The 57,671-nt window shown below is 31.3% G+C and carries 61 protein-coding genes (2 of these 61 running past the window's edge); 3 read left to right on the top strand and 58 right to left on the bottom strand.

Annotation, left to right across the window (positions count from 1 at the left end):
* The 29 genes from ACUN3A_RS16230 to ACUN3A_RS16090 all read right to left on the bottom strand — a co-directional run.
* Positions 1-1,105, bottom strand: partial view of a phytoene desaturase family protein gene (locus ACUN3A_RS16230; protein WP_445552330.1) — the 5' portion only. The gene continues 410 nt to the left of window position 1, outside the view; 1,105 of the gene's 1,515 nt are visible here — the first part of the coding sequence; the start codon lies at positions 1,103-1,105; its stop codon lies beyond the left edge, outside the window.
* The gene (locus ACUN3A_RS16225) at positions 1,102-4,788 is read right to left on the bottom strand and encodes an MMPL family transporter (protein WP_445552329.1); all 3,687 of its coding nucleotides are present in this window, start codon (positions 4,786-4,788) and stop codon (positions 1,102-1,104) included. Before ACUN3A_RS16225 ends, ACUN3A_RS16230 begins: the two co-directional genes overlap by 4 nt.
* 4 nt (positions 4,789-4,792) lie before the next feature.
* Complete coding sequence (locus ACUN3A_RS16220) at positions 4,793-5,974, bottom strand: DUF2062 domain-containing protein (RefSeq protein ID WP_445552328.1); 1,182 nt, start codon at positions 5,972-5,974, stop codon at positions 4,793-4,795.
* Between the two features lie 16 nt (positions 5,975-5,990).
* Positions 5,991-6,476 carry a hypothetical protein gene (locus ACUN3A_RS16215; protein ID WP_445552327.1) on the bottom strand — a complete coding sequence of 162 codons (486 nt, stop codon included), beginning with the start codon at positions 6,474-6,476 and terminating at the stop codon, positions 5,991-5,993.
* A 30-nt stretch (positions 6,477-6,506) separates the two neighbouring features.
* Entirely contained in the window at positions 6,507-6,878 is a 372-nt protein-coding gene (locus tag ACUN3A_RS16210; RefSeq protein ID WP_445552326.1) for a 3-hydroxyacyl-ACP dehydratase, read from the bottom strand.
* A 4-nt stretch (positions 6,879-6,882) separates the two neighbouring features.
* Positions 6,883-7,494, bottom strand: a complete 612-nt coding sequence (locus ACUN3A_RS16205) for an outer membrane beta-barrel protein (protein ID WP_445552325.1) — start codon at positions 7,492-7,494, stop codon at positions 6,883-6,885.
* A gap of 14 nt (positions 7,495-7,508) precedes the next feature.
* On the bottom strand, positions 7,509-8,135 hold the full coding sequence (locus tag ACUN3A_RS16200) for a hypothetical protein (protein ID WP_445552324.1): 627 nt from the start codon (positions 8,133-8,135) through the stop codon (positions 7,509-7,511).
* Positions 8,113-8,748 carry an outer membrane lipoprotein carrier protein LolA gene (locus tag ACUN3A_RS16195; RefSeq protein WP_445552323.1) on the bottom strand — a complete coding sequence of 212 codons (636 nt, stop codon included), beginning with the start codon at positions 8,746-8,748 and terminating at the stop codon, positions 8,113-8,115. The genes ACUN3A_RS16200 and ACUN3A_RS16195 overlap by 23 nt, the downstream gene beginning before the upstream one ends.
* Positions 8,738-9,511: a polysaccharide deacetylase family protein gene (locus ACUN3A_RS16190; protein WP_445552322.1), complete on the bottom strand. Its 774-nt coding sequence runs from the start codon at positions 9,509-9,511 to the stop codon at positions 8,738-8,740. Before ACUN3A_RS16190 ends, ACUN3A_RS16195 begins: the two co-directional genes overlap by 11 nt.
* On the bottom strand, positions 9,508-10,572 hold the full coding sequence (locus ACUN3A_RS16185) for a beta-ketoacyl synthase N-terminal-like domain-containing protein (protein WP_445552321.1): 1,065 nt from the start codon (positions 10,570-10,572) through the stop codon (positions 9,508-9,510). Before ACUN3A_RS16185 ends, ACUN3A_RS16190 begins: the two co-directional genes overlap by 4 nt.
* Before the next feature lie 235 nt (positions 10,573-10,807).
* A complete protein-coding gene (locus tag ACUN3A_RS16180; protein WP_445552320.1) occupies positions 10,808-12,010 on the bottom strand; it encodes a beta-ketoacyl-[acyl-carrier-protein] synthase family protein in 1,203 nt (400 codons plus the stop codon).
* Positions 12,011-12,032: 22 nt separating this feature from the next.
* A complete protein-coding gene (locus ACUN3A_RS16175) occupies positions 12,033-12,407 on the bottom strand; it encodes a four helix bundle protein (protein ID WP_445552319.1) in 375 nt (124 codons plus the stop codon).
* Between the two features lie 42 nt (positions 12,408-12,449).
* Positions 12,450-12,707 (bottom strand): phosphopantetheine-binding protein, encoded by a 258-nt coding sequence (locus ACUN3A_RS16170; protein WP_445552318.1) that lies wholly within the window; start codon positions 12,705-12,707, stop codon positions 12,450-12,452.
* 2 nt (positions 12,708-12,709) lie between these two features.
* Positions 12,710-13,327, bottom strand: coding sequence for a 3-oxoacyl-ACP synthase (locus tag ACUN3A_RS16165; protein WP_445552317.1), 618 nt, complete (start codon positions 13,325-13,327; stop codon positions 12,710-12,712).
* The gene (locus ACUN3A_RS16160) at positions 13,327-14,460 is read right to left on the bottom strand and encodes a beta-ketoacyl synthase N-terminal-like domain-containing protein (RefSeq protein WP_445552316.1); all 1,134 of its coding nucleotides are present in this window, start codon (positions 14,458-14,460) and stop codon (positions 13,327-13,329) included. The genes ACUN3A_RS16165 and ACUN3A_RS16160 overlap by 1 nt, the downstream gene beginning before the upstream one ends.
* A 1-nt stretch (position 14,461) precedes the next feature.
* On the bottom strand, positions 14,462-14,911 hold the full coding sequence (locus tag ACUN3A_RS16155) for an acyl-CoA thioesterase (protein WP_445552315.1): 450 nt from the start codon (positions 14,909-14,911) through the stop codon (positions 14,462-14,464).
* Complete coding sequence (locus ACUN3A_RS16150; RefSeq protein WP_445552314.1) at positions 14,886-16,151, bottom strand: ABC transporter permease; 1,266 nt, start codon at positions 16,149-16,151, stop codon at positions 14,886-14,888. Before ACUN3A_RS16150 ends, ACUN3A_RS16155 begins: the two co-directional genes overlap by 26 nt.
* 7 nt (positions 16,152-16,158) lie before the next feature.
* Positions 16,159-16,857, bottom strand: a complete 699-nt coding sequence (locus ACUN3A_RS16145) for an ABC transporter ATP-binding protein (protein WP_445552844.1) — start codon at positions 16,855-16,857, stop codon at positions 16,159-16,161.
* A 67-nt stretch (positions 16,858-16,924) separates the two neighbouring features.
* Positions 16,925-17,923 carry a BtrH N-terminal domain-containing protein gene (locus tag ACUN3A_RS16140; protein ID WP_445552313.1) on the bottom strand — a complete coding sequence of 333 codons (999 nt, stop codon included), beginning with the start codon at positions 17,921-17,923 and terminating at the stop codon, positions 16,925-16,927.
* Entirely contained in the window at positions 17,923-18,327 is a 405-nt protein-coding gene (locus ACUN3A_RS16135; protein ID WP_445552312.1) for a hypothetical protein, read from the bottom strand. Before ACUN3A_RS16135 ends, ACUN3A_RS16140 begins: the two co-directional genes overlap by 1 nt.
* Before the next feature lie 9 nt (positions 18,328-18,336).
* Complete coding sequence (locus ACUN3A_RS16130; protein ID WP_445552311.1) at positions 18,337-18,807, bottom strand: ABC transporter permease; 471 nt, start codon at positions 18,805-18,807, stop codon at positions 18,337-18,339.
* Positions 18,808-18,816: 9 nt separating this feature from the next.
* Positions 18,817-19,257, bottom strand: a complete 441-nt coding sequence (locus ACUN3A_RS16125; RefSeq protein ID WP_445552310.1) for a hypothetical protein — start codon at positions 19,255-19,257, stop codon at positions 18,817-18,819.
* Positions 19,257-20,390 (bottom strand): beta-ketoacyl-ACP synthase III, encoded by a 1,134-nt coding sequence (locus ACUN3A_RS16120; protein ID WP_445552309.1) that lies wholly within the window; start codon positions 20,388-20,390, stop codon positions 19,257-19,259. Before ACUN3A_RS16120 ends, ACUN3A_RS16125 begins: the two co-directional genes overlap by 1 nt.
* Positions 20,391-20,395: 5 nt before the next feature.
* Positions 20,396-21,301, bottom strand: a complete 906-nt coding sequence (locus ACUN3A_RS16115; RefSeq protein WP_445552308.1) for a dialkylrecorsinol condensing enzyme DarA — start codon at positions 21,299-21,301, stop codon at positions 20,396-20,398.
* Between the two features lie 282 nt (positions 21,302-21,583).
* Positions 21,584-22,465, bottom strand: coding sequence for an LpxL/LpxP family acyltransferase (locus ACUN3A_RS16110; RefSeq protein WP_445552307.1), 882 nt, complete (start codon positions 22,463-22,465; stop codon positions 21,584-21,586).
* A 4-nt stretch (positions 22,466-22,469) separates the two neighbouring features.
* Positions 22,470-22,721, bottom strand: coding sequence for an acyl carrier protein (locus tag ACUN3A_RS16105; protein WP_445552306.1), 252 nt, complete (start codon positions 22,719-22,721; stop codon positions 22,470-22,472).
* Positions 22,714-23,949, bottom strand: coding sequence for a beta-ketoacyl-[acyl-carrier-protein] synthase family protein (locus ACUN3A_RS16100; protein WP_445552305.1), 1,236 nt, complete (start codon positions 23,947-23,949; stop codon positions 22,714-22,716). The genes ACUN3A_RS16105 and ACUN3A_RS16100 overlap by 8 nt, the downstream gene beginning before the upstream one ends.
* 15 nt (positions 23,950-23,964) lie before the next feature.
* Complete coding sequence (fabG, locus tag ACUN3A_RS16095) at positions 23,965-24,696, bottom strand: 3-oxoacyl-ACP reductase FabG (RefSeq protein ID WP_445552304.1); 732 nt, start codon at positions 24,694-24,696, stop codon at positions 23,965-23,967.
* 58 nt (positions 24,697-24,754) lie between these two features.
* Positions 24,755-26,275: an HAL/PAL/TAL family ammonia-lyase gene (locus ACUN3A_RS16090; protein WP_445552303.1), complete on the bottom strand. Its 1,521-nt coding sequence runs from the start codon at positions 26,273-26,275 to the stop codon at positions 24,755-24,757.
* 202 nt (positions 26,276-26,477) lie between these two features.
* On the opposite strand from ACUN3A_RS16090, the gene ACUN3A_RS16085 reads away from it, so the two are divergent.
* Both ACUN3A_RS16085 and ACUN3A_RS16080 read left to right on the top strand, forming a co-directional pair.
* Positions 26,478-27,545 carry a methyltransferase gene (locus tag ACUN3A_RS16085; RefSeq protein ID WP_445552302.1) on the top strand — a complete coding sequence of 356 codons (1,068 nt, stop codon included), beginning with the start codon at positions 26,478-26,480 and terminating at the stop codon, positions 27,543-27,545.
* 97 nt (positions 27,546-27,642) lie between these two features.
* Positions 27,643-28,899 carry an NAD(P)/FAD-dependent oxidoreductase gene (locus ACUN3A_RS16080; protein ID WP_445552301.1) on the top strand — a complete coding sequence of 419 codons (1,257 nt, stop codon included), beginning with the start codon at positions 27,643-27,645 and terminating at the stop codon, positions 28,897-28,899.
* A gap of 68 nt (positions 28,900-28,967) precedes the next feature.
* Here ACUN3A_RS16080 and fbp read toward each other — a convergent pair whose 3' ends face one another.
* The 26 genes from fbp to ACUN3A_RS15950 all read right to left on the bottom strand — a co-directional run bounded on the left by fbp (position 28,968) and on the right by ACUN3A_RS15950 (position 54,275).
* Positions 28,968-29,987: a class 1 fructose-bisphosphatase gene (gene fbp / locus ACUN3A_RS16075; protein WP_445552300.1), complete on the bottom strand. Its 1,020-nt coding sequence runs from the start codon at positions 29,985-29,987 to the stop codon at positions 28,968-28,970.
* A 423-nt stretch (positions 29,988-30,410) separates the two neighbouring features.
* A complete protein-coding gene (locus ACUN3A_RS16070; protein ID WP_445552299.1) occupies positions 30,411-30,614 on the bottom strand; it encodes a hypothetical protein in 204 nt (67 codons plus the stop codon).
* 148 nt (positions 30,615-30,762) lie between these two features.
* On the bottom strand, positions 30,763-30,921 hold the full coding sequence (locus tag ACUN3A_RS16065) for a hypothetical protein (RefSeq protein WP_445552298.1): 159 nt from the start codon (positions 30,919-30,921) through the stop codon (positions 30,763-30,765).
* A gap of 17 nt (positions 30,922-30,938) precedes the next feature.
* The gene (locus ACUN3A_RS16060) at positions 30,939-32,339 is read right to left on the bottom strand and encodes an exopolysaccharide biosynthesis polyprenyl glycosylphosphotransferase (protein ID WP_445552297.1); all 1,401 of its coding nucleotides are present in this window, start codon (positions 32,337-32,339) and stop codon (positions 30,939-30,941) included.
* Complete coding sequence (locus tag ACUN3A_RS16055; protein WP_445552296.1) at positions 32,329-32,745, bottom strand: VanZ family protein; 417 nt, start codon at positions 32,743-32,745, stop codon at positions 32,329-32,331. Before ACUN3A_RS16055 ends, ACUN3A_RS16060 begins: the two co-directional genes overlap by 11 nt.
* Positions 32,746-33,032: 287 nt before the next feature.
* On the bottom strand, positions 33,033-35,348 hold the full coding sequence (locus tag ACUN3A_RS16050) for a polysaccharide biosynthesis tyrosine autokinase (RefSeq protein WP_445552295.1): 2,316 nt from the start codon (positions 35,346-35,348) through the stop codon (positions 33,033-33,035).
* A gap of 160 nt (positions 35,349-35,508) precedes the next feature.
* Positions 35,509-36,279 (bottom strand): polysaccharide biosynthesis/export family protein, encoded by a 771-nt coding sequence (locus ACUN3A_RS16045; RefSeq protein WP_445552294.1) that lies wholly within the window; start codon positions 36,277-36,279, stop codon positions 35,509-35,511.
* Between the two features lie 115 nt (positions 36,280-36,394).
* Positions 36,395-37,141, bottom strand: a complete 747-nt coding sequence (locus tag ACUN3A_RS16040; protein WP_445552293.1) for a glycosyltransferase family 2 protein — start codon at positions 37,139-37,141, stop codon at positions 36,395-36,397.
* Positions 37,142-37,345: 204 nt separating this feature from the next.
* Complete coding sequence (locus ACUN3A_RS16035) at positions 37,346-38,290, bottom strand: UDP-glucuronic acid decarboxylase family protein (RefSeq protein WP_445552292.1); 945 nt, start codon at positions 38,288-38,290, stop codon at positions 37,346-37,348.
* 10 nt (positions 38,291-38,300) lie between these two features.
* A complete protein-coding gene (locus ACUN3A_RS16030) occupies positions 38,301-38,846 on the bottom strand; it encodes a WcaF family extracellular polysaccharide biosynthesis acetyltransferase (protein WP_445552291.1) in 546 nt (181 codons plus the stop codon).
* 6 nt (positions 38,847-38,852) lie between these two features.
* Positions 38,853-39,935: a glycosyltransferase gene (locus ACUN3A_RS16025; RefSeq protein ID WP_445552290.1), complete on the bottom strand. Its 1,083-nt coding sequence runs from the start codon at positions 39,933-39,935 to the stop codon at positions 38,853-38,855.
* Positions 39,932-41,104 carry a glycosyltransferase gene (locus tag ACUN3A_RS16020; RefSeq protein WP_445552289.1) on the bottom strand — a complete coding sequence of 391 codons (1,173 nt, stop codon included), beginning with the start codon at positions 41,102-41,104 and terminating at the stop codon, positions 39,932-39,934. The genes ACUN3A_RS16025 and ACUN3A_RS16020 overlap by 4 nt, the downstream gene beginning before the upstream one ends.
* The gene (locus ACUN3A_RS16015) at positions 41,105-42,403 is read right to left on the bottom strand and encodes a hypothetical protein (RefSeq protein WP_445552288.1); all 1,299 of its coding nucleotides are present in this window, start codon (positions 42,401-42,403) and stop codon (positions 41,105-41,107) included.
* Between the two features lie 13 nt (positions 42,404-42,416).
* Entirely contained in the window at positions 42,417-43,661 is a 1,245-nt protein-coding gene (locus ACUN3A_RS16010) for a glycosyltransferase family 4 protein (RefSeq protein WP_445552287.1), read from the bottom strand.
* Positions 43,658-44,740 (bottom strand): hypothetical protein, encoded by a 1,083-nt coding sequence (locus tag ACUN3A_RS16005; RefSeq protein ID WP_445552286.1) that lies wholly within the window; start codon positions 44,738-44,740, stop codon positions 43,658-43,660. Before ACUN3A_RS16005 ends, ACUN3A_RS16010 begins: the two co-directional genes overlap by 4 nt.
* Positions 44,737-45,711, bottom strand: a complete 975-nt coding sequence (locus tag ACUN3A_RS16000; protein WP_445552285.1) for a glycosyltransferase family 10 domain-containing protein — start codon at positions 45,709-45,711, stop codon at positions 44,737-44,739. The genes ACUN3A_RS16005 and ACUN3A_RS16000 overlap by 4 nt, the downstream gene beginning before the upstream one ends.
* A 135-nt stretch (positions 45,712-45,846) precedes the next feature.
* Positions 45,847-46,653: a glycosyltransferase family 2 protein gene (locus ACUN3A_RS15995; RefSeq protein WP_445552284.1), complete on the bottom strand. Its 807-nt coding sequence runs from the start codon at positions 46,651-46,653 to the stop codon at positions 45,847-45,849.
* Positions 46,654-46,735: 82 nt separating this feature from the next.
* A complete protein-coding gene (locus tag ACUN3A_RS15990; protein WP_445552283.1) occupies positions 46,736-47,299 on the bottom strand; it encodes an acyltransferase in 564 nt (187 codons plus the stop codon).
* Entirely contained in the window at positions 47,283-48,599 is a 1,317-nt protein-coding gene (locus tag ACUN3A_RS15985; RefSeq protein WP_445552282.1) for a polysaccharide biosynthesis protein, read from the bottom strand. The genes ACUN3A_RS15990 and ACUN3A_RS15985 overlap by 17 nt, the downstream gene beginning before the upstream one ends.
* 46 nt (positions 48,600-48,645) lie before the next feature.
* Positions 48,646-50,058, bottom strand: coding sequence for a UDP-glucose 6-dehydrogenase (locus tag ACUN3A_RS15980; RefSeq protein ID WP_445552281.1), 1,413 nt, complete (start codon positions 50,056-50,058; stop codon positions 48,646-48,648).
* 115 nt (positions 50,059-50,173) lie between these two features.
* On the bottom strand, positions 50,174-51,298 hold the full coding sequence (gmd, locus tag ACUN3A_RS15975; RefSeq protein WP_445552280.1) for a GDP-mannose 4,6-dehydratase: 1,125 nt from the start codon (positions 51,296-51,298) through the stop codon (positions 50,174-50,176).
* 105 nt (positions 51,299-51,403) lie between these two features.
* On the bottom strand, positions 51,404-52,357 hold the full coding sequence (locus ACUN3A_RS15970; RefSeq protein ID WP_445552279.1) for a GDP-L-fucose synthase family protein: 954 nt from the start codon (positions 52,355-52,357) through the stop codon (positions 51,404-51,406).
* A gap of 85 nt (positions 52,358-52,442) precedes the next feature.
* A complete protein-coding gene (locus ACUN3A_RS15965) occupies positions 52,443-52,796 on the bottom strand; it encodes a hypothetical protein (protein WP_445552278.1) in 354 nt (117 codons plus the stop codon).
* 51 nt (positions 52,797-52,847) lie between these two features.
* Positions 52,848-53,321, bottom strand: coding sequence for a sugar phosphate nucleotidyltransferase (locus tag ACUN3A_RS15960; RefSeq protein ID WP_445552843.1), 474 nt, complete (start codon positions 53,319-53,321; stop codon positions 52,848-52,850).
* On the bottom strand, positions 53,275-53,850 hold the full coding sequence (locus ACUN3A_RS15955) for a sugar phosphate nucleotidyltransferase (RefSeq protein ID WP_445552277.1): 576 nt from the start codon (positions 53,848-53,850) through the stop codon (positions 53,275-53,277). Before ACUN3A_RS15955 ends, ACUN3A_RS15960 begins: the two co-directional genes overlap by 47 nt.
* A complete protein-coding gene (locus ACUN3A_RS15950; protein WP_445552276.1) occupies positions 53,850-54,275 on the bottom strand; it encodes an adenylyltransferase/cytidyltransferase family protein in 426 nt (141 codons plus the stop codon). Before ACUN3A_RS15950 ends, ACUN3A_RS15955 begins: the two co-directional genes overlap by 1 nt.
* Positions 54,276-54,858: 583 nt before the next feature.
* Between ACUN3A_RS15950 and ACUN3A_RS15945 the strand changes: the two genes are divergently transcribed.
* Positions 54,859-55,326, top strand: coding sequence for a UpxY family transcription antiterminator (locus ACUN3A_RS15945; protein ID WP_445552275.1), 468 nt, complete (start codon positions 54,859-54,861; stop codon positions 55,324-55,326).
* 96 nt (positions 55,327-55,422) lie between these two features.
* Here the strand turns inward: ACUN3A_RS15945 and ACUN3A_RS15940 are convergent, their stop codons facing one another.
* The 3 genes from ACUN3A_RS15940 to ACUN3A_RS15930 form a co-directional block, all read right to left on the bottom strand.
* Positions 55,423-55,626, bottom strand: coding sequence for a helix-turn-helix domain-containing protein (locus ACUN3A_RS15940; protein WP_445552274.1), 204 nt, complete (start codon positions 55,624-55,626; stop codon positions 55,423-55,425).
* A 164-nt stretch (positions 55,627-55,790) separates the two neighbouring features.
* Entirely contained in the window at positions 55,791-56,021 is a 231-nt protein-coding gene (locus tag ACUN3A_RS15935; RefSeq protein WP_445552273.1) for a helix-turn-helix domain-containing protein, read from the bottom strand.
* 647 nt (positions 56,022-56,668) lie between these two features.
* On the bottom strand, positions 56,669-57,671 hold the 3' end of the coding sequence (locus tag ACUN3A_RS15930) for a hypothetical protein (protein WP_445552272.1). 1,151 nt of this gene lie beyond the right edge of the window; the window shows 1,003 of its 2,154 coding nt (coding positions 1,152-2,154); its start codon lies beyond the right edge, outside the window; it ends in the stop codon at positions 56,669-56,671.

The raw sequence follows: 57,671 nt of genomic DNA, 5'->3' as shown, positions 1-57,671 counted from the left end.
ATTTCATATACGTGAGAAACGTCATTCCTTCAGCCCAGCCATCCTCTTTTTTAGAAGCATTCACAGAAGCCATATACGATTTTGGCCAAGTCTCTTCGGTATAATCCTGAGAATTCCATACATCGCTACTAGTATTAAAATGATAATGATTTCTATTCAAATACTTGAAAGTACGCGGCTTAAAAACAATATGCAAACTAAAGGCCGAAACGGTTCCTTCTAAACTAGAAATTCTGTTAACAAAAGCTTTTCTAAAATGCTCCTCACCTACCAATTTTAAGGTCGTTTTTGGATCTATATTTGAAATAAAATAGTTTCCCGACACAGTTGTTCCGTCTTTCATTTTTGCAGCAGTAACGGCATTATTTTCAGTAACTAATTGAACTACTTCTTTGTATTTAAAGACAGCACCTCCATGTTTTTTAAGTTCTTTTAAAAGTAACTTTGTAATTTGGCTTCCTCCATTTATACAACGCCACGCACTTTGTATATAAGTATTTACAGCTAATGAATGTACATAAAATGGAGATTTAGCACCATCGCCTGCGTATAAAAAATTACTGCCTGCCAAAACCGCTTGAAGTATTTTATTATCCGTAAGTCCTTCTATCAACTCTTTGGCATTTATGGATAAAATATCGGTATCATAAACTCCTTCGCTTTTTAAATTATAAAGCGGGAACGAATCACAAGTCGCAATAATAGCCTCGCAATATTTAGTAATGGCTTCTTTTTCTTGGGGGAAAAATATCAACAATTGATTGACAAAATTATCATAGCCCTGAGCGTGTGGAAACTCTTTATCCACATCGCCAAAAGAAATTATATCATGTCCGTCTTCATCTAATTTTTTAAGTTTCAGACCGTTCATGATTCCAAGGTACTTGAAATATCGATTCAAATTTTGACCTTCGCCTAACCCTCCGATATAATGAATTCCTGTATCAAAAATTGTTTTGTCTCGAACAAACGTTTGCAAATTTCCACCATACTGATTATTTTTTTCCAATACGCAGACACTATAACCTTCTTTGGCTAAAATAATAGACGAAACCAATCCGCCTAATCCACTTCCGATTATAATGACATCATAATGCTTTTTCATCGTGCCGTTTTCTTAGCAATAATCAGATTGTTTGTTTCATACTCAATTTCAAATCCAAATGCTATTATTTCACTTCTAATTTCACTACATTTTACTGTGATTATAGTCGAAGCTGAATTACAAACCGATTCCAAATCGATCGTAACACTTTCATCAGAAATTAAAACAACATCGTATTTTTTGACAGAAATTAAATCATCTGAATTCAAATAATGAATTTTTCTCGTTTTTAGTAAATAATTACTTTGAGCAATGGCTCTGTTTTCTTCTAAAAGGACTGAATCAATTTTCCTTAGCGATTCCTGCAAAGCCAGTAAAACATCTAATTGACCATAATCATTTCCAAAATGTAATATTCTGGCATTAGAATCGATTCTTTTATTTAAATCAAAATAAAGATCGAGATGTTGTTCCAAATCACTTTGAACAACTTGCAACACATGACTTTCTTTGTACGCAAAACTATTAATTAATTTGTCTTTAAAATAATTAGCATCTTCTGAATCTAAACGAATATTTTTATACTGCTGTTTAAAGTAACTACTTATTTTCTTTGTCCTTTCGGCTACTTCAATTCCAAAATCTGCATTGTTATAAGCAATTCGGTCTAAAATTGTTAGTGAAGTAGGACCTCCTTGTATAATAAAATCTCCTTTGGGCATCACCTCCGAAAACCCATGAATTACTACTGGAATTATATCCAATTGAAATTCTTCTGCCAAATAAAAAGCGCCTTTATGAAAACGTTTAATTCCATTATCCGCAGATCGCGACCCTTCTGGAAAAACCATAATAGAGAAACCTTCCTGCACTTTCGAACGCAAATGCTCAATACCATTATTCATTCCGCTCGATACAGGATAAAATCCGGCCAAACGAACTCCTTTTCCAAAAACTGGTGATTGATAGACCCAATCACTAACCAAAAAGATGATTTTAGGACTCAGCATTCCAATTGCTAAAATATCAAGAAACGAACTATGATTAGCGATGATGATAGCTGGCTTATCAAAAGTTTCTTGTGATTTATTGTTTATTTTCCGTTTAATGGTAGTACTTACTACTAAAACCGAATGCATAAATTTTGACATCACAAAATGAAAGCCTTTTAGTTTTGACAGTCTTGAAAATGGCAAGATTTTGATTAAAATTGATCCCACTAATGACACTATAATACATCCGATTCCAAAATAAGTGAATGAAAAAATCGAAAGCACTAATCGCGTAATTTTATACGGTTCTTTTCCTTTTTTTACTCTATTGGTAACAAAAAAATGAAAAACTAAAGGTTGCAAAATAAACGTAATCATCAATGCCGAAAATATTCCGATAATAGCAATAAATGATATTGATTTTAGAGCAGGATGTTTTGCAAAAATAAGCACTCCGATACCCAAAATAGTAGTAGCTACCGAAAGTATGATAGACGTTTTATAACTTGATAATTCTACTTTTCCGTATGTAAATTCCTTTTGCAGTGCCGAAGTCATGAAAATGCTATAATCGACCCCAATTCCGAAAATCAACGTGCAAACTATGATGTTAACCACATTAAATTGCAGACCAAACAATCCCATCAATCCCGTTGTAAAAATCCAGCTGATAAGTACTGGAATAATACTGATAATAGCCAATTCAATTTTTCGAAAAGCAAGCAACAACACAAAAAACACAGCTATAAATGAATAATTTACAAGGTCTTCAAAATTTGTTTTTAATGTTCCTAAAAAAGTCTCGTTTGTTTGTTGCCTGTCAATTACAACTAAATTGGGCTGCTTTTTAATTTGATTCACAAATAAATCTCTTTTGCTTGTCGGTACTTTTACTAAGGTTGAAATAGTAAAAAAACCTTTCTTCTGAGCTATAAATTCATCCAGAAAGAAAGATTTCACTCGAAAATATTCTGCGATAGGTATTGGTTTGAAATTTTTATTCAACAACTCATAAAATCCTGAAAAAGCATCAGCTTTAAAACCATATTCATTTCCTTCACTAATTAAGGCCTTAGTAACAGTTTGTTTCTTTTGGGAGTCCCAAAAAGTATTCCATTCCTTAATTTTTTGTTGTTGCACAGCTGCAGAAAAAACAATTCCGCCAACAGAACTAAAATTTAAAATTTCTTTGTTTGATTTATCCTTTTCTAATGTTTGAAAAAGCGCATTATTATTAGCAACAACTTCCTCATAACTTTTACCATAAGTAGCCAAATAAATAGATTTGGAATCATTGTTATTAGAAAGTTGCTCCAACTGTTTTTCGGCCAACTTCAATTTTGGGGTCATGAAATTCAAAGCCGAAAGATCATTATTAAAAGTAACTTTAGAATAGGTAAAAAGAGAAACTATAATCAATACAAGGACTGAACCTATCAGAAATTTATTTTTATGATACGAATAAGCACCTAGTTTATCAATTACATTTGGCTTTTGAACAGTGTTTTTGGTATTAAATTTATATAAAATCGGAATTAATACTAATGAAAAAACGGTTGTAGAAACCACGCATAAAGCAGCAAAAAGGCCTAAATCCTGTAAAGCTTCAGATTTAATAAAAAACAAACATAAAAATGTAATTGAAGTGGTGATTCCACAAAGCAATAAAGGCCTTGTAATATCTTTGTAAAGTAATTTTACGCTTTTATTATTTCGTAAATGCGTTAAAACATAAATCGAATAATCTGTAGTTTCTCCCAACAAAATAGAGCTTATTCCCAAAGAAATTGCTGATATAGTTCCTTTAAAAATGTACAAAACCGCCAAAGCAAATAGAGCTCCAAGCAAAGAAGGAATAAAAATTAGTATTGGAGTTGTAATACTTCTATAAAAAAAGGCAAGTATTAAAATTAATGTAACACCTGCAAAAATAGAAGTATTTTGAACATCCGCTTTTATTTGGGTAGCATTAGCGACAGCGACAGGAGTTGCTCCAAAGTAAGTCATCTCCACTTTCTTGCTGAATTTATTATTCAGTGTCGTCTTTATTTTTTCTAAATTGGTAATGAAAAGCGTATTCTTATCCGTTTCGTTAGTAGCTAATTTTGGTGTTATAAAAAGCAATAAGTTCTTTTTATCTTTAGTTACAATAAATCCACTTTCGATTGCGAACTCATCCCCTACACTTAACTGCTCCATTTTTTTTAAAGCAATAAACGAAATTCCCAATGGGTCTTTGAGAATAAAATCTTTTGAAACCAATCCAGCTGGTGAAATGATTGATTTATAATCGGCTGCAACATTGTTCGCTATACTGTCTTTTTGTAATTTACTTTGAATATGTTCATAATCTTTTTGATCTAAAAAAAGAGGTAAATTATCATAGACAAAATCAAAGGTTTCCTGAATATTTTCTTCTTCAATCTTCCCCTGCACTTTACCGACAAAAGGTTTACAGCTGGAATCCAAACTATCCAAAAAATCATTGGCATATGCTGTTAAATCCTCTGTTGAAGCTGTTTCTTTACGAGAAATGATAATAGTAATTTTATCAGCAAAATTAACCTGATCTAATACTTTTGAAGTTATTCCAGATTTATCATTAGATGGAATCAATTGATTTATATTTTCTTGAAAAGAAATCCTAAAAGCAAAGAATCCCAAAATCAAAATCATAGCAATTGCTATACCTAACGAAAGGAATTTTCTAGTTGTTATGAAAGAATATAAATCGAATAAAAACTTTTGCATCAAGCTATTTTTTATGTTTTAAATTATTTACTAAATATAACAGTAAATAACTTGTAAGGCCAAATAGAACAGCAGTAAAAGTCGCCAAAATGAAACTTCCCACAACATATTGTGCAATATTTTTTTGAATATCTTCAAATGTCATGTCCATATTCAAAATTAATGATTGGTCACTTTTAATAAAATAACTGCCAATGTTTAGCGAACCGTAAATAATAAATGGAATTAAAGGCGGAAAACTAATATTAGAAAAGGCAAAAGCAATAACTTTATTTAGCTTTAGCAAAACTGCCAATGCCAACACCAAAATAGTCTGAAATCCCCAAAAAGGGCAAATTCCAATAAAAACGCCCAATGCCACAGAAAAAGATTTTCGTACATTCGAATCATTACTTTCCAGAAAATTTTCTAGAAAAAACCGTTTAACTCCTTTTTTTTTTAGCTTCCGAAAAAAATCTCTCGGCTTAATGTAGAGTAAAGTAATAATCACCAAAACAGTATTAAGAATGCTAATTCTAGTAAAATCCTGAAAGGGTCTAAAGTGAGAAACACGCTCTTTTGGGTCATATAAAACCTGAATCGGAATATTTTTTACGGGGATTCCTTTCCAAGCAGAACGAACGATAACTTCGATTTCAAATTCAAATTTATTGGTAAAATAATGAACAGGCATTTTCGATAAAGGATACAATCTAAAACCAGATTGCGTGTCCTCTAGCCTATTTCCTGTTTCGAACCAAAACCAAAAATTTGAAAATTTATTTCCGAAACTACTTTTTTTAGGAACATTTTCCTGAACCATATTGCGGCTTCCAATCAAAAGCGCTTCTGGATCAGCCTCCAAACCATTTAGAAAATTCGGAATATCGGATGCAAAATGTTGTCCGTCAGAATCAATTGTAATAGCGTAATTATAATTTAATTCTAATGCTTTCTTAAAACCATTACGAAGGCCTAATCCTTTTCCAGAATTTTTAGGATGATGAATTTGAATCAAGCTTGAATAATCCTTCAGAATTTCAACAGTACTATCTGTCGAACCATCATTCACAATAATAACATTCGAAGTATATAACAAAACCGAATCGATAACTCGCTTTAAAGTCTTATGATTATTATAGGTGGGTATAATAACACAAACCTTATATTGATTCATACGCGCTGTTTCTGAAAAACTAGTACTCATTTTTTCAATTCTTAAACTATTCAACTAAATGCTTTTCAGTCGCTGTAAAACTTTTAGATTGTGCCATAAAATCACCAATATAGGATTTCAAAGCTCCTGTTTGTTCTTTATAATGATCTAACAAAAACTTTTTGTCTTCTTTAATATTCCCTCTGTAATGTACAATTTTAGGAACATTTTCCTGAATACTCAACCGAATCATTCGCATCTCAATTGCATTAGGCTCCTTGGCTATTGCATATTCAAGCAAAGCAGCTCCTTCTTTGAACTTTTTGGACTTATCTGACACCTTTTTTTCTAGTTTAGAAAGTATTATAATTGAAGCACCTTTGTAGGCAACCAAAACTTTATTAGCATCCTCTTTGCCGACTTCTGCTAATTTTGCAGCAAATTCTTTTGCATTGCTTTCTGAACTGTTAGCAGTACCATATAATTTTCTGATTTCACTAACCGAAGGATTACTGAAGAAAAATAAAAATAAGTATAGCAATGGAATTTTCATAAGTTCTTTATATTATTTGCAATCTTTAAATTAGATTTTTCTGTAAACACAGCTTAATTTCAAAGCAACAGTTTCACCAAAATAGCTGACATTTTTAATCTTAACCAAATTATCCTCAGTTGTAGTCACATCCAATTCTAAAAACAATTCTGGATTTACAAAAGGATTAATCAAAGCCATAAACTTTACATTACTCAAAGATTCCATAAACAAGGAACAAGCTGTAATTTGTTCCGTTAGTTCCTTTATAATTTGCATCATACAAACGCCAGGCATAATAGGATTTCCGGGGAAATGTCCCTGAAAAACTTCATGTTTCTCGTTAATTGTAATTTGCGCTTTATATTTAGAATCAGCAGTGTTTTCTAGCGTATTTATTGTATAAAAATCTTTTAGTAGCATAACTTTATTTTACATCAAACGTATACGTTCCTCCAACGGAAAAAACGACATTAGTATGGCTCTTATCATTAAAATCAATTACAGGAACGATTCCTTTTTTTACTCTTAATTCAACTCCAAAATTACGAGTTAAATTAATACCTGTACCCAATACAAATCCTAAATCAACATCGTTATCTGTATTAAAATTATTATTCACAACAAACTCAAGTGTTGGTCCAAAATGAATATTAAATCGATCTGCAAATGTAAATTTATTCATCAGTTGCAAAGACAAATAATCAACTTTGAAGTTTCTGTTAATCGTTGCTGATCTATAATCTGAACCTTGAGCCGAATAATTAATTTCAGGTTGTAAAGTATATACTTTAGTCAATTTTAAAGCACCATAAAAACCAACATAAAAACTTGTTATTGAAGAGTAATGATTATTATATGCTAAAGAATTCGAAGAATCATAAGGATCATTATAGTAATCGTCTTTGGTAAAATGAGCAAAATTGGCACCACCCCTAAGTCCTGGTCTAAAACTCACCTGAGCTTGTGAATTCAATATTCCAAAAAAAACAAAAAATAAAACTAGCAGTCCTTTATTCATTTGATTTCTATCGTTCATGTTAACTGTTTTGGTTATTGGTTAAAATAATTTAGTTCGATTTTTAACTTTATATTTTGATGTTGAATGATAACATTTTCGGCAAAAATATCATTTTTAGAAGTATAAAGAATATTAAATATAGCTTTCCTTTTAGAACTATATACTATTTTACTTAATTTATTTGTTGCCTTTGAAACAAAAAGATAATTCATTTTATTTTTATCCAAAACCTCAAATACCTTTTCAGTATCATTCTCAAATTGATTGTTTACCGAATAATCACTTCTCAAAAGAAGCCTAAAATCAGTTACCAATGTATTTATCAATATTTTTCTATCCAATTCCTCCAGAATAAAATTGACTTTAAAATCATTCTTCGAAATCTCAAAATCCATCAGTTTATTACCAAATTCAGTGGTAAAAACAACTCTATGCGTAGTATCGTTTATTTTTTTCGCAATAAAAATGCCTGTTAATTCATTGCCATACACCGAAATATTAGCTTTATACACATAATCCATTTTGGGATTAGAAAAAAAAGGGACTTCAAAAGTATTTTTTTCTAAAGCAACCGTTTTATAATCCTTGATTACTTTATTACTGCCGCATGACGTTAATAAAAGAAGTAGGGCACTACTAATTCGAAAAAGAAGCTTCATCGACTTTGGCATTGATTACTTTATTTTTTAGAACAATTCGAGTATAATCGGCGGAGGATTCTAATAATTTAACCTGAATTACAGTCGCTTCCTCTTTATCAAAAGTTAAATCTATTTGCTTAATATATTTTTTAAGAGTCGCATCTTTGGGAATAAACTTAGCTATATTTTGTTCTTTATTTTTAAAATACGAAATCGAGAATACTGCATCGTCAAATAAATCTCCACTCACGCTTCCAACAATCAGTTTATTTATTTTTCCAAACAATTTACTGTTTCCAATATCAACAGCACTTTTCTTTCCTTCATCGTTAATCAGTATTTTTCCATTCTTAAAAACGATTGTATAACTGTAAGGTTTTTTATATTGCCAAAGTAAAGAATTTGGTTCTTTGAAAACCATTTTTCCAGAAGTTTCAATATCTTTTGATAGAAAATCAAGGTGTTTGTATTGCACAAAATCGGTACTTAAAGTCTTGATTTTTTTAGATACCACTGCCACGGATTGTTTAAAAACAGTAATCTCGTTTTCATTCATTTTTTGCTCTTGAGCCCAAGTTTGAAAATGGCAAACATTTAAAAAAACGAATACTATAAAAATTTTAATCTTCATAAGCTTTAATATTCAAGAGTTCTTCTAAAGGAACAACGCTATAATTATTTTTTTCTAAAAAGGAAAGTAATTGCTCTAACACATTAACCGTTTCAATAGAGGTGTCATGCAAAAGTACAATTCCTCCAGGTTTAATTCTTTTTATTATTCTGTCTAATAAAAATTTCTCTTTTTTAATGATTCCATCTAATGAACGAATATTCCAGCCAATTGTTGTATGTTTCGTTATTGCTAAAGCTTTACGAATGGAAGGATTTGTAACCCCATACGGTGGTCTGAATAAAGTAGTTTTCTTTCCTAAGATAGTTGCTATCAAAGCATCTGTCTTTTCAATTTCGGAAATTACTTGATCTTTATTATAAAAATCAAAAAAAGGAGCGTGACTATACGAATGATTTCCAATTGTATGTCCTTCGTTTATTGTTCTTTCTAAAATATGGGGGTATCTTTCTATATTTTTTCCAATGCAAAAAAAAGTAGCTTTGGCGTTGTATTTTTGTAAAACATCCAAAACGGAAATCGTCATTTCATTTGGGCCATCATCAAATGTTATGGCAATTTTTTTCTCTTTTACAGATGGATTACTGCAATATGTTTTTACATGGTAATTGGAGCCAATAAATGAGGAGCCAATAAATACAATCAAAAACCATAAGAACCCAACGAGTATAAAATATTTGATTTCAACCACTACATAAAAGCTTGCTAAAGCGAGTAGCATTAGCATCAAAACAAAGAACACATTGGTTAGAATATGCTTCAAAAGTTTGAAATTAAAGTAAAACTATGGTCTGTTCCGTTGCGTTGATTATACAACAAGATAGTTTTATAAACCTCTTTATTTATTGCATTTATCTTTACAATATCAGGTATATTTTGAGTCTGAATAATTTTAGTTCCAACCCACAATCCAAATGCTGAAGCGGTATCATACTCACCACTCAAATGCTTATAATAGACCTGTGGTGTATTTGCAAATGTAACATTGGATAAATTTTTATAATACAAATCCGAATCTACGTCTCCATTATACCCCAAAACTACAGCATCAATATCGGTTAGTTTTAAATTATTGGAAGCAAGAAAAGAAACCACTTTCTTTTCTACCTCGCCAATTTCCAATTTATTCAGAATTTCAATATCTAAAACAGCGGCTATTGTTGTTTCTTTCACTTCATTTTCTACAACAAAAAAAGTAGCACCTTCTCCAAGAACAGCTCCTTTAGAAGTAGATTCTAAAAATGAATGAGTTCCTTGATTTTCATTTTTTATAAAACCTGCTAACTTAAATAAAGACATGGTATAATCAGCAGTTTCATCAATTCCACCCACTAAAATAGAAGAGGCTTCATTTTCCTCAATCATCATTTTGGCATCAAAAAGTGCCGATTCAAAAGAAACACAACCATTCACATACGTCAAGTTATAGGCTTTGCATTGCAAACCCAACGCAATTTGACCTCCAACCGTATTGTGCGTAGATTGTATAAAAGAAGTAGGCGTCAAAAACTCTTCATTATTATCTAAAATTGCTTTCAAAAATTTTTCTGAATCTTCAATACAGCCCATTCCAGTTCCAGTTATAATAGCATCAACGGTTTCTAGCTGGGCTTCCCGCAAAGCAAGAGTCGAAGCAACTATTCCATTTTTGACTCCTTTGGCCATTCTTCTGCTTGCTACTGGAGATATAAAATCTTTATAAACCGGTTGATGAATAGGCAAAATAGTATCCACTTCATTTACTACCGCTTCTTCAAGAAAAAGGGTATCAAAAGTTTTTTGAGTCGAAATGCAACCTAATCCATTTATATAAATCTTGCTCATTTTTAAATAATTATCTATCAAAAAAAGTTAACACGAATTGCACTAATTTGCACGAATTCAAAACTTAAAATAATTTCAAAAACTAATTTATGACAAAAAAATTAACACAAACTACACTAATTAAGGCTTGGTATTATTATGTAAAATAAATTTCCTCAAACCAATTCGTGCTAATTCGTGACTCAAGCGACAGCGAACAGGCGAAGCAAATTCGTGTTTTATATGAGTCAAAATTTTATTCACTTTTAGAAAATATCAAAGTCGAACAATTACCTCCAAATCCAAAAGAATTAGAAAGTACATGTTCTATGTTTTTATGCTTTAAAATCGTTTGTGGTACTAAATCAAATTCGTTCATTGGAGTTTCAAAATTCAAATTTGGGAAAACCACATTATTTTGAATAGCCAACACACTATACACAGCTTCAATTGCAGCAGCTGCCGCCAAAGTATGTCCAGTGAAAGGTTTTGTTGAACTAAAATCGGGTACTTTATTTTCGCCAAATAATCGCACCATTGCTCTTCCTTCTGATAAATCATTATTTGGTGTTGCAGTACCGTGAACATTCACATAATCTATTTGTTCTGGCTGCATTAGCGCCATTTTAAATGCTTTTTCCATAGACAAAAAAGCGCCGTCACCATTCTCAGATGAAGCAGTTTGATGAAAAGCATCATTCGCATTGGCATAACCCGAAACTCTTGCTAACACTTTTTTGTTTTCTTTTTTAACCAATTCTTCTGATTCTAAAACTAGATAGGCCGCAGCTTCACCTAAATTCAGTCCTTTTCGATCATTATCAAATGGTTTATTATAGCCATCCGATAAAATCATAAGTGTTTTAAAACCGTTGATAGTAAACTTAGACAACGCATCAGTCCCTCCAACAATAACACGATCGAGTTTACCTGATTTTATCATTCTTGCTCCTAGCATAATAGCATTGGCCGCAGAAGAACAAGCTGTACTAATGGTTGTTACCATACCTGTCAAACCTAATTCTGTTGCGATTTTATTGGTATTATCACCTGCATTATGACTGCTAATGTATTTTACAACATCGGGATTTTCAAAATATTCGTGATAATAACGTTCTGTCATGTCCATTCCACCCACGCTAGTAGCAGAGATTAATCCAGTTTTATATTCATTAATAGAAGTAATTCCAGCATTTTTTACCGCTTGCTTGGCAGCAATAGTTCCAAGCATGGCCGTTCGGGAAAAATTATTATCTTTCCCTAATTGCAATTCGTCTATCAACTCTTGATTGGTCTTTTTAATTTCACCAACTTTAATCACATCAACATGAACAGTCGCAATATTTTCGATAGTTGTAATCCCTGCTTGACTATTCAGCAATGCGCTATAATTTTCCTCAACCGAATTTCCGATTGAAGAAATAATACCCATTCCTGTAATAGCGACTCCTTTATTCATATTCTATTTTAAAATTTAGATTTTAGATTTTAGATTGTGAAATACTTAATCTAGCATTAACCGTTTTTAATGAACTAACAAATATCGCAGTTAATTGATTTCCTTCATCTAAGACATTTTGAATTTCTAAATCAGCTAACATTTTTTTTTCATTAATTATTTCTAACCAGAAAACAGTTTCATCCGCTTCTTCCAAAACGATATTCATTTTAGAAATAAACTCTTTATCACTTCTGGCTCTACACACTGCTCTATAGTTTGCCCCAACTGAAGTTCCGCTTCTTATAATTTGATTTGAAATAGTTCTGCCTGCAATGGAATTTGGTAATTTTTCAACCAAATCGATAATTTCTAAAGAAAACTTCTTAGTTCTAAATTTCAACTCATTTGTTGTCATAAACGCTTTTTAAATCTGAAATCTAAACTCTAAATTCTAAAATTATTTAACTCGATTCTCAGCAATATAAGCAGCCATAACTTCAATAGACTTAAAAATAGTTTTTCCTTCTTTCGGATCCACTAATTTTATTCCGTAATCTTTGTCTAGCATTACAATAAGTTCTAATGCATCAATAGAATCAAGTCCTAAACCGTCACCAAATAAGGCATCGTCATCATTAATATCAGCAACTGCAATATCTTCCAGATTTAAAACTTCTATGATTTTACTTTTTAATTCTTGTTTTAATGCTTCCATAATTATTTATTGTATAGTTTTTCTAATTGTTCGTGATTGTGCTCTATTTCGCCTTGCTTCTCTACTAAATAAAGAAAGGCTTTGTATTCTTCATTAAAATATTCGACCCATCCGCATAAAACTTTATCTGCTTTTTGGGTTTCCAAAAGTATATTGCAGTAATTCTCCATAAATACAGGGTCATAATTAGCAAATATAAAGAAAGAATTTTCGCTTTTCAATTGATGCTTGATACTTATTTCACCCAAACAAATATTAGGCAATGTATAAACAAAAACTGCCGGACTCGGGTAATAATTATCGGAATCCGAAATGGAATTTTGATATTTTACATCGGTATCCAAACTCGATGATTTATTTGCAAATACTAATGCTGTATTGTTTTCTTCTGAATTTTCATTCGTAGTTCCTAAAAGCAATTCAGCTCCTAAAAATGCCAATTTACTCAAATTGTCCATTTTAAAAAACTTTGGATAGTTGATTTCAAAATACTGATAAGCTTTCTTTGAAAAACCAGTAAACATATCATCTTCAGCACTAAAAACAACTTCTCCATTCAAAAAAATTTGATTTTTTTGAATGAGGCAAAAAGAGTGAATATAATTTTTATTTACTGTCATTATGATACTTTTTCGAATAAAACAGCCGTATTGCAACCTCCAAAACCTGAAGCTGTTTTTAAAAAATAACGAATGGCTGCATTCTTTTTTTTCTCAATAACATTTATTGGCTGACTCACACCAATGGCATCAAATCCTAATGAAGCAAATAACTTATTTCCTTCAACCGATTGTATTCCGATAACGGTTTCCAACAGTCCCGAAGCGCCTAATGTATGACCATAATAGCCTTTAAAACTATTTACGGGTACATTTTCAAGCCCTAATCTATTCAAGGCAATAGCTTCCATTTCGTCATTAAAAGGAGTCGCTGTACCGTGAGCTGAAATATAATCGATTTGATCGCTATTTATTTTGGCTTCGGCCAATGCACTTTGAATACTTCTATAAAGTCCTTCTCCTGTTCTGGAAGGGCCTGAGATGTGATTGGCATCATTAATCGAACCATCGCCTATAATTTTTACTTTGGCATTTTCTTTATTGGAAGAAATCAAAACTGCTGCAGCAGCTTCTCCTAAAGTTACTCCCGTTCTATTAACGGAATATGGTTTGCAGGGCAAATTACTCATCGCCTGAAAAGAAGTAAATCCTGAGACAACGAATTTTGAAACTTCATCACCAGCCACTACAAATATATTGTCATACAAATTAGCTTGAATTAATCTTTTGGCTACTGAAACTGCTAATATTCCCGAAACACAAGCATTAGAAACCACAATAGGTTCTGTTTTAAATCCAAAAAAATCGGCAATCTTTTTAGCCAATACATTCAAATAAGCAGATTCAATATTATTTTGATTTTCTAAAACACTGATGTTTCCTTTGGTTGTCGAAAGGATAAAAGCGGTTCTTTCGTTCAAATCAAGTTTATTTTTTTTGATAATGGGTTCCAATGCCAAAATCATCATTTTTTCTAATCTCGAATAACCGTCTACAGAGCTCACTTTGGCAAAAGCCAGATCCAAAGCTGAATCATTAATAATAGCAGCATAAAAAGCCGTATTTAATAACTTTGGATTATCATGTAATTGAATAGCGGAAACCTCATTACCAATATTTTTGATATTGGTAGCCACATCAAACCCGATGGGCGTAATGCAATTCGTTTCGGTTATATAGACTTCTTTCATCATGCTATTTTACTAAGCCTACTTTTCTTTTCCATTCTATGTAAAACGGAGGATTGGTCAACATTAATTCTCCATTTTTATCTAGGAAAACCTGAACAGTTTCGCCTGTACAAACGATATTATTTTCAGAATTATAGATTGTGAACCTAAAAATCATTTTGGCTGCGGGTGTATCTACGATAGTTGTTTCTATTCGAGCCACATCGCCATAACGCAATGACAATTTATGCTCAAGAGTTGTTTTTACAATCGGAGTTGTAAATTCATTGGCAAAAACATCCAAGTATGCAAGCCCGTGATGGCGTCCAAAAGCTTCTCTTCCGTCTTCAAAATAGGTAATATAATGGCCATGCCAAACTATTCCAAGAGAATCAGTTTCACTAAATCGAACCCGAATATCATGAGAAACAGTCAAAGCAGTTGCTTCTTTATACAGCTCTTTTTTTCTTATCATACAGCAATGCTAAAGTGGTGGTAACTATAAAAAATGCAACTAATAAAAATAATTCTGGCACTAAGTCCAAAAGATCTCCGTTGCGTAAAAGTACGTCATAAAAGGCCTCTAAACCCCAATTCATTGGTGAGGATTGGGCAATTATTTGCATCATTTTTGGCATTGTGAATACAGGGACCCAAACGCCACCAATTGCCGCTAAAATAATCACTGCCGTAGCTCCAAAAGGAGCCGACTGCTCTTGTGTTTTAGCAATAGTTCCTAATAATATTCCGAAACCAATCGCTGCTAAACCAGAAAATAGCGCCACAATACTCATCAAAATAAGATTACCTTCAACGTTTAAAGCCGGTAGGCCCAAATGTGGAAATAAAAATACAGCAACAGCAATCATCATGTAAAACTGTATTAAACAAATGATTAAATACATCACCGTTTTACCCGCCAAAACAATTATATTAGAAACTGGATTCGTACGCAATCGGACAAAAGTTCCTTGCGTTTTTTCTTTGACCATGTTAATTGACAATGGAATAACAATAAAAAATATAGCAAAAAGCGTCCAAGCAGGAACATTATGCTGAACTGAATTTGGAAGTATTTCTTTGTTATTAACCTCAGGAACAATCTCTTTGAAAGTAATAAAGCTTTTTTGTTCAAACTGGGCATCTTCACCCCCTAATTGATCTTGAAAAGAGCTGTAAATCGATTTGGTTTCTATTTGAGAAATCATTTTGTCAATTCCGCTCATCACACCTCTTCTAAAACTCAATTGTACAGCTGGGTCAAAATAAAGTTTAACCTCTTTTTGATTGACCACTTTTTCATTTGGCTTAGCTGCCAATGTATCTGAAAACCCCAAACTACTGACTATTTTTTGCACATTTTGATCAATCTTAGTCTGCAAATCAATACTTAAATGCGAAGGAATAATGATAGCCATTTGATATTTCCCTTTAAAAACGGCTTCTTTGGCTTCTGCTTCTGTAATTGGTTTATTATCAAAAGTTGTTATAACGCTAAAAACTTCACTGTTTTTTAAATTATCAGAAACAGTCTTAGAAACTTTCCCTTTATCATAATCAACCAAAAGTATTGGAATCTTAATCTCTTGCCCTTTTTTAAAAGAACTATCCTGAATGAGTGTAACGGTAATGATTAATACCAATGGCATCAAAAAAAGAGTCACTACTCCTCCCATATCTCGTTTTAACAACAAGAATTCCTTATAAACAGACATCCAAAGTTTATATAGCATCTCTCAATTCTTTTCCGGTTAATGAAATAAAAACATCTTCCAGATTTCTTGCATTTGCAGTAGCGGCAATTAAATCTTTAGGTGTTCCTTGGGTATAAATTATTCCTCTGTCAACAATCGCGATATGATTGCAAAAATCCTGCGCTTCGGATAAATGATGTGATGTATAAATTATAGTCGTTCCATTCTTATTCAGTTTCTTGAGATACTCAATAATAACATTTTTGGAGTGTACATCGACCCCAACTGTAGGTTCGTCAAGAAAAAGTACTTTGGGATTGTGTAATATTCCTGCAATCAAATTCACACGACGTTTCATACCACCAGAAAAGGTTTCAATGCGTTTGTCAGCAAATTTCAATAATCCAAGAAGATCAAGACTATCTATTACTTTCTCTTTAAGATCATTTCCTTTCAAACCATACATACTTCCAAAATACAGCAAATTTTCTCTGGCTGTCAAAGTTGGATATAAAGCATATTCCTGAGGGACAACGCCTATTCTACTTTTGATTGCATTGGCATTTTTTGCATAATCCAAACCATCAATTGTAAAAGAACCAGAAGTAGGCTTTACCAAGCCACAAAGAATAGAAATCAAGGTCGTTTTACCCGCACCGTTTGGTCCAAGCAACCCAAAAATATCTCCTTCATTAATATCCATAGAAAAATCATCCAAGGAATACATTTCGGCATCTTTGTATAATTTAGACAGCTTGGATATGTGTATAATCGATTTCAAAATAATTCTTTATTTAGCTTATTGCTTTCTTCAGTTTCTTAAAAAACACTTCTTCTTTATCCGCTATTGCTAAAAGTTCATCCGAAAGAAGATTATAAACATCTATTTTCGTACTTCTATTTTTATAAACTCGAGAAGCTTCTAGGGCAAAATCTCTCCATAAATCACCAATAGCGGTCATTTCTAGTGATAAAATCTGCAATTCGTCATTCTCTAATACAACAGCTGCTTCTTGTAAAAAGGCAGCATATATAAATCTAAAACCACCACCACCTGTTCCAATTTCTTCCTGCATTCGAACTATTTGAGCCAAATAATGATTTGCTTTCTTCGTTCCCTCTTTCACCGGCCATTTTTTAATTAGCCTGGCTACAAGTCGAATACCACGAACACCAATTATTGGCATTGGCGCTAACATATTGTTACACGTATTTTTTATCCCTTTTATAATTGCTCCTTTCAAATCTACATTTGCAGGAACCTGAATAGGATAATAAAGTTGGCCTCTTGGCGCAAAAGCTCCTTTGGCAAAACGTACTTTATTCAATTCAGCGTGAGTCAGGGTTGTTACGTTTTCCATAACGGGATCACTAATTAAATAATCGGTTTCTGTTTTCCCATACACTACCAAATTATGTGCATTGAAATGAAAACGATACTCATCGGGAAAATACGTTAAATTGTACACACCCACCTGCAATCCAGAAGGAATATTATTTTTCAAATTTTCGTCCAATGCTTTAATGGCATTAGCTTCGCTCGAGAATTTTTGCCTTTTAATTTTTAAACCTAAACGTTTCGCCAGTTTATTAAAAATTTGTCCCGGCATTGGTCTATAACTGATTGCAGGAGCATAATTTACTTTTAAAAATGGTAAATAGACAAAGAAAAGTCCAGAACCAATTCCAAAAACCATTGGCTCACTAATATTTAATCCATTATGTTTTAACAAATTGGAAGCCACTCCATTCTCACAATGAGCTGATTGATGATGTGTGAAATTCGTTTCCATTAATTTGCTTTAAAGTTTTTCAATTCTTCAACAGTTATATTAAATGCATCTGAATATTTTTTTAAAATTTTATCACTTAAGCCTGCAAAAACTTTGGGCTTAAAATGTCTTTTAACACGCCAGTGCCACATTCCTACATAACTAGAAAGTACACCAATATCCATTCTGCACAGTTCCATATAATAACTAATTGGGCTTACTTCATTGTTTGCTACCCGAGCTTTAGCAACCGCAACTCGTTCACTAATTTCTTCAATAGAATTAGAAAGAGCAATACTTTTAGGTTCCCAACCTGAACTTAAGGCAGTTGTATAATTGCCATTTTCATCAGTAGCATAAACCAGTTCTTTCATATTTGTTTTAGAAAGATTGCCTTTATCTTGAGGTACTTCTTCTTTTTTCATGTTCTTTCTCTAGGAATTATTATTTTGAATAAACAACGTAATTTCTCCTTCTAAAAGTATTTCTTCGTCCTTAAACGTTTTGCATTTTATAGTACACAAACTATATGAATCCGTAATAAATTTCGAAACAAGTATTGCTTTAGCCACAATAGTTGAACCAACTTGTGGCAAAGAATATATTTTTAAAGTTTTAATTGCACTAATAAAACCAATCACATTTATTTCTGTTATTTCTTTATTATTTTCATCAATAAAATAATCTTTAGCTACAATCATAGAACAAGTTTGCGCCATATTTTCAATCAAACCTGATGCTGCAAAAAAATCATTTTCAAGAAATATATTACCTGCTTTAATTTCAAAAACAGTCGCTACTTTTTCATCATCAACCTCTAAAATATGATCTACCATCAACATTGGAGCACGATGAGGCAAATAATGTTTTATTTCTACAGTATTTGATGTTTCTCTATTATTCACAGTTTTCAATTATTTAGCCAAAACAGTTTTCATCTGTCCGTAGGCTATTTCTACATTGTTTAATTTAGTAACAATATCAACCAAAGTAATTCCTCCAAATTCCTGTAAAATAGTAACTGTTGTCTTTATTTCGTCATGAAGTTTGGGAAGCTGATTTATTTGCAATTTATTTATTGATCCAATATAACCTGTGGGTGCCTGTTGTTTTTTCAAATAAAATTGATATCCGGTATGTAATGCTACAGATTGTGCCATGTGTTCAACAATTCCTGATTCTATAAAAAAATCATTCGCAAAAAAAATAGTATCCTTTTCTATTGTAAATCCAGAGACCAACTCAGTTTCCGAATAAGAATACAATGTATCCACCATTACAAACGGAAATTTTTGAGGAATTAATATTTCAACAAAATCTTTAGTTGCTATTGGATTATTTCCAGCCATTGTCATTAACAAACTGTTAAATAAGCATAAGCATAAGAAAAACGAGCACTTTCAGGCACAGACAAAAGAATTTTATTCCCTTTTTTTAGTTTACCTGAACTTATTAATTCTTCTAAAGCCAAATAAATAGAAGCTGAACCTACGTTTCCAACATTCGCTAAATTCATGAACCATTTTTCCATTGGTATCACCATCCCTTTTTCTGCTAATGCTTTACTCAAACCATCTACAAAAAAATAGGAAGAAACGTGTGGCAAAAAGAAATCGATTTGATCTGCAGTGACGTTATTTTTGGACAAAGCATTACGCATACTTTCGGCACCTTTGACTAAAATAAATTCATCTAATAATTTAACATCTTGTTTGACAGCAAAAATAGATTCTTTGAGCCATTGGTTAGGATCATAGTCATTCCAAGGTTTTATTTCTCCATTTTCTAATTTGTCTCCACCCGTATACATACAGGTCTCGAGTTCGTATGCATAGGAATAGGCTTCCATCCACTCAATTTTTAAAGAGATATCACCTTTTGGTTTATTTTCTAATAAAAAAGCTCCAGCACCATCGGATAACATCCATCTTAGAAAATCTTTTTTGAAAGCCAATATAGGTTGCTCTTGAAGGTTTTTCAGGTTTACAACTTCGTTTTCATACTTATTGGACGATAACCATGATGATGCTTTTTCCGAACCAGAACATACTGCATTTTGAGTACTTCCTGATTTTACAGAAAGAAAACCAAATTTTAAGGCATTCATACCTGAACAACAAACACCCGCCGATGAATTGAGTTCAAGGTTTTTATTTTTTAATAAGCCATGTACCATTGATGCATGCGAAGGAACGATTACATCTGGAGTTGTCGTTCCACAGGAAAGTAATTCCATATCCTGAGCAGTAAAACTATCATCAAATAATCCTTGAATAGCACTATGAGTTAATTCAGCATTATTATGAGTACTTTTTCCGTTTTTATCTAATGCATAATAACGGCTTACAATTTTATTATTTCTTAATATTAACCTTCTGGCTTTGGATGCGGTTTCGTTTATTAAACCCAAATAATCTTCCATTTCATCGTTTGAAATAGCTTCATTTGGCAAATATTTGGCCGCTTTTGTAATATATACATCAAACATATAATCTATTTTACTCCTTTATAATATTCTAATTCTCGCCTTATTTTTTTCAACTTTAACGGATAAAAGACTAGGTGCAATATATAAACTATTGGCGAGATTAACCAAATCGCTACTAACAAATACACTTTAAAAACCTTAGTCCAAAACTTTCTGGTTTTCTTTCTATTAATGATAAAATTTGACCATTTTGAAAAAATTTTATTACCTGTTCGATCGACCGTAAGCAAATAAGAGCTGATTTTCACTGCATCAATCTGAACTAATTTAGACTGCAAATGATCTAAATCATTCTCTTTCAAACTAGAAAGAATCGCATCGCCAAATTTTGTTGATTCGTTTATGTCTTTATCTGAAACTCCCGGCAAAGGAAAAATACCAAGATATTTTTTCTTCACGCCCGAAAACATCCAATCTACAATTGTAATAACGCTAATTAAATTTCCAACTCTATCAACCAGTGCAATATTTCCTTTTAATAAAGCATTATTTTGTTTCAATAATACTTTGACTTTTTCCTGAGCCATGAACCACATATTTCTTGAGCCGTTGATGGTTACAACAGGTGTATTATTCAAAATATTTTTTGCTTCTGGACTATTCAAAAAGGAATTAATTGGAATGGACGGGCTGAGATACCAAACTTGGTAATTTAAAAGAATCAGATCAAACTTGGTATTTAATATTTCTTGAGGAACTGGTTTTATAGCTCTTGGAAGTTGTAAAAACGTTTCGGGAAAAACTTCAAAAAATGATTCACTTTTCCATGGAAAAGGAAATGGTTCTTCCATCTGAATTTCATGAAATAAAACATTTATATTTTCTGAGTTTAAAAGTGGTTTTGCAATATTTCTAGCAATAGACTCTAATTGTCCCGATTGAGAATAATAGATTACTAGGACGTTTTTCATTGTGGCTCTTTTTATAAAAAACGAATTTAAATTAAAATTATAACTAAAACTAATTACAATTTATTACTTCCAAAATGAAACAACTAAACGAACTAGGATAATTCATGTTAATAAAAAAAATCACCTAAAAATAATTTAATTACAAGCAGCTTTATTAAACATACAAAATTAGTAACACTTGATTTACAGATAATTAAAACCAAAATTACTATTCAAAAAAATGTTTACATAAATCAATAGTACAAACTCTGAAAACAAAAAAGGTTCGTTACTTAATTGTTATTATTTATCCAATTGGTTCCAAAAATCGAAATAATTAAACCACTGCAAAGGATATTTATTGATTATACCTTCAAGACTTTCGGTATATTCCTTTAACAATCCTTTTTCATCGCGGTGTTTTACTTTTGCTTCTCTGGTATAGAGATGATAATGTAAATTCGGCTCTTTCATTACATATACAAAAACAACAGGAACTTTCAATCGTGAGGCAATAAGAAATGGTCCTGCCGGAAAAAGAGCTTCCTCTCCAAGTAATTTTTCGCTTAATGATTTTACACCTTCAAAGTACCTGTCGCCAGTAAAACAAACCAATTCATTTCTAGCTAAAGCAGAATTAATTTCAAAAATATGTGATAAATCATCACCGATCAATATGAAATTTATTGTTGGTTTTTGCGTAATGCTTTCGAGGTATTTTTTTATGGCAGAATGTTCTAAATCAGTGGTAACAAGATTGATTTGAAAATTGACATCAATCTCACTAAAAAAATGTTCGGCAATTTCAAAATTCCCAATGTGTGCACTAATAAGTACTCCTCCTCGTTTTTCTTTCAAAAGTCGGATAATAATCTCGCCTCCATCATGCTCATAAGTAAACTTATTTTTCAATCCGGCTCCAATGGCAATTTTATCAAGAATGGTTTGTCCAAAAGTATAATAACTTTTAAAAACCATCATTTTAGATTTCAAATACGAATACCCCAATCTTTTTCTAAAATAATAAAAGATTGAGGCATTACTTTTTTTTAGGAAAATAAAATAATAAGATGCAACTAAGTAAAGTACAAGATATGCTGTCTTTATGCCAACATTTTTTATAAAAAAAACAAAGATTTTATACCCTAGAACAGTGCCTTTGGATTTACCGTCCCATTTACTCATTAAATTAGGCCTTAGATTTTAGCTTGTCTTCTATCAGATTATAAAAACTTTGGAAGGTATCTATTCCTACAAAATCAGCTTCAACCAATTTTACTCCAAAGTGTGATTCAATAGAAACAACAATATCTACATAGTCTAGGCTATCTAATCCTAAAGTGTCTTTTAAATTTGCATCTGACTGAATATCATCACCATCCACTTCAAATTCATCAATTAAAAACCCATTTATTTTCTCTATGATTGCTTCTTTATTCATTACTTTTTTTATACTTTTTAACTACTAATGCAGAATTCGTCCCTCCAAAACCGAAGGAATTCGACAAAAATATGTCAATTTTTTTATTTAAAGTAGTTTTAACTAGATTTAATTTTGCGGCATCTTCATCTGGAGTTTCCAAATTAATATTTGGTGCAATGAAATCATTTTGCATCATCAAAACCGAATAAATAACCTCACTAGCACCCGCCATCCAGCATTCGTGCCCTGTCATTGATTTTGTAGAACTCACATAAGGATTGCTTTCTCCAAAGACTTCAAAAATTGCTTTGGCTTCATTTCCATCTCCTACCGGAGTCGATGTTGCGTGTGCATTAATATAATCTACTTCATTGGGTTTTATTCCGGCATCATCCAAAGCTCTTTGCATCGCTATAGATGGACCTTGAACATTTGGAGTAGAAATATGCCCTCCATTCGATGAAAATCCATAACCTGTAACTTCAGCCAAAATAGTGGCTCCTCTTTTAATTGCTGAATCGTATGATTCTAATATCAAAGTTGCCGCTCCGCCACTTGGAATTAATCCATCTCGATTGCTATCAAAAGGTCTTGACGCTTTGGTAGGCTCATCTTCTCTAGCAGAAAAAACACCCAAACCATCAAAACTGCACATAGCATATTTATTAATTTCTTGTGCTCCTCCGCAAATAATTATATCCTGCATACCACTTTTGATTAAAAAATAAGCCATTCCGATAGAATGAGAACCACTGGCACAAGCAGCGCTAATGGTCATATTTATTCCTCTTAACTTAAATATGGTAGAAATATTCATTGTAACAGTCGAATTCATTGACTTAAAAATTGCCCCTGAACCGATTAAAGCAGTATCTTTTTTCTCCCGAATAATATCTGTTGCATCAATGATAGCCTTGGATACACTATCATTACCATACATAATTCCTACTTCATTTTCTTCAAAAAAAGCATCATCAATATTGGCATTCTTCAAAGCCTCAATTGTTGCCATATATGCAAATTCGGTTTCCTCTCCAAGACTGATTCGTTGTCGTCTTGAAAGCAAATTTTTCAAATCTGGTTTAGGAACTGTTCCTGTTAGGGCCGATCTAAATCCAAAATCTTTGCGTTCCTGATCAAATACAATCCCTGATTTTCCTTCAAATAAAGAATCTTTTACTTCATCTAGTGATGTTCCTATACAAGAATAAATTCCCATTCCTGTTATGACTACTCTATTATTCATTCTCAATTTTTATATTTATGAATAAATTCCACCATTAATATTTATCACTTCACCAGTAATATAACTTGACTTTTTAGACACTAAAAAACTAACTAAATCGGCTACTTCTTCGGCTTCTCCAAAACGATTTACCGGTACTAATTTTATTAATTCAGTTTCATCAAGTCCACTGGTCATATCCGTTTTTATAAAACCAGGAGCTACTGCATTGACAGTAATATTTCTTTTGGCTACTTCTTGGGCCAAAGCTTTAGTCGCTCCTATTACTGCACCTTTGGCTGCCGAATAATTGGTTTGCCCTGCAGTCCCTTTAACCCCCGACAAAGACACCATATTTACAATTCGGCCATATTTATTGCGCAACATTTTTTGCATGAAAAAATTAGTCACATTAAAAAAACCATTCAAACTGGTATCCACAACACTCGACCAATCTTCTTGGCTCATCCACATAAATAAACCATCCTTGGTAATTCCTGCATTATTAACAAGAACCTCTACAATAGCTTTTGGATTATTCTCTTGCCATTGCGTTAGTACTGATTTAACCTCATCAAAATTAGCAACATCAAATTGTAAAATTTCGCCTGTAGCGCCATTTTCAATTACTTTTTCTAAAGTTGCTTCAGCGGCTTTTTTATTGGAATGATAATTAATCAAAATATGATAATCAGTATCTAAAGCTAATTTTTCACAAATAGCGCTACCAATTCCTCTCGAACCGCCCGTTATCAATGCACATTTCATAAGTTAATTTTAGATTTTAGATTTTAGATTGCTTATTGAAAACAGTCTCCATTCTAAATTAATTATTAATCAAATACTCTTTTACCTTTTGTACAAAAGGATACATTACCTGATCTTTTTCGAATCTTGGAATAATTACACGAATATCATCGTATATTTTTCTAGTGATAGATGAAATTTGATCTTTTTGTTCTAAATAATCGATTGCTTGAACAATGGTAATTAATTCAATAGCCAATACTTCAAAAGCATTCTCTATAACTTTAGCAGTAATTACGGCAGCATTTGTCCCCATACTTACAATATCCTGATTGTCATTATTATTTGGAATACTGTGAACGTACATAGGATTTGATAACATCTGACTTTCGGCAGTAGTTGAAGTTGCTGTAAACTGGACTCCCTGCATTCCGAAATTAAAACCTAGCGTTCCTAAATTTACAAATGGAGGCAAAATTTCATTGATTTTTGAATTCAGTAAATAATTCAACTGTCTTTCGGCAAGCATTGTCAATTTAGTAATAACAATTTTCAGTTTATCCATTTCCAAAGAAATATAATCTCCGTGAAAATTACCGCCATGATACACATGTTGGTTTTTTACATCAATAATTGGATTGTCATTTGCCGAATTAAATTCTTCTTCAAGTATAGAAGCTACATTCGTAATAGTTTCCAATACTGGTCCCAAAATTTGAGGAACACAACGTAAAGAATAATATTCCTGAACTTTTTCTTTAAAAACATCTTCAGTGTTTTCGCCAGAATATAAATGATCTTCTCTTTTTCTAATTAAAGCGCTATCAGCAAGATTTGAACGCATTCTAGAAGCTATTTCTCGTTGTCCTTTATGACGCTTAGTATTGTTTAATTCTTCCGAAAAATGATCATCATAAGCTTGAACAATTTCATTAATAGCACCCGAAAATTTAACAGACCAATCTAGTAATTTATTAGCATGATGTATATTTACAACTCCTATTCCTGTCATTACTGAAGTTCCGTTCATTAACGCCAAACCTTCTCTAATTTCGACTTGAATAGGTTCTAATTTCTCTATTGCAAAAACTTCTTGCGTAGGTCTTCTTTCTCCTTTATAAAAAACTTCTCCTTCACCTATAAGTACCAAAGCCAAATGAGCTAATTGTACTAAATCGCCACTAGCTCCTACTCCGCCATGCTCAAAAATCAAAGGAGTAATATCTCTGTTGATTAACTCTTTCATCAAATAAATTACCGAAGGATGAACTCCTGAATATCCCAATGAAAGTGTATTTAATCTGGCTAATATTGCCGCCTTAACACAAGTTGCATTTAATGGTTTTCCTGTACCTGATGCATGACTTCTAATTAAATTATATTGTAATTGAATGCGGTCTTCGTCCTTAATACGATATTGCGCCATTGGACCAAAACCAGTATTAACACCGTAAATAATTTTATTAACCGAAAATTCTTTTAAAAAATCAAAACTTTCATTAACTCTGTCCAAAACAACCTGACTGATATCTATTTTAGCATTATCGAAGATTACAGATTCAAACTCTTTTAGACTTAAATATTCTTTTATAGTATTCATTCAACAAGTTATTTTTTAAAACTAAATATATTACAATTTAATTTTTATTTAGAATTTAATGTGGTTAATTTGAATAAACAAATGTAGCACAATATCGCTAAAATTAGTAAATCAATATTTTTTTTTGCCCTATCGTTAAAATCAAATCATAACTACAAGAAAAACAAACACATACAAAACAACTTAAAATATCAAAATAAAAATGAAAGATTTTGGTTCAGATAAGAAAAGTGTTATACAAGCAAATTTAGATGCTCAAAAAATTGCCTTTGGTCCAATTATGTTTCAAGCGGCAAAATCGCTTAGGAATCTAGGAATCTTAAACTATTTATTTGATCACAACAAAGGCAGTATAGAAACCATAGCCTCGGCATTAAACTTACCTGTTTATGGTGTAAAAGTTTTGCTAGAAGCAGGTTTAAGCTTAGAAATGGTTTACTTAAAAAACAATGAATTTATACTAACAAAAACTGGATATTTTATACTAAGGGATAGACCAACGAATGTCAATATGGATTTTACTCAGGATGTTAATTATTTAGCGATAAATCATCTGGAAGAATCCATCGTAAATGGTAAACCTGAAGGATTAAAAGAATTAGGAAACTGGGATACCATTTATATTGGCCTATCTGAACTGCCTGAAAAAATTAAAAAAAGCTGGTTTGATTTTGATCATTTTTATTCAGATTCTACTTTTCCAGATATTCTGCCAATAGTATTTAACTCTCATCCTAAATCTCTTTTGGATGTTGGAGGAAATACAGGGAAATTTGCTTTATTATGTACTAAATATGACCCAACGGTTAAAATAACTATTTTGGATTTGCCTGGTCAAGCCAATGTAGCTCGAAAAAACATTGCTGATGCTGGTTTACAAGATAGAATTTCGGCTGTTGATACTAATTTATTAGACAATAGTATTCCTTTTCCAAAAGGACATGATGTTATCTGGATGAGCCAATTTATTGACTGTTTTTCATTGGAAGAAATAAAAGGACTTTTTAAAAGAGCTTATGAAGCCCTGTCTCATGATGCCAGTTTTTATATTCTGGAAACCTTTTGGGACTTACAACAATTTCAATCTTCAACTTATAGTTTGCATGCAACTTCTTTATATTTTACAGCGGTTGCCAATGGGAACAGCCAAATGTTCCATTCTAATGATATTTTAAAAATAATTGGGGAAGTAGGTTTTGTTGTAGATGAAATGCACGATATGATTGGAATGAGTCATACGCTTATTAAATGCAAAAAAAGAGTTTTATAAATTGATAAATCTTTAAATTTGTGTAATCTTTTTATAACGGCTTAATACTCGTTATATAAATATCTTCCTCTTTTTAAAAATATAATTCCTATCAAAAATGGTACAAGAATTCGTAGATGTTTTAATTATTGGAGCAGGTCCTTCGGGATGTGTTTCTGCTTCTTATCTTCATAAAAAAGGGATTAAAATTAAAGTTGTCGAAAAAACAAAATTCCCTAGAATTGTAGTTGGCGAAAGTCTTATTCCCAGAGTAATGGATCATTTTTCCGAAGCTGAATTATTCGAAAGTTTAGATGCTATGAACTTTGAAAAAAAGCTAGGTGCCCGATTCATAAGAGGTGAAGAAATTTGTGTTTTCGATTTTAGCAAAAAATTTTCCGAAGGTTGGGATTGGACTTGGCAAGTTCCCAGAGCCGATTTTGATAATACTATGGCTCAGGAAGTCATTCGAAAAGGCATTGATTTGGAATTTGAGTCGGAAGTAATTTCGGTAACTTTTGAAGGAAAAAATTCAACTACCATTGTTAAAGATAAGAATGGGATTTTAAAAGAGATTCATGCTAAATTCATCATCGATTCTAGCGGTTACGGAAGAGTTTTACCAAGGCTTTTGGATTTGGACACACCTTCAAAACTAGATCCACATTCCTCTATTTTTACACATGTGGTCGATCATAACCGCCCCGAAGGTGAAGAAGGAACAATGATTTCATTTGACATTCTTGAAACTCAGGTTTGGTTATGGGTTATTCCGTTTTCGAATGGTAACACTAGCTTGGGTGTTGTAGGACCAACTGATTTTATTAATTCACTTTCTACAAATAAAGACAATACCGAAGCCTTAAAAAATGCAATTCAGCTTTCTGATTATTATATTAAACGTTTCGCAGGTATTGATTTTCTTTTTGAACCTATCAAACTAGAAAACTACTCTAGGTCTGTCAAAAAAATGTATGGTGATGGATTTGCATTAACAGGAAACAGTTCGGAGTTTTTGGATCCCGTGTTTTCATCTGGTGTGGCATTTGCAACCGAATCAGGAATGCTTGCTGCCAAATTATTTCTAAAAGAATCACAAGGTATTGCAGTAAATTGGGAAGAAGAATTTTCAGGATATATGAAACGTGGAATTGCAGTTTTTACCACTTATGTAAAAGAATGGTACACAGGAAACCTGCAAACTTTATTTTTTCATCAGCCCGAAAATCCTGATGTGAAAAGAAAAATATGTGCTGTACTTGCTGGTTATGTTTGGGATGAGGAAAATCCTTTTGTAAAAAAACATGACAATCTTATAAAAAACATGGCACACATTATTGAAATGGAGAGTCAAAAAACAAAAAACCCTAGTTGACACTAGGGTTTTTCGTTACAATTCTTTTATTGAAACTTTTGTATATCACCAATAAAATCAATCCTCAATTAATATTTACTAAATTGAGCTTTAGATATAAATTCTTCTACTTTCTCAACCATATTAATACTTCCACTATAAAAAGGTACTCTTTCGTGTAGGCTCGTAGGTTCAATCTCCATTATTCTTGTAACTCCATCAGATGCTTTACCTCCAGCTTGTTCCGTTATAAATGCCATTGGATTGCATTCGTACAAGAGTCTTAATTTTCCGCTTCTGGACTTAGTGCTTGTAGGATACATATAAATCCCGCCTTTGAGCATGTTTCTATGCATATCTGAAACAAGACTTCCAATATATCTTGAAGTATAAGGTCTATCTCCTTCTTCTTGTTGACAATACTTAATATAGTCCTTAACTCCTTGTGGAAAACGAACATAATTTCCTTCGTTTACTGAATATATACTTCCATCTACTGGAAATTTAATTTTTGGATGAGACAGATAAAAAGACCCAATCGCTGGATTTAAAGTAAATCCATTAACCCCATGCCCCGTAGTATAAACAAGCATTGTGGAAGTCCCATAAATAACATATCCTGCAGCAACTTGGTTTATCCCAGGCTGCAAAAAATCTTCTAATATAACAGGAGTTCCTACTGGAGATATTCTTCTATAGACCGAAAAAATGGTTCCTACAGAAACATTCACATCAATATTAGATGAACCATCCAGTGGATCCATTAAAAGTATATATTTATTATTGTTGCCATTATCTCCTCCTTGAACAGTAATAAAATCATCATTTTCTTCAGAGGTAATACCACATACAATTTGGCGATTTATTATTGTTTCAATAAAAACTTGATTCGCATACACATCTAATTTTTGTTGGTCTTCTCCTTGAACATTCTTCTCTCCTACTCCTCCTACAATATCTACCAAACCAGCTTTATTTACTTTGTGGCTAACTACTTTAGCAGCTAATTTAATTGAGTTAAAAAGACGTGATAACTCGCCAGATGAGTATTTAAACTCCTTTTGATTTTCAATAATAAATTCGCCTAATGTTTTGTTGTTGCCTTCCATTTCAAGTTCATTTTTAAGTATAAATAATATAAATCCTCACTTTTAATTTAATTTTCAACCCTAAATAAATAACTGTTTTTCAAGCTTTCTTTTATTACAAGCACTTGCAATGGCAATTAATTCCATACGCAAGCTATGCCTATATACATAACATAAGCGCAAGTTAAAATCGTTGGTTGAATGAAATTTACTTCAGTTGTTGGTACAGACTTTGCATGACCTTAACTAATCAGTAAATAATGGAATAATAGTTTGTAGTATAGCTTTTTGATTTTAAGAATTCAAAAAAATGCTTCTATTTTACTTAACAAAAAGTTATAAAAACGAAGTTACCTATTCGTATAAATAATTTACCCAGACTTAATATGCCATTTGGATTCATTTTATACATGAATATCCATGGGAAAACTTATCAAATAAAATCTATATGCCAGCAGTAAAATTTGGTGTTTTGATAGAATCTAAATTTTTTAATTTTTTAATTTTATCATTCAATTTTAAAATTCGATCCAATTGTTTTTGTTGAATGGTGTATTTCGTATAATATTTATACAATTCTTTTCCAATAAAAAACGTGCTCACAGAAACTCCTGTAAGTAAACCAATGAAGTAATAAGTAATGTCCATAATTTCTATTTTTTTTTAGTTAAAAGCATTTTTATCCCTTTTAGGGTTACAATAATTGTTTAATAAATTTAATATCAGCAATTGTAGGTAAAATGCGTGAAATTATATAAGAATATATGATAGCATTAAGATTTGGGTTTTTAACAGACTACATGTTTTTAATTTGATCATTCAATTTTAGAATTCGATCTAATTGCTTTTTTTGAATGGTATATTTAGTATAATATAAATACAATTTTTTACCAATAAAAAATGAGCTTACGAAAACTCCTGTGAGTACACCAATGAAATAATAAATAATATTCATGATTTCTATTTTTTTAGTTAAAAAGCATTTTCATCCCCTTTCAGGGTAACAATAACTGTTAAAAAACAGATTTTAATATCAGTAATCAGACTCCAACTTTGTACATATTTGATATCTGTAGTAACGCGACGTTTCATATCAGATACTTCTTTAGTTTCGCCTCTAAGCCCCGAAACCTGAGCCAGACCCGTAATACCTGGTTTGACAAAATGACGAACCATAAAATTATTAATATGATCATTGTAGTCTGTAGTATGTTTAATCATGTGAGGTCGTGGTCCAACAACACTCATATTTCCCATCAAAACATTAAAGAATTGAGGCATTTCATCCAAACTGGTACGCCGGATAAATTTACCAATTGGAGTGATTCGTGAATCTTCTTTTTTAGCTTGCTGGCTTTCGTCGCCAACATTCATATACATGCTTCGAAATTTATAACACCAAAAAGGTTCATTTTTTTTGCCCGTTCGCATTTGTTTGAATAAAACCGGGCCTTTACTTTGCTTTTTAATAAGAAATGCTAATAAAGGATATAACCATGACAAAATAAAAACAATAACAAAAAGACTGAAAACAATATCAAAAACTCTCTTTATCAATCTATTATAAGCATTTTGCAAAGGCTCATAACGAGGCTTAATAACATGGAAATTATTTAAATGGCTAGAGCTAAAGTGTTTTTTTGAAATTGATGAAAAATCAGGAACAAATTTCAAACGCATACAATGCTTATCACCAAGCTCAAAGAAATAATTCAGATCTGAAATAAAATCAGGCTTCGATACAATATATAATTCATTGATATTGTCTTTAGATGCATTGTGAATAGCTTCCGAAAGTTCTAAAGTAAAATCTTCATTATTTGCATACTCAACAGACGAATTTTCATTGAGAATACCCACAAAGTCAATAAAAAAAGAATTACTTTCTAAATGCGAAGCTAATTCAATACTTGTTTTATTAAATCCCCAAATTGCAACTGTATACCGTTTAAAAACCCATCTTTTAATTCTCCCAATAACTAGTGTAAACAAAACTCTGGATAACAAAAAATAGAACAGTAAAAAACTTAATTGAAACAAATTAGCCTTACTTCCGAAGAAGTATAACACATCATCCTGAAAAATAAAAATATATCCTTGCCATATAACTCTTTGTGTCAGGAAAGCACGCCAACTATTGCGATAAAAATATTCTAAACTAAAAAGAACATCTACTTGATACAGTTTAAAATAGGTTACCGAAAATAGCCAACTCAAAATTGTAATAGGAATCATTTTATTAAGAAATAAAGTATTCCAACCTACATGTTCCTCATTCGCAATCTGCAAAAATATCAAAGTGCCAAGTAACATAGCAGCCATATCTACTATGGCACAGCAAATGATAAAAGTAAATTTATGTCTATTTCGCATCTCTCAATCTCATTTTGTAAAATAAATTATATAATAAAGCTCCACATAAGCTTCCAATAACTCCAAAATAGATATCCATTAAATCTGGGTTTCTTCCTTTAATTAGAAATTGACCACATTCTGCAATAGAAGCAATAGCACCTGCCACGCCTAAATTTTGCATGAAAATCAAATTTTTATTTACATCCATTTTGTTTATATTTTTCCTTTGTGAATAAACTTCTAATAAATAACCAAAAGCAGTAAAAGGAATTGCTGTACGTAAATTGTAATAATGATTACTCCAATCCAAAAGCCATTTTGGTAAATAAGTTTCAGAACTCATGTTAGAATCTGGCAGCCATGAATAGTAAAAAACCAATATAACAACAATAGACATTGGAAATAGAATTAATTTTTTTGACATTTTTAAAAATAATTTTAGATAAAAAACAATTAGTTACATTTATATAATGAATATCACATCATCATTAACAATCTCCTTTTGGAGGAAATAAATGTATAGTTAAATTTCATTAAAACCAATTCACATCGATGAATCTACCAGAATTATCGATGTGAATCATAATGAGATTTATTTTTTCCTTAATTCACTATCGTAAAAAAGAACTTACTATTATTTTTTTTTTAGAACTATCACTAACCAATTAAAAATGAAATAAATAAAATATAAAAAAAAGGAACTTGATAAAATTATGCTTTTTTAAACCAAGGTTTTTTCACTTTCTTTTCTTGATAACTATAAGTGTAACTATATCCATAAACGCTTTTTTTGTTTATTCCATTAATGACAATACCAACATTTTTTAATTGTCCTTTCTTTATGAAATTATTAAGCTGAACTAGTGTATTTCTATCCGAGTAATTGGCTTTTGTAACAAACACTGTCACATCAGCCAAATAACTAAAATTAAGCGTATCAGAAACTACCTGAACCGGAGCCGAATCTATAATTATAAAATCATATAGCTTCTTTGCCTCTTCAAGTAAAATTTCAAAATTAGAATTGGTTAATAACTGCGCCGGATTAGGAGGAATTTCTCCTGAAAATAAGGTGTCCAGATTTTCTGAAAAATTATTATTTTTCACTAAAAAGCTCTTCCAATCTTCATTGTTATCATGTAAAAAGTTAGACAACCCTGTAATACTTTTTTCAACATTAAAATAGTCGTGCAACTGAGGATTTCTTAAATCAGCACCAATGAGCAAAACTTTTTTATTAAGATTACTTATCGTTATTGCGTTGTGAAAAGCACAAAATGATTTCCCTTCTCCCTGAATAGACGAACAAACTAATATTACATTTCCTTTTTGATCGCTTTTTTGAGGTAATAAATAGGAAATATTAGAAAACAAGGTGCGGGTTGCTTCTGCAATAATAGAACGAGAAGTTGCTGAGTTATCTAATATTTCATTAGCATTTATTTTAGGAATAATTCCTAAAAACGGAATATCAGCAAGTTCTCCATTTAGATCTTCTTGACTATGAATTTTTGAATCCAACTGAAAACTTAGATAAATAATACCAAACGGTAATAGAAACCCAAACAAAATAGCACCCAGCATAAAAGGCTTAGGTTTTGGAAAAATAGCAGAATAATTTGTTACAGGAGAATCTAGTATGCTTAAATTTGATTCTAAAATAGCACCATTCAAAATTGCTTCTTCCCTTTTTTGTAATAAAGCCAAATAAGTTTCCTCTTTTAAGCTCAAATTATTATTAATATTCCCTAATTCTTTGTCTTTTGTGGGAATACTTTTTGCTTCAGAAACTGCATTATTTTGTTCTATCTTATTTACTACATTAGTCTGGTTTAAATAGGTCAAATAATCTCCTAACGAGTTTAATATTGCTTGTTTTTGAATTTTTAACTGCCCCACTAAACTCAAGTAAGCCGGATTGTTTTTTTGTGCTCTCTGCAAAAGTAATTCACTCTCCATAAGCCTTGAATTATAATTTTGGAGCATTTGATTGACAGACGGAAGATCTAAATTATAATCTGTTCCTAAGGCCGCCGAATTACTACTTCTACCAATATCACTTATAGCAAACTTTGTCAGTGCTATTTGTTTTTCATTAAGTAATGAATTAGCAGTCTTAGTAGTTTTTTCATCAGTTTTAGTAGTAATATATTGATCTAAAACATATATGTTATTATTGCGTAAATAATTTTCTTTGATATTCTCGATTGAATCTTTTTCTTTTGTAAAAACAGATATTCTCTTATTTAAATAAGCAATTGTTTTTGTTAACTTTTTTTGTTTATTAGCAATCATATCTTTATCCAATAAGTCGATAAGTTTGTCTAATATTTTTCTAGAAAGCACAGGATTAGTTCCTGTATGACTCAAAAGCAAGTTCGTATTTGGGCTTTCATACGAAACTATATCTAGAGCTAGTTTTAAATCTTTTATTACCATTCCGGTAGGTTCAAGAGTTACAACATATTCTTTATCTATATAATTTGAAAGATTCTTTTTAGCGTTAGAAGTTAGCTCAATTGAAAAAGGTACACCTGCAAAAACACGACTTATGGTATTGCTACGTACTAAATAATGCTTTTCTGTAGAAGGATCGCTTAGTATAAATCCTTCTTTTACTACTTTAATATTATAAGCTATATCTGGTAACGAATCATTAGAGATGTATGTTTTTAATTCAAATGGAACATCATAAACTACTTTATTTTCGATATATCCTTTCTCAAAATAATTAATATTGAGTTTTAAATCAGTAATAATTTTTGACAAAAAATCATTCGAAGTAATAAACATTTTTTCTTCTTGTAGCCCATCTTCTTTTTCATCTTTAGCATTGCTATTATTACTAGTATTTATTATTTCTGCTTCTTTTTCTTTCTTAATATCAATATTAATTAGGGCAGTAGTTTCATAAGAAGGTGATACTGCACGAATATAATAATACGCAGAACCCACACATAGAATTAAACTAACCAAAAACCATGGCCAATATTTAAAATATTTAAAAAGTTCTTTTTTAGAATCCATAGTATTTTTATTTAATTTGATAAAATCGTATTAATAACAAGCTGATGTTTGATAAATAGGCGATACTAATCTGATATAAAATTAAAATCAGCATTCACATATAAAATTAAACTAACCATAATCAAGTTTAATACTTGAAAAATCATTTTTAAAATCTCTGCTAATTGTTCTTAATTGCTAAGAATAAAGCCGTAAAGGAAAGTACTAAACCTAAGAATTGTATTGGATCTTTGATTAAACCTCCACTATTCACTTTTAACGTATTTGCCGTTATAATAATAATATCATTTTGTCTTATTCGATAATTTGGATTAGACAGCCAAGAGGCCGTAGTCAAGTCAATATGATACACTATACGCTTTCCATCTAACTCTCTAATAAGTTTTACATCTTTTCGAATCGCCGAATAAGTAAGATCTCCTGCCATTCCTATTGCATCTAGTAAACTAACGGACTCTTCTGAAAAAGGTTTTACACCTGGAGAGTTCACTTCTCCCAGAATGGTAAATTTATTATTAAGAACCCGAACCCGTACAGTTGGGTTTATTAAATAGCCCTCATTTATTAGACGACCTTTTATTATGCCCTCCACATTGGTTGGGGTAAAACCTCCCACTTTAATTTCATTCAAAATCGGCATAGTAATATTGCCTTGAGGAGTAACTAAATAGCCTTCCAACTTCATTATTTCTACTGATGTTTCTGAAGTAGAAGTTCCTGCATTATTATTAAAAGGAGCTGCTACTAAAGGATTTACATCACCGATATCAATTTTTAAAATATCGTTAGGCTGTATTTTAGTACTTGTATAATTTAAGGTCGAATTTGAATACTTATCTAAATCCTGTACATACAGCATATTTTTCTTGGTGGTACAAGATTGCAGCATCAATAAAAACAATAAAATGATAGAAAAGGAGATTTTTTTCATGGTTATTATAGTTTTATATTAGTATTCCAAATATAATCTTAATATTATAAAAATAATAAGAATACTTTTAGTATTAAAAAAGAAAAGTGAAGAGCTAAATATTTATAGTTACCTATTAATGAACCAAATACTGTCTTAAAGCTATCGTTTTTTTAAGAAATACAGCTTGAATTGCGGTTAAGCCGTGGTATTTATATATTTTGTAATCTTCATATAAAACTTCCAAAGCACGCTTAGTGTTTGTGCTCATGCCTCCCATTCGCATTTTAACAATATAAACATTGATGTAGGTCATTTTAATTTTGTATTTATACAAATAGCGTAGTAAAAATTCGGTATCCGAAGCTATTTTAAAATTAAGGCTATATAATCCATATTTATCGATTACTGATTTCTTCAAATAAACGGTAGGATGTAAAGGCAACCAGCCATCTTTGACTTTATTGAGACTAAAAATACCCCCAATGCGATTTCTAATCAGGCGCTCTTCCGCATCATTTGACACATAAACACCATTGCCGTAAACACCTTCTGTATTTGTGTAAAACTCAAAACGTGCTACTATTCTACTAATCGTTTTCGAATCATAAAATTCATCATCAGAATGCATCAAACCAATAATATCGCCTGTTGCTAATTTGATTCCTTTATTTATAGCATCATACATTCCTGAATCGGGTTCTGAGATGTATTGACTTATTCTATCTTGATAAGACTCAATAATTTCTTTTGTCCCATCTGTAGAGTTGCCATCAACAACAATATATTCAATATTCTCATAATTCTGTTGCAATACACTTTTAATAGCTTTTTCGATAGTAGCTTTTCGATTGTAACACACGGTTATTATAGTGACTTTCATAATAAATGATTTTTAAGATTAAATAATAATTTTAGAAATTATAGAGTATAAAAAGCTGATCCCTCAATACTAGATTTAGGAAAAAGCAGTAAAAAAAAATTAAGATATTTTTAGAAATTATAGGATGTAAAAAGCTCATCCCTCAATACTATATTTTAGGAAAAAGCAGTAAAAAAATTAAGATATTTTTTTAAAAGAATTCGTTTATTGATTTGACAATAGTTTGTCAAAATAGCTGATTGTAGTAATCAAGCCTTCTCGCAATTGTATTTTGGGTTCCCAGCCGTTTAGTTTCTCCTTAGCTAAAGAAATATCTGGTTGCCTCTGTTTAGGATCATCTTGCGGCAAATCCATGTGAATAATTTTTGATTTAGAACCTGTCAATTCAATAACGGCTTGTGCCAATTCGAGCATCGTAAATTCATTAGGGTTACCTAAATTTACTGGTCCTAAAAATGATGATTCAGAACCCATCATTTGAATCATTCCTTCTACTAAATCATCAACATATTGAAATGAGCGGGTTTGTAAACCATCCCCAAAAATGGTAATATCTTTTCCCTGTAATGCTTGTACAATAAAATTAGACACTACTCTACCATCAACTGGATTCATATTAGGACCATAAGTATTAAAAATCCGAATAATTTTAATGGCTACTTTATTTTGATTGTGATAATCCATAAACAAGGTCTCGGCACAACGTTTTCCCTCATCATAACACGATCGAATACCAATTGGATTCACATGTCCCCAATAACTTTCGGTTTGGGGATGCACGAGAGGATCACCATATACTTCGCTAGTGCTGGCTTGCAGCACCTTTGCCTTGACCCTTTTTGCTAAACCTAAAACATTTATGGCTCCCATAACAGAAGTCTTTATCGTTTTAATTGGGTTGTACTGATAATGTACAGGCGATGCAGGACAAGCTAAATTATAAATCTCATCAACCTCAGCATAATAAGGCTCTGTAATATCGTGGCGTACCATTTCAAAATAAGGATGATCTATTAGATCAATAATATTGGATTTGGCTCCTGTAAAGTAATTATCTAGACAAATCACTTCATTACCTTCATTCAACAATCTTTTGCACAAATGTGAACCAACAAATCCAGCTCCTCCAGTTATTAGTATTTTTTTCATTTTAATTGTTTTAATATTTTCTTTCTCTAATAAATGTAGCTGGATTACCTTGATAAATACCAAAGGATTTTAAATCCTTTGTAGCAACTGATCCAACAGTCAAAATCGATTCGTCTTCACAAACTACCCCGGGACAAACCACAGATTTTGCTCCTATCCAAACCCCATTTCCAATGCAAATGGGTTCGTTTCTATAATCAAAAGAAGTAGATCTATAATCGTGATTTCCTGTTAATAACAATGCTCCTTGTGATAAACACGCATCATTGCCAATTGTTACTTTATCTAAATTATCGATCCAAACCCCCTCACCAATCCATACATCATTACCAACAACCAACTTCCAAGGAAATTTAATATTTACATTAGGTTTAATTACAACACCTTGTCCTATTTTAGCACCAAAAGATCGTAATAAAAGAACTTTAAAACTCATAAATATGAACCATGAATTTTTCAAAAAAAGTGCATTAAAAAAAATCCATATAAATTGAGTCAGTTTCCCTTTTCCTTTATCGTAATTATTTGTTTTAAATGTTTTAAGTGCTACGCCCATCGAATTTTAATTATTTAAAATCTTTTCGTATAATTTTTTAATGTCTATTCCTATTTTATTTATGTTGTATTTATCTTCAATCAATTTCATCGCATTTGCTCCCAATTCCTTTAGTTCAAGAGTGTCCTTTGAAAATACAGTCGTTAACGTGCTACTCAACCCTGATACAGACAAATCAATCCACCAACCGCATTTATGTGTATTTAAATCCTCCCAAGGAGTTCCTTTTGTGGTAATTACAGGTACACCTACTGCTAAAGCTTCTGCCACCACGATACCAAAATTCTCACTATGAGTGGGCAATACCATTATATCAGCTGATCTTAAAAAACGCCATTTTTCTTCTCCGTATTTTGCTCCCACAAAATGTACATTGGCAATATCATTGGCACTTTGGGTTAAATTTTGTATGTAATTGGCATCACCATTTCCTGCTATTTCCAATGACCATCCTTGGGTGTTAGTTGCACGCCAAGCTTCTAACAATAACTCAATTCCTTTTTTGGGATGAATTCGAGATAAAAAAATCACTTTTTTAGTTCCGTATAATTCTTTTTTCTTTTTAATTTCACTTAAATCAATTCCGTTTGGAATAACAGTAAGTTCGTTTGTATACCCTAAGTTCCTGACACTTTCTTTTTCCATTAGTGCTGTAACATGTATATGTTCGGCTCTCCTAATAGCTTTATTTTGGTATAAAAAAAGGCCTATTTTTTTTTTCCAAGGATTATGAGCCAAAATCCAAGGTTCAAGCATACCATGTGGTGACAAAACAACTTTAATACCTAGCTCTTGTGCTACTTTTTGAAAACCCCAATTTTGGGGAGTCCAAATACCATTAATATGTACAATGGCAGGATTTTCTTTTTCTAAAAAACTTCGAAATTCATTTAAAAGACTAAACCAACGCAAAACTTTATTATCAAAAAAATGAATTTTAATACCCTCAATATTTATAGGAGATGCTGAAAGTCCAGTAGCTACAACTAAATCAAGATTTGATTTTAATGCGTTGGCCAATAAACGCATATATTCGGTTGTACCTCCAGCTGTTTTGTCTATGCTCTCAATATAATGAATGACTTTCATTCGTTTAGTAAAATTTGTTGATATACTTTTTCAATCGAATTCACAAAACCTTCAGCTCTAAATTCTTTTGATCGCAAAATCGATTTTTGAATTGCTATCCTATTTTCTTCTGGAGTTAACTGCATCACTTTTTCTAATTCTTTAGCGGCTATGCTTTTCCAATTGACTATTTCTTCTGAATTAAATATTTTTTTAGGAATATAAAAACCTGCATCTGCCGCCACTTCTTTCATCGGGTCTTCATTTGTTGTAATTACCAAAGTACCCGAAGCCATTGCCTCTACTATTGGCCAACCGAAACCTTCATATAAGGATGGAAAAACCATAACGGAAGCACCTTGATAGAACAGTTGCAATTGCAAATCATCAATATTTGTTATAAAATAAATAGATTTTGAAACTATTGACTTTTCTTTAAATGAAATCAATTCTTCAGATGGTGGTTCACCAACCAAAATTAAAGGAACATTTGCTTTAAAATCTTTGGCCCATTGGTCATAAATTTCAATTACCCCTAATTTATTTTTATAAAATGCATTTCCACCTACATGAAGAATATAACCTTTAGATAAATCGATATTGTATTTATTTGTAAGTAATTCACGTGGTTCTATTTTACTTTTTGATGGTTCAAAATTTTGATTTAAACCATTATAAACAACCTTTGAAATTTTTGGTGGTTTAGTCAAAAAAAAATGTAAATCCGTTTGAGTTTTAATAGAAATACTGATAAAATTTTCTGCTTTACAATATCCCCAACGGATAAATTTTTGATAATACTTACCTGTTATGCCCACTTTATTTTCTGGCAATAAACCAAAAGCAGATTGTTGTGCCAAAAAATCATGGCAATGTATCACATGATATCTTTTTCTAACTAAAGGTACCCAAGGACCTAATGCATTATCAGCAAAAACAAATAAAGTATTTTTACTACAACTGAGTAATCGTAATTTTACAATAATTGGAAAAACTACATATTGATCTAAATAGCCCATCCACTTTTCTAAGAAAGAATTATTAAAAGCAAGTTTAATGAAAAAAGCTTTAGGACTCCATATTATCAATTCATGTCCTTTCTGTAGCATACCTTTTTCAATCATCTTGGCAAAACGTGGCATGCTTTGATGAGCTAAAAAGGACGGATGGGTAAAAAGTACAATTTTCATTTATTCGGCTTTCTTTTTTAAATTTATACTTGCATCTAACAACCCTGCAGCAATAACACTACAACCCAGCATACTAGGTTGAGCCCATTGCCCTTGAGTTATTAAAAACAAAGCCGAACCGCAAAATGCTAAGGGTAGCAACTTGTATGTTCCAGGCAACTTAATGGATTTATAAAACAAACTTATTGCCAAAAGCAACCTTAATGCGATAAGTCCTCCACCTAAAATAAGACCTTGCTCTCCTGCCACCCGTCCTAATTCACCTTCTGAAATTAAGAATTTTACCTTTCCAGTTAACATTTGTGACCCTGCATTGGTACCCATCCCAAGATTACCAATAAATAATGGAGATTTTAATAAATTAATTATAGGATCCGTAAATCCACTTAATGCTCTTCCAATGAAAGAACTATTTTGACCTTTTTCTACCACACTGGCTTCGTCTACTCTACTCATAAAAACTTCGGTTCCGAGACTAAAAACAGAAGTAGTTTTTTGTAATACAATAAATAAGCTTATAATTATTACTACCATAAATAATACCCTAAATATTGATTTAAAACTAGTAGAAGATCCAATAAAAGCAAATAAACCGACTAACATAACACCTCCTACTGCTGTTCGACTTACAGTAAGCGGTAAAGCTATCAACAATGCTATGGTACTTGAAATAAGTAAAATCTTAGAACAAAACTCTTTTGACAACCAAAAATAAAATACAAATACAGAAACCAAAATATAGTAAGATGACAATCCTGTAGTAAATGAAAAAGTCCCTGAAGGACGAAAATATCCTCTATACCCTGTAAAACCAGCACTACCTTCACCACCAATTCCAATATTGATAAAAGCTGTTTGAGGACTAATAAATTGTAAATAGACAATTAAAGTTACTAGAATATTGACTGCCAACATCACACGTCCCATTTTTAATAAATCCTCTTTTGTGAAAACGGAACCAATAATAAAAATTAATGGAAAATGGAGCAACATAATCCTAGCCCCGTAAAGACCTACAAATATATTACCATGTCCAAAAGTAAGTGTGATAATAAAAGATAATATAGTTATAATAAAGCTGACAACTATATATGGATTTACAAATTTTACATCCAAATAGAAAGCCCTTAAAATTATATAAATAGCTATTGGATCACGTACTACCAATAAGGGAGTAGACAAGCTAGGCAAAATCCATTTACGTAAAGCCCCTTCAAAAATCCAAAGTAAAAAATACAACCAAATGGCTATCTTTATTGAATTATACTTTGAATTTTCTTGTTCTGTAATTGTATTCATTAATCCTATTTGTTTATAAAATCTTTAAAGAAGAAAGTGCATCAGCCATTTCTTGACCATAAACCGACCATGGTCTAGTTTGAGCTTTTTGTCGTGCCGCCAGTCCAAATTGTTCTATTATTTCTGGTGTTTCAAGTATTTTGGTAAAGACTTCTTTTATTGCCACTGAAGAGCCTGCTTCTACAATCCATCCATCCTCTCCACTCTTGATTATATCTGGCCCCGCTGTACGGTCTGTTGTAATAACAGGCACACCTTGAGACATTGCTTCAGTAATTACCAAACCAAAACCTTCAAAAAGTGAAGGGAAAACGAAAACATCATGTTCGCGCATACAAGCTAACACTTGGTCATGAGATAAGGATGGAATCCATTTATGTTTTTCCAAGGATAGATTCAATACATCGCAATTAGCTACTGCTTTATGTCCAACGATAGTTAACTCCACTTGGTTTTGTATTCCTTCAACTGCATCAAATAAATACGAAAGCCCTTTTCGTTGTGATAAGCCACCTATAAATAAGACTTTAAGTTTTCTATTGGCAAGCGATTGGTACTCTTTTTTTTGCTTTACCTCTGGAAAACCATAGGGGATTACTTTTATTTCGGGCAAATTTCCTGAATACTCTGCCAATGTTTTTTTAGTAAAACTACTAGCCACAAAAATAACATCTGCCAAAGCCAATTCTTGGTCTTTAATATTCAATTTGTCTGATGAGTCATTAAAACCAGTAAGTGTGCTTGACCATTCGGGATTGACATCAAATTCTTTTTGCATTAACGAACGAGCACTTTTCCAATACCCAATGGGTAAGTCATAAATACAATAAAGCCCCAATTGTTTTGCTTTTGTAAAAGTGGCTAACGCTCCATCTTCATAAGCATACACTCCTGATAGTCCTTCTTTTTTTGCTTGAGTTAGACTATTGGCTACCCATTTATCGTGGTTTTGGTAAACTTTATCTACACAAAAAAATCCTTTTTCATGTTTTACAAAATATTCTAAATGTAATTTAGAAGCTAATAAACGGCCAAACTCAAAAAATGATTTCGATTGCGTATAGGGTTGCCAAGTTTTATCTAAACTTCTTCTTTTTAAATCTTTTAATTTAGGATTGCTACCTAATTTAAATAATAATTGACCTGGAAATATTGCAATTGTTGTAAATAATTTAAAAAGTAGTTTGCTTTTTAATAACCCTATCACCAAATTTTTTGAGTTTGCATTTAAAGTAGGATGAGATATTATTATCTTCATATTTTGGAAATTGAATTAATAAATTGATTTGCCAAACTGTCTAAATTAAATGCCTCAACGTCCGTTGGAATTATATTCAAATTATTTTTTTTATACTTTATAATTTGTGGAATAGTATACTGCCCTTTAGTTGGTGTCCATTTGCGCGAAACACTAATAGTATTTATTTGATGCTCTTTATATGCTGCATAAACTCCACTTTTTTCTGTCTGAAAATAAGGTGTAGTTGATATTCCAAAATCGCTATTTATAAGTACTTCTGATATTGTATTTTCAGATTGTAAGCCCAAAACTTCATGACAAATATTAAAACTTTCAAGTAATGTTGTAAAAGTGGTCAGTTCTGAGCCGTTTTTACCAATAAAAATAAATTTTATTGGTTTTTTAAACCTATTTGAGTGAGTTATTAAATCTTCAACAAAATCTTTAAAAGGAGCTCCAGGATGAATAGTGCCAAACAAAACAAACTGGGTAAATTCATTGGATTCGTTTTTTATAGTTGTCACGGGAATATTACCGCAAATAGGCAAAATGTCCGCATCAATATTATGTAATTGAAGAAAAAATTGGTATAATTTATTTTGTGTACTGATAAAATATGGCTTAGTATCATAAACCGTTTTTTTAACTATTGATTGCTGCAATTTACCAATACATTTGTGTCTAAATGAAGACTCCATATCTATTCCTAACCACAATTCATGAAACATAATATGCCATTTGTGATTTCCCTTTAATTTCTTTAAGAACGAAGGCAACCAAAACGGCAATCCCTTAGGATTAAAACTATAAGGTACAAATTGTAAACTAATCCAATCGGGTTGAAATTCATTTAAAACATCTTGTGACCAAATGAAACGTTGATTATTTGAAGTTAATATGGGTATTCGATTCACTAAAACTGTAGTTTTTTCTACAACTTGATGTTCAGCAGTAAAAGAAATAACTTGATAATCACATAAAGCTAAAATCTGAACTTCGTGGCCTTTTCTTATTAGTTCGCCACAAAAACGGCGAGTATAATCGCCTACCCCATCTTTACCAGGTTCAGCAGATCCACAAAAGAAGATGATTTTCATTTATTAATTCGCTCTAAAAATTTATCAATAGACTCATCGAACTTAGAATAATTCATTTTCATAATGGATTCATTGTATACATTTATACATTTTTCCATCCTTTCGCGCCATAATTCATAGGTGAGGTTGACAGTGTAGTCAATCAAATCATCACTGTTTTTAAATTCAGATGCATCAATAAAAGAATCTTTTGGAAAAATATCGTAAATAGATGAATCTTTACCCCAATAAATTGGTAAACAACCAGCCTTAATTGAGTGCCAAATTTTCTCAGAAACATAATATTTCCAAAGTGTATTTTCTAGCGCCACATTAAAGCGATGCCCTTTTAATAATTCTAATTTTGAATCCCACCAATTTATATTTCCTGAATCAAAACCTGAATTTTTAATCCCTGATATTTCATTCCAACCTTTTCCTATCACAACTCCAACTCCTCTATCATATGCACGTTGTGCAATTTCTTGTCTTTTTTCATTTAGATCGATACCGATACTAGAATTACTTTTATTAATTTCAGTAAAATCTCTTTTTTGACCTATAAAAATCAGATGTTTAGCATTCTCATATTCTTCTTTATTAAAAATATTTGATGCCAAAATTAGTTCGTCTTTTTTCATTCCTAAATCACATTCATCATCAAAAAGATAACTTGCTAAAAAATGGTAATTATTGAAAAATATTCCTCCATTAAACCCATTAACCACCAAAATTGATTTTAACTTACAAAAATTATAAACTTCTGTTTTAGTATTATCAATAAATAATTCATATTGATGAACAATAATTTTTTTAAAAGGAAATAACAAAGCAGCTTTTTTTGCAATCTCAATATCTCTGCAAATAATCAATTTTGCCAAAAAAGGATTCTTCTTTTCAACAAAACCTTTATTCTTAAGTTTATCCTTAAATTTTTTATTCTCGAAGATTGGTGAATTACCTGTTCCAAAAAGAAAAAAACTATATTTCATGATAATTATTTTAATGATTTTTTAAAAAAATATTTGCTGAAATTTATCAAGGACTATTTTATTCAAAAAATAACAATTTGTGTCATAATAATAAAAAGCTACTTTTATTTAAATACAGTTTGGATAAAATAAGGCTTAGTAAAAAATTAATAAAAAATTATAGTATAAAACTTCTAGGTAATAATGAAATCCTTTAAATCTAAATTTTATTAATTCCTTACCTTCTTTAAAAATTGAACCTATAAACAAATTGATTCGTTCGGTACGAAATTTGAAATTCTTTTTCGTATTTGCTTTTTTAATTGCATAGTGATGACTTCCCATCCATTTTTTATAACTGCCCCATTTACCAGCTCTTCTCCAAGGATGAATAACCTTGGCACTTTCTAAAAAAGTAGTTTTTGCGACTGTTTTCAATCTTTCATAAAAATCAGTATCTTCGAGTGCTGCATATGGAAAACCCTCATCAAACCCATTTATTTTATTAAACACCTCTTTATCGACAGCAATATTACAAGACCAAAAACATCCACCAGTTAAATTTAATGGAGATTGTTCATCAAATCTCTCTTGATGTCTATCGGCATTGATGTATCCTTCGATACCTTGATAAACACCTTTATTTATTTCTTTTAAATACGATAATAGTATGTCCCGATCTGGAAGACAATCATCATCAATAAATATTAGCCAATCACCTTTTGAATATTTTGCTCCATTATTTCTATTAGAAGCAGGACCTTTTTGAGGACCTGATATAAAAGTCACAAAAGGATATTCTTTTTTCAAAATTTCTATTTCTTCATTTATTTTACTATCATCACTTACAATGATCTCATAGTTTGAAGAATCAATAGTTTGAAAATCAGGGATTAAATTATCTAAACATTTTCTCAACAAATCATATCTGTTGTACGTGGGTATTATTACTGAAAGAAACATAGTTTTTATCTTTAATATTAATAAATTGAAAATGATAATTTGTACAATAGAAAACTCAGCATAAAATGTATTTCAAAAAAAATTATTCTCTTTTTTTTATAAACCGAGCGGGCACTCCAGCCCAAACTTCATAAGGTGGAATAGATTTGTTTACTACTGATCCTGCAGCAATGACAGATCCTTGACCAATAGTAACACCTTGCAAAATAATACATGAAGTACCAATCCAAACATCATCTTCAATAATAATCTCTTTACTTGTTATTGGTTGAGAATTAATGTTTGTTTTTCTATTATACTCATGTCCTGTATCATTAAGTGTACATTTACTAGCAATTAAACTGTTATTACCAATAATAATTTTTGTATTACAGACAAACTCACAAGCGTGGCCAATAAACACATTATCGCCCATTTTAATATATGAACTATCATTAAAAGGTTGCCATAATCTAAAATCAACATTATCTTGAATTTCACAATTACTTCCTAAATTAATTTTGTTAGGCCAATCACATTTTATTTTTCCAATTCGCGTGCCTTTTCCAGATTTCAACCCTCTTATTTTAAGAGAAATAACAGCAATTTTATTAACTAAATGAACAACTTTATTATATAGTAAAGCTATTTTAGTTGGTTGTTTCATAGCTGTCATTTTTTATTTGTAGAATTTTATAAATACTGAAAAAAGTAGTTTGTAATAATGCAACTAAACCTAAAAATATATTTAAAAACAAAACACCTTCTAAATTACTTAGGTCTAATATGCTAGCAAAAACAATTATTGCAAACAAATTAATTGTAATTAATACAACTGGTGACAATGCCCAACCCCTACTACTATATAAAGCAAATGAAATTCCAGACAATAAACCAATACAACTGCCTATTATACTTAACAAAAGTTCATAATTTAAACCTTTATAATCTTTACCAAGAATCCAAAGTATTGGTGCAGGAAATAAATAAACTATCAAAATAATTAAACTTAAAATTACTATTAGTGCAAACATAATTTGAACAAAACGTTGCAATAGTATTTTTTTTTCTAATTTCAATTTAGCAAAACGCGGTATAATTAAGGTTGTAATTATAGAAACAAAAACACTAAGTATAACACTTAATCTAGTCAACGCTCCTAACTGAGCCAGAGAGGTAGTATTGCCAAATATAGATATTAACCAAATTGTAATTTGCCCCGAAACACAGTAATAAATTGATGTAGGTAAAATACGTTTAACTAAATCTAATATTTCCTTTTTAATTTCTATATCGGGCTGTTCATCTTTAGAGGCATAAGTATATACAATTTTTCGTAAACCAAAATTTCCCCAAATTCGGGGTATTCCAGCAGCCAAAACAGCTACAAATGCCCAAGGAAATACTAACATTGCAAGTCCAGAAAGTAATAATCTACCTATTCCAACTTCCACTTGATTCCGTTGAAGAGGCAAAATAGTTTGATTTAATTTAGGTATAATTTCTAATAAAGAATCTGACAAAGCTGCATAAAAAGCTGGGATTAAAGCTAAGGCTATAAGTATCGACGTTAACCAACTAGCACCATTATCTAGTAAAAAATAAAATAAAATTGGCACAGATACTAACAAGCTTCCAATTGCAAAATTTTTCCTTAGATTTAAACCTGTAGCTAAAATAATTCCTAATTTTTTTTTATCCTGCCAAACTTTTCCACCTTGTGCCATAACTCCAGTAGTAATCCCACCATCAGCCAGGACTGTCATCGTTCCCAGCATTGTATTTGCTAAAGTGTAAAATGCATATTCATGAACGGGCAACAAACGAATAATTAGAATGCCAGAAGCAAAGCCAACAGCCTGCACAATAATTTGCGCACTTCCAGTAATCGAAATTAATCTCCCCCAACTTACGATTGTATCGTACTTAGGATGCTGTTTGAGTTTTATCACAAATATATCTTTCAAGAGATGGAAATAAAATAGTTAAAATATTTTTTTACAATTGATAATCTTAGCCTTTCCCAATACCCTTAACCTTAAAACCAATTGCCGTTAATTTATTCTCATCCAAAATATTACGCCCATCAAATACAAAAGCAGGTTTGTACATACTACTATAAATGGTATTCCAATCATAGGTTTTAAACTCGTCCCATTCAGTCAGAACAGCGATGGCATGCGCTTGATCGAGAGCTTCTTTTGGGGATTGATATACAAAAATTTGTTTGAGTTTTGATGCTATTTTTTGCTCTGTAAGACCGTTTAATTCCCATAAATAGATCATATCGGCTATAATTTTTGCCTCAGAAACTTTAGGATCATAAACGTGTATTTGAGCTCCATCTTCAATAAGATGTTCGGCTACATAAATTGCTGCTGATTCACGGGTGTCATTAGTGTCTTTTTTGAACGCCCAACCTAAAAAGGCAATTTTTTTATCGCTAACAGTATTAAATAATGAACTAATTATTTTTTTGGCAAAACGGTATTTTTGATAGTCATTAAGGATTATAACTTGCTCCCAATAATTAGCCACTTCGGGCAAATTAAAATAACGACACAAATAAACCAAGTTTAAAATATCCTTTTGAAAACAAGAACCTCCAAATCCTACCGATGCTTTCAGAAATTTAGGCCCTATTCGACTATCGGTCCCGATAGCATTGGCAACTTCGTCAACATTAGCTTCTGTAACTTCGCACAAAGCCGAAAGTGCATTTATAGAAGATATGCGTTGTGCTAAGAAAGCATTCGCTGTTAATTTAGACAATTCAGAAGACCAAACATTAGTTGTTAAAATTTGCTTTGGTGTCAACCAATGAGCATAAACATCAACCAAAGCCTGGATAGCTTCTTTACCTTTTGGGGTTTGTTTACCTCCAATAAGTACCCTATCGGCATTAAATAAATCTTCTATCGCTGTTCCTTCAGCCAAAAATTCTGGATTTGACAATACTTCGAAATGCACTCCATTTCCTGTACTATCAAGAATAGTTTGCAAAGTTTCGGCGGTACGAACAGGTAATGTCGATTTTTCGACAATAATTTTATCGTTTTTAGCTATTCTTGCAATTTGTCGGGCACATAATTCAACGAATTTAAGATCCGCCGCCATACCTTTTCCTTCACCATAAGTTTTAGTTGGCGTATTAACAGCAATAAAAATCATATCTGCAGCATCAATTGCAGCATCAACTTCAGTAGAGAAAAAAAGATTACGACCTCTAGCTTCTCCAACTACTTCTGCGAGTCTTGGTTCGTATACTGGTAGATTATCTAAATTCTCGTCATTCCAAGCTGCAATACGAGTTTCGTTTAAATCGACAACAGTCACTTTAATTTCAGGACATTTTAAAGCAATAACCGACATCGTTGGTCCACCTACATAGCCGGCTCCCAAACAACAGATATTTTTGACTTTCATTTCAATATTTTTTTAGAGATAGGAATTTATAGAAAGTAGTAAAATTTTAAAATGAGAATTACTTTCTTATTGATAAGCAAGTTAAATTCATGTAAAACAGTTGCCTTTTTAGTAACTACTCGAAATAATTCAAGATAGTATAACCGCCATCTTTTAAATATTGTTCTTTCTTCATAAGATTCAAATCAGATTGCATCATATCTTTTACCAATTCAACTAAATCGTATTGACATTCCCAACCTAGTTTAGTTTTAGCCTTTGTAGGATCGCCTATTAGTAAATCTACTTCTGTAGGTCTAAAATATTTTGGATCTACCGCTAATACCTCTTTTCCTATTTCTAATTGAAACTCTGGATTGTTACAGGTTTTTACGTACCCTTTTTCGTTTACACCTTCACCTTTAAATTCCAATTCAATTCCTACTTCGGCAAAACTCATACGTACAAATTCACGAACTGGAGTAGTCGTTCCTGTAGCGATTACCCAATCTTCAGGTTCTTCGGCCTGCAAAATCATCCACATCATTCGTACATAATCTTTGGCATGTCCCCAATCGCGTTTTGCATCCAAATTTCCTAAGTATAATTTATCTTGCAATCCCAAAGCAATTCTTGATGTTGCTCTCGTAATTTTACGTGTCACAAAAGTTTCTCCACGAATGGGAGATTCATGATTGAACAAGATTCCGTTACAAGCATACATCCCATAAGCTTCTCTGTAATTTACAGTAATCCAAAAAGCATACATCTTAGCTACTGCATAAGGCGAACGTGGATAAAAAGGAGTCGTTTCGGATTGGGGCACTTCTTGTACTTTTCCGTACAACTCTGAGGTAGAAGCTTGATAAATACGTGTCTTTTTTTCTAATCCTAAAAAACGGACAGCATCCAAAATACGTAAGGTTCCTAATCCATCTGCATTTCCTGTATATTCTGGAGTTTCAAATGAAACTGCCACATGACTCATGGCTGCCAAATTATAAATTTCATCAGGTTGAATTTCTTGAATCAAACGAGTCAAATTAGTACTATCAGTCATATCCCCATAATGTAAAATGAAGTTCCTGTTTTCTACATGAGGATCTTGGTACAAATGATCAATTCGATCGGTATTAAATAAAGAAGAACGTCTTTTTAATCCGTGTACTGTATAGCCTTTTTTTAATAAAAATTCACTTAAATAGGCTCCGTCTTGTCCTGTTACTCCTGTAATGAAGGCTGTTTTTTTTAATTGAGTCATAATTTAATTATAAAAGCACAAAGGCATTGTGGCGCAAAGTCGCAAATGGTTTAAAGTTTTTTATATCAAGAACTTTAGAAGTTCCTAGGTTGGTAGTCCAAATTACTAGTAACTAATTTGTTTGAAATTTTCAATATTTTCTAAAAACCAATTATAGGTTTTTTGGATTCCATCTTCTAAATTTACCTGGTGTTTCCATCCAATGTCATGCATTTTAGAGACATCCATTAATTTTCGTGGTGTTCCATCGGGTTTGGTGTCGTCCCATATTATATCTCCAGTATGACCTACAATTTTTTGAATTATAGCTGCTAACTTATTGATGGTTATATCTTCTCCTGTTCCCACATTATACAAATAATCAGGAAGTTGATTTTCTAAAGCAAAAACAACTGCTTCTGCCATATCATCTACAAACAGGAATTCTCGCATGGGTGTACCAGTTCCCCAAAGAACTACTACTGCATTATTATTTTGTTTGGCTTCATGAAATTTACGAATCATGGCTGGTAAAACATGAGAACTATTCAAATCAAAATTATCGTATGTTCCGTATAAATTTGTTGGCATCAAACTCACAAAATCTTTTTCAAATTGTTTGCGAATGGATTCACATGCTTTTACACCTGTGATTTTTGCCAATGCATACCATTCGTTAGTAGGTTCTAAAGAGTCTGTAAGCAAATATTCTTCTTTTAATGGCTGTGGTGCTAATTTGGGATAAATACAAGAGCTTCCTAAAAAAATAAACTTCTCTACTCCCAAAAGATGGGCTTCATTGATAAGGTTATTTTGAATTTGCATATTTTCCATCAAAAATTGATATGGAAAATTATTATTAGCAAGAATACCTCCCACTTTTGCGGCAGCATCTATAATAACATCAGGTTTTGTTTTTCGGATATAGTCCCGCACTGCTTTTTGTTTTCTTAAATCCAATTCTTTACTCGAAGCTCCGATAAGATTAAGGTATCCTTTTGCAGTCAAATTTCTCCAAATGGCACTTCCTACCATTCCGTTGTGTCCAGCAATATAAATTATAGAATTTTTATCAATCATTGTGGGTACTATTTAATTTAAAAAACAATTATTTATTTTAAAATCAGACAAATAACTCTATTTTTAAAAATTCATTTAGATCTTTTTACAAATCCTTTTTATCAATAATAGAATGAGAAATCATTAGCTTCTTGAGAAGATTCAAAGACATGTGTTCATATCCTTTTAAGAGTTTTATTTTTTCATAATCAATAGTTTCCAAGAGATGTCTGTCCATCGCCTTTAGATCTTCCCAATGGAGCGTTAAGGCGTAATACATCTGATAATATTTTTGAAGCACCCTAAAGGTGTTTTCTTTTATATCTCCTTGAATATTGATTTTTTGATTGCGCTCTATAACTTCTTTTAATTGTTTGTCCAATTGCAATTTATAATCTGCAATAAGTTGCATAGCTAAATCAAATTCTTCTGAAGTAATTATTTTATTTTCATTTGTCATCTGAACTCCAAACTTATTAATTCACGAATTATTTTATTTAATCATATCTTCTTATAGTAGTGGCGAAGCAATAGATTCTAATTGCTGGTAAACTTGTTTTACCTCCTGAGAATTTTCTTTTTGCAAGACCATTAAAGCGTCGGCGGTATAAATCAAGATGCAATTTTTAACGCCAATAAAAGTGGTGTGTTTTGAAGTTCCGATGACAATATTTCTATTTGCATCAATTGGATGGTCTCTCAGAACTAAATAATCATAAACCGATTCGAAAGAACCTAAATCTGACCAATCAAAATGAGTGGGGACAACTTTAATATCTTTACTCCGTTCCATAACTGCATAATCAATACTTATAGAAGGAATATTTAGTGATAATTCATAGTCTAAAAAGCCACTTTTATTTGCTTCCCATGCCACTTTCGAAGCCAAATAAACTTCGGGTTCCTGCTTTTCGAGCTCTTCTAAAAACTTTCCTGATTTAAAACAAAAAAGTCCGCTGTTCCAGAAATAATTTCCGTTTTCCAGGGTAGGTTGTTGCCGTTTCTAAATTTGGTTTTTCATGAAATGCAATTACATTTTCATATTCAAATTCAATATAGCCATAACCTGTTTCTGGTTTAGTGGGTTTTATTCCAAAAGTCACCAAGTAATCTTTACTAGCTAATGCAATTGCTTGTTGCAAAGCAGTATCATACAAATCGCTCCCTTCAATAACATGATCTGATGGCGTAATCAATAAAATATCTTCCGGTTCTGATGCAAATGCGGCAAACGCAATTGCTGCAGCAGTATTACGCGGGACAGCTTCTACAATATGAGTAAAAGGTTTATTGAATTTGGACATAATGGTATTACTCATTTTGTAATTGTCAATATTACCAACTACTATCATTTTGCTAGAAAAATTTTCATTACGAGCCACTGTCTTTTCAAAAAGTGATTGTCCATCAAAAAGTTCAAGATATTGTTTGGGTAGGCTTTTACGGGACAGAGGCCACAATCTGCTGCCAATTCCGCCCGTTAAAACTACATGTGTAATGGTACTAATTGCCATTAGATGACTCTTAAAAGTTCTTTTTGGTACACTTCCTGACGAAGGCCAGTACTAGAAAAACGATGGTCTCTTGTATTAAAATACAACTCGATTCCCTTTTTCTCACAATAAGATCTGCCTGTAAAATCTCTATCCTTATATTCATCGCCTACGATGCGCAAATGAAGGGTAAAGGATTGCAAAATATCTTCTAAATCTTGCTCAGTAGCATAAGGAACTACCTCATCAACAAATTTACACGCCTTTAATTGTATATAGCGTTCGACAACAGTTTGAGTCGGTTTGTTTTTTGTTGGGCGGTCCAAAGTTGGATCTGTTTGTAAACCAACAATTAAATAATCACAATGTAATTTAGCTTCTTCAAGCATTTTAACGTGCCCTGCATGTAACAAATCAAAAGCACTAAAGGTTATTCCAGTTTTCATCTGTTTAATTTTTAAATTAAAAAAAAGGTTTGGTTGTTATGAATTGATTTGTAAAAAAATAGTGTGAACCATTTTTCTAAGTTTTCAATGAAATTTTTTGAGAATTGCATAAGGGTTCCCCGTGAATAGTTACATTTTAACTATCCAAAAAAGAAAAAAAATGTTGTAAAAACTAAAAATTATACTTCTTAATTGTTACAAGTGATTTAAATCTCTGCAATAAAAAAGACAAGAAATTCAAATCGATATTATCAAAAACTTAACTCTGATAACAATGATAAAATTAGAATAGTTCTAAGAATCTAAAACAAAAATTTAGTTGCTAAAATTCCTTAATCAGGAAATAAAAACATAAAAACAAGACGTAAAAACTGTAATCTGAATTTAATTTTACTATTATAAACCCTAGTGAATACTTAGTATTCAAACTTTTTTAAAAAAGTACTATATAAAGTAATTCAGTACGATCTTAAAAATTCATTTATTAAATTTTGTCTATCGCTATCTATTAGAAATAAAGAATTATTCGCAATAGTTAACTAGGAAATGTATATCAGTAATTATGAACTAAAAAATTAGAATTATGAAATGGTACGTAGTTTACACAAAACCAAAATGGGAAAAAAGAGCCACAGAACAACTAACTCAATTTGGAGTAAATTGTTATTGCCCACTGATTAAAAAAGTTCAACAAAGATCAGATAGAAAAATAAAGGTCGAAGTTCCATTATTCGATCATTATATATTTGTACAATTAGCGGAAAAAGATAGAAATATGGTATTTCACTCTCCAGGAGTCGTAAGGTATTTATTTTGGCTAGGAAGACATGCTATAGTAAAAGACAAAGAGATTGACACTATTAAAGAGTGGCTTAAATCTGGAGATACTGCCAAAGAAATATCAGTTATGCAGTACCAAATTGGTGATAAAATACACTTAAATTCTGGTCCCTTTTGTGATCATAATGCAGTGGTCAAAGACATCACAAAAACACATTATGTTTTAATTTTAGAATCTTTAGGATATGTTTTAAAAGTAAAACATAAATAAAGAAAAAGCAGTGTGTTTGTTGTTTAAGAAACTACAAACCTTAGCTTTGAGTTCTTCCTTTTTACAAAGGAAATCAAATTATTGTGTCTAAACACATTAATAATCTAATTTGAAAACTTCACTTTTTTTGATTCCTAAAATCTTAACTAATCTATCCAGTTTTGACAATTTAAGATCAACAATTCCTTTTTCTATATTTTCGTAGTTTTTTACACTAATTTCCATTTGAATGGCTATATATTCAGGTGAGTGATTATTTTGTAATCGGTACTCCTTAATTTTCAAGTAGTAATTTTCCATGATCTCTTTTTTTTTATTACTAATTTTAATCCTTTTAAACTTCATTAAGAAAAGATTAAACAAACTTCAAATATTAAAATTGTTTTTCTTTTATCAATTTCGTCAGTAAAACTTAAACTATTTTATTTATAAAAAACATTAAATTAATAGTATACCTGCTTATTCTATTTGGTTTGACTAAAAAAAATTGAAACATCGAATTTGAATATAAACTCAGTTGAAACATCTAAAACTTTTGAAATCTCAATTAATTTAGAAACAGTTAAATCAACATCTCCTCTTTCAATTTTACCATATCCACTGGTACTCATTTTTAATTCAGCTGCTACAAATTCTCTAGTTAAATTTTTTAATTCTCTAATTTTTCTAATATTTTCGTATACACTATATTTCATAAAAACAAACAATATAAACAATCCATATTTGAAATTACTGTCTCATAATATTCAAATTACATGACGAAATTCTAATATCATAAAGCAATAATTTATTTTGTTTTGCTTCATTAACAAAAACATTTTTTCATAGTAACCATCTCACTATCAACAAGATTAAATACCACAAATGGTTCCTTTTTTCTCTCATTCATTTTGAAATCCTTGTTAAAAATATGCAAGATTTTCACAAATTAATAATTAATCTGTCCAAACGATTTTAAAATCCGATAAAATACAATTTCTATATTTTACAGCTATCCTTTATCTATTTTAATAACCGAAAAAACCTACTAAAACAAATGATATTCCCACAACATATTTGCCATAAACATTTGAACATTAATTTTATAAGGTCAATAGGGTACATTATAGTGTAAAAAACACACTTTATATCGAATGAATGTGATTAGAAAATCTATAAAATGAAAATATAACCGAAAACTAGGGTATTTGAAGATTTTGGAATAGAAGATCAAACATTGGAGATTATAAACAAAAAAACGAGGTTCAGATTAATAACTTAATCTGAACCTCGTTTTTTATGGTGTTTTTTTAATCTTTCTTTTAATTATTATTCCATATCCTGAAATTTTGTTTTGGAACTTCTATTGTGTCACTAAAAATTGTGGATATGGTTTTGGGGCATCATTAAGTATTATAGAATTAGAACTATTAACTCTATTTACTAATGAATAATTTAAATTACTATCTGACTGAATATTGCTATTTACCAGCACTGCTTTAGGCATGTTTTTCACACTACCAATTACGGTTGAATTGACTATATATGCAGTTGTATTAGTTTCAAATAATGGAATATTATCAAGAAAATTACAACCCTCAATATTTACAGTGGTACCTTTTATTATATTAGTAGCTGTGTTATTCGAGAAATTACACGAATATAATCCTATAGTTGGAGTAGCTTCAATAATATGCGTTCCTGTATTGTTTTTAAAGTTACAATTTATCATTATTGGGGCATTTTGAGCGCTCAAATCAATAGCTATTTTGTTACCTTCAAAATTACAATTTATCCAAGCATTTAGGTTGTCTGCTCTGGCAGTTCGCAAAGAAAATCCTGTTCCACAATTTATCACTTGACAGTTGTAAAATACGGTCTTATCAATGTACGTCATATGATTTGTTTCAAAACCTCCATACGATGGATCAGGGGTTTGTTTAAAAGCTGTAGGTATATTAAAAAAATGTACTTGATCAAACATATTATTGTCCATTCCATACATTTGAGCGACTTCTATTCCATAAGTAGCTTGATTTCTAAATACAACATATTTAAAATTAATTCCGTTAGGTTGAAACCAATTATCTAAACCATCAGAGGTTATATGAACACCTTTACTACCGCCTTGTAATGTTAAATAATTAAGCGTAAAAGAACTTACACCAGCTCCCCTAACATTTATTAAATTAAAATTATCTGTCAACCCTACAATAGCTGTTTTTCCTGTTCCAGAGCCCACTATTCCTTCATTTTGGTTAATCAATAAAGGTGAATCTATATAAAAAATACCTTCTGGCAAATTAGCTATTCCATTTGTATCAATTAAATTTTGAATATAAGCTCTACTGCTTGCTTTTCCAACT

The sequence above is a fragment of the Flavobacterium sp. WC2509 genome (genome assembly GCF_052683105.1).
This window is presented reverse-complemented; position numbering and strand designations above follow the sequence as displayed.

What these genes read in the sequence shown, in the direction of transcription:
- ACUN3A_RS16045 (WP_445552294.1), bottom strand. Translation starts at nt 36,279, where the DNA reads ATGAAAAAAATCTCCTTTTCTATCATTTTATTGTTTTTATTGATGCTG.
- ACUN3A_RS15950 (WP_445552276.1), bottom strand. Translation starts at nt 54,275, where the DNA reads ATGAAAACTGGAATAACCTTTAGTGCTTTTGATTTGTTACATGCAGGG.
- ACUN3A_RS15940 (WP_445552274.1), bottom strand. Translation starts at nt 55,626, where the DNA reads ATGGAAAATTACTACTTGAAAATTAAGGAGTACCGATTACAAAATAAT.
- ACUN3A_RS16140 (WP_445552313.1), bottom strand. Translation starts at nt 17,923, where the DNA reads ATGGAAACGAATTTCACACATCATCAATCAGCTCATTGTGAGAATGGA.
- ACUN3A_RS16160 (WP_445552316.1), bottom strand. Translation starts at nt 14,460, where the DNA reads ATGATGAAAGAAGTCTATATAACCGAAACGAATTGCATTACGCCCATC.
- ACUN3A_RS16145 (WP_445552844.1), bottom strand. Translation starts at nt 16,857, where the DNA reads ATGTATTCCTTGGATGATTTTTCTATGGATATTAATGAAGGAGATATT.
- ACUN3A_RS15980 (WP_445552281.1), bottom strand. Translation starts at nt 50,058, where the DNA reads ATGAAAGTCAAAAATATCTGTTGTTTGGGAGCCGGCTATGTAGGTGGA.
- ACUN3A_RS16035 (WP_445552292.1), bottom strand. Translation starts at nt 38,290, where the DNA reads ATGAAAAAAATACTAATAACTGGAGGAGCTGGATTTGTTGGTTCACAT.
- ACUN3A_RS16110 (WP_445552307.1), bottom strand. Translation starts at nt 22,465, where the DNA reads ATGAGTAAATGGGACGGTAAATCCAAAGGCACTGTTCTAGGGTATAAA.
- ACUN3A_RS16195 (WP_445552323.1), bottom strand. Translation starts at nt 8,748, where the DNA reads ATGAAGATTAAAATTTTTATAGTATTCGTTTTTTTAAATGTTTGCCAT.
- ACUN3A_RS16040 (WP_445552293.1), bottom strand. Translation starts at nt 37,141, where the DNA reads ATGAAAGTCACTATAATAACCGTGTGTTACAATCGAAAAGCTACTATC.
- ACUN3A_RS16115 (WP_445552308.1), bottom strand. Translation starts at nt 21,301, where the DNA reads ATGAAAAACGTCCTAGTAATCTATTATTCTCAATCGGGACAATTAGAG.
- ACUN3A_RS16225 (WP_445552329.1), bottom strand. Translation starts at nt 4,788, where the DNA reads ATGCAAAAGTTTTTATTCGATTTATATTCTTTCATAACAACTAGAAAA.
- ACUN3A_RS16080 (WP_445552301.1), top strand. Translation starts at nt 27,643, where the DNA reads ATGGTACAAGAATTCGTAGATGTTTTAATTATTGGAGCAGGTCCTTCG.
- ACUN3A_RS16125 (WP_445552310.1), bottom strand. Translation starts at nt 19,257, where the DNA reads ATGACAATGGCTGGAAATAATCCAATAGCAACTAAAGATTTTGTTGAA.
- fbp (WP_445552300.1), bottom strand. Translation starts at nt 29,987, where the DNA reads ATGGAAGGCAACAACAAAACATTAGGCGAATTTATTATTGAAAATCAA.
- ACUN3A_RS16070 (WP_445552299.1), bottom strand. Translation starts at nt 30,614, where the DNA reads ATGGACATTACTTATTACTTCATTGGTTTACTTACAGGAGTTTCTGTG.
- ACUN3A_RS16150 (WP_445552314.1), bottom strand. Translation starts at nt 16,151, where the DNA reads ATGTCTGTTTATAAGGAATTCTTGTTGTTAAAACGAGATATGGGAGGA.
- ACUN3A_RS15965 (WP_445552278.1), bottom strand. Translation starts at nt 52,796, where the DNA reads ATGACAAATGAAAATAAAATAATTACTTCAGAAGAATTTGATTTAGCT.
- ACUN3A_RS15945 (WP_445552275.1), top strand. Translation starts at nt 54,859, where the DNA reads ATGAAATGGTACGTAGTTTACACAAAACCAAAATGGGAAAAAAGAGCC.
- ACUN3A_RS16200 (WP_445552324.1), bottom strand. Translation starts at nt 8,135, where the DNA reads ATGAAGCTTCTTTTTCGAATTAGTAGTGCCCTACTTCTTTTATTAACG.
- ACUN3A_RS16000 (WP_445552285.1), bottom strand. Translation starts at nt 45,711, where the DNA reads ATGAAATATAGTTTTTTTCTTTTTGGAACAGGTAATTCACCAATCTTC.
- ACUN3A_RS16175 (WP_445552319.1), bottom strand. Translation starts at nt 12,407, where the DNA reads ATGACAACAAATGAGTTGAAATTTAGAACTAAGAAGTTTTCTTTAGAA.
- ACUN3A_RS16220 (WP_445552328.1), bottom strand. Translation starts at nt 5,974, where the DNA reads ATGAGTACTAGTTTTTCAGAAACAGCGCGTATGAATCAATATAAGGTT.
- ACUN3A_RS15990 (WP_445552283.1), bottom strand. Translation starts at nt 47,299, where the DNA reads ATGAAACAACCAACTAAAATAGCTTTACTATATAATAAAGTTGTTCAT.
- ACUN3A_RS16205 (WP_445552325.1), bottom strand. Translation starts at nt 7,494, where the DNA reads ATGAACGATAGAAATCAAATGAATAAAGGACTGCTAGTTTTATTTTTT.
- ACUN3A_RS16005 (WP_445552286.1), bottom strand. Translation starts at nt 44,740, where the DNA reads ATGAAAATCATCTTCTTTTGTGGATCTGCTGAACCTGGTAAAGATGGG.
- ACUN3A_RS16060 (WP_445552297.1), bottom strand. Translation starts at nt 32,339, where the DNA reads ATGCGAAATAGACATAAATTTACTTTTATCATTTGCTGTGCCATAGTA.
- ACUN3A_RS16155 (WP_445552315.1), bottom strand. Translation starts at nt 14,911, where the DNA reads ATGATAAGAAAAAAAGAGCTGTATAAAGAAGCAACTGCTTTGACTGTT.
- gmd (WP_445552280.1), bottom strand. Translation starts at nt 51,298, where the DNA reads ATGACTCAATTAAAAAAAACAGCCTTCATTACAGGAGTAACAGGACAA.
- ACUN3A_RS16090 (WP_445552303.1), bottom strand. Translation starts at nt 26,275, where the DNA reads ATGAATACTATAAAAGAATATTTAAGTCTAAAAGAGTTTGAATCTGTA.
- ACUN3A_RS16135 (WP_445552312.1), bottom strand. Translation starts at nt 18,327, where the DNA reads ATGAAAAAAGAAGAAGTACCTCAAGATAAAGGCAATCTTTCTAAAACA.
- ACUN3A_RS16065 (WP_445552298.1), bottom strand. Translation starts at nt 30,921, where the DNA reads ATGAATATTATTTATTATTTCATTGGTGTACTCACAGGAGTTTTCGTA.
- ACUN3A_RS16025 (WP_445552290.1), bottom strand. Translation starts at nt 39,935, where the DNA reads ATGAAAGTCATTCATTATATTGAGAGCATAGACAAAACAGCTGGAGGT.
- ACUN3A_RS16185 (WP_445552321.1), bottom strand. Translation starts at nt 10,572, where the DNA reads ATGAGCAAGATTTATATAAATGGATTAGGTTGCATTTCGACTCAAAAA.
- ACUN3A_RS16215 (WP_445552327.1), bottom strand. Translation starts at nt 6,476, where the DNA reads ATGAAAATTCCATTGCTATACTTATTTTTATTTTTCTTCAGTAATCCT.
- ACUN3A_RS16055 (WP_445552296.1), bottom strand. Translation starts at nt 32,745, where the DNA reads ATGTCAAAAAAATTAATTCTATTTCCAATGTCTATTGTTGTTATATTG.
- ACUN3A_RS16030 (WP_445552291.1), bottom strand. Translation starts at nt 38,846, where the DNA reads ATGGGCGTAGCACTTAAAACATTTAAAACAAATAATTACGATAAAGGA.
- ACUN3A_RS16210 (WP_445552326.1), bottom strand. Translation starts at nt 6,878, where the DNA reads ATGCTACTAAAAGATTTTTATACAATAAATACGCTAGAAAACACTGCT.
- ACUN3A_RS16120 (WP_445552309.1), bottom strand. Translation starts at nt 20,390, where the DNA reads ATGTTTGATGTATATATTACAAAAGCGGCCAAATATTTGCCAAATGAA.
- ACUN3A_RS16010 (WP_445552287.1), bottom strand. Translation starts at nt 43,661, where the DNA reads ATGAAGATAATAATATCTCATCCTACTTTAAATGCAAACTCAAAAAAT.
- ACUN3A_RS16100 (WP_445552305.1), bottom strand. Translation starts at nt 23,949, where the DNA reads ATGAATAATAGAGTAGTCATAACAGGAATGGGAATTTATTCTTGTATA.
- ACUN3A_RS16015 (WP_445552288.1), bottom strand. Translation starts at nt 42,403, where the DNA reads ATGAATACAATTACAGAACAAGAAAATTCAAAGTATAATTCAATAAAG.
- ACUN3A_RS15955 (WP_445552277.1), bottom strand. Translation starts at nt 53,850, where the DNA reads ATGGCAATTAGTACCATTACACATGTAGTTTTAACGGGCGGAATTGGC.
- fabG (WP_445552304.1), bottom strand. Translation starts at nt 24,696, where the DNA reads ATGAAATGTGCATTGATAACGGGCGGTTCGAGAGGAATTGGTAGCGCT.
- ACUN3A_RS15935 (WP_445552273.1), bottom strand. Translation starts at nt 56,021, where the DNA reads ATGAAATATAGTGTATACGAAAATATTAGAAAAATTAGAGAATTAAAA.
- ACUN3A_RS16105 (WP_445552306.1), bottom strand. Translation starts at nt 22,721, where the DNA reads ATGAATAAAGAAGCAATCATAGAGAAAATAAATGGGTTTTTAATTGAT.
- ACUN3A_RS16180 (WP_445552320.1), bottom strand. Translation starts at nt 12,010, where the DNA reads ATGAATAAAGGAGTCGCTATTACAGGAATGGGTATTATTTCTTCAATC.
- ACUN3A_RS16020 (WP_445552289.1), bottom strand. Translation starts at nt 41,104, where the DNA reads ATGAAAATTGTACTTTTTACCCATCCGTCCTTTTTAGCTCATCAAAGC.
- ACUN3A_RS15995 (WP_445552284.1), bottom strand. Translation starts at nt 46,653, where the DNA reads ATGTTTCTTTCAGTAATAATACCCACGTACAACAGATATGATTTGTTG.
- ACUN3A_RS16050 (WP_445552295.1), bottom strand. Translation starts at nt 35,348, where the DNA reads ATGGATTCTAAAAAAGAACTTTTTAAATATTTTAAATATTGGCCATGG.
- ACUN3A_RS16165 (WP_445552317.1), bottom strand. Translation starts at nt 13,327, where the DNA reads ATGACAGTAAATAAAAATTATATTCACTCTTTTTGCCTCATTCAAAAA.
- ACUN3A_RS16085 (WP_445552302.1), top strand. Translation starts at nt 26,478, where the DNA reads ATGAAAGATTTTGGTTCAGATAAGAAAAGTGTTATACAAGCAAATTTA.
- ACUN3A_RS15970 (WP_445552279.1), bottom strand. Translation starts at nt 52,357, where the DNA reads ATGATTGATAAAAATTCTATAATTTATATTGCTGGACACAACGGAATG.
- ACUN3A_RS16170 (WP_445552318.1), bottom strand. Translation starts at nt 12,707, where the DNA reads ATGGAAGCATTAAAACAAGAATTAAAAAGTAAAATCATAGAAGTTTTA.